Genomic DNA, 55,456 nt, shown 5'->3' on the forward strand with positions numbered 1-55,456 from the left:
GGCGCCGCCAGCACAGCCGATGCCGCAGCCGGTGGTCCAGCAGATGCAGCCGGCTCCGCAGCCGCGCGAAATGCTGCAGCGCGAAGCCCCGCAGCCGGTTGCCATGGCGCCGCAGCGTATGCCGCGCGTCGAGGACTTTCCGCCCGTCGTCAAGGCCGAGGTGGATGCCAAGAGCCGCCCGGTCGACCACGAGAACAACAGCGGACCGATGGGCCTGCTGAAGCGCCTGACCAACGGCCTGACCCGCCGCGAAGAAGAGCCTGCACGGCTGCAGCCAGCGCAGCCGCGCGAGCCCAAGCTGCGCCAGGCAGCGCCCGAAGTGCGTCGTCTCGCCAGTCAGGACGCGCAGCTCTACGCGCCGCGCCGTGGTCAGCTCGACGATCAGGGCCGCCTGACACCGCAAGTGAGGTCGACTCACGAAGACGATCAGCTGGAGATTCCGGCGTTCCTGCGCCGCCAGGCCAACTGATTGGTAAACCGACTGTAACATTTGTTAACAGGCAAGCGAGGAATCGCTTGCCTGTTAACGTTTTAAATGGTGTGATTTCAATCGCTTACCAAGTCGTGCCCACTCCAGTTCGCGGTTACACAGAGTAAGAAACCGTGATTTGGAGTCTCCCTGACGGGACATTATCTTCGCTGCCTACCATCGTCGGTTTGCCGGGATTTCGGGGGAAGTCGCCCTGTCTGCCGATTCACACAAGAGCCGCGCCCTCGGGCTGGAGAAGCGGACCTAGGCATTACGGGCTTATGGGGATTGTCTTGCACGACTATCAGACGACATTGAAGACGCGCGCGTCGCTTACTGGCATCGGCGTCCACAGCGGCAAGGAAGTTTCCATCAGCTTTTTGCCAGCGGATGCCGACACCGGCATCGTTTTCCAGCTTTTCAACGGTGCGGAGCAGGGCCACGAGTTCCGCGCCCTGGTGTCGGAAGTTGGCGCTACCGACCTGTGCACCATGCTTGGCGATCCCGCTGGCGAGCACATCGCCACGGTAGAGCACATCATGGCGGCGCTGTTAGGGCTCGGCATCGACAATGTCGCCATCGAGATCGATGGCTCCGAGGTTCCGATCTTCGATGGCAGCGCCATGGCGTTCGTCGAAGCCATCGACCAGGCGGGCATCGAGACGCTCTCGGTCAAGCGCCGCTATATCAGGGTCATCAAGCCGGTCCGCATCGAGAACGGCGCCTCCTGGGCCGAGTTCAGGCCCTATGACGGCACCCGTTTCGAGATCGAGATCGACTTCGAGAGCCCGGCGATCGGCCGTCAGCTGTTCGCCTCCGACCTCAATGCCGATATCTTCCGCCGCGACATCGCGCGCGCCCGCACCTTCGGCTTCATGAAGGATGTCGAGCGTCTGTGGGCCGCCGGCTACGCGCTCGGCTCCTCGCTGGAGAACTCGCTGGTGATTGGTGACGACAACCGCGTCATCAACATGGGCGGCCTGCGCTATCCCAACGAATTCGTGCGCCACAAGACGCTGGACGCCATGGGTGACCTGGCGCTGGCCGGCGCCCGTTTCATTGGCTGCTTCCGCTCCTATCGCGGTGGCCACAGGATGAATGCCGCGGCTCTGCGCCGCCTGCTGTCGGACCGCACCGCGTTCGAAATCGTCGAGACGACGCGCCGCGAGCGTGGCCGCAGCGCCGAGATGAATGCCGTCAATGCGCCGCTCTATGCGCCCTGGATGATCTGATTTTCTTCATTTTTCTCGGGTTCCATGGCGGGCGGCCGGTGTTGCATGAATGCACCACCTGTCGGTGAAATTGCACTGATGTTCAAGCTGTGTCCGGCCGCCTTAAAAATGCGCGATTGGCCGGAGATAGCGTTGCCGGATAAGGCGGTTATGGTTTATGGCTGCTGCCGTCGATTAGGGCATGTCGTTCAAAAGTGGGGACCAGTTTTGAAACAATGGCATGCTACGGGCATTGAAATAACGCCGAAAGGGCGGAATCCAATCATGTTCTTCAAGCGAGTTGGTCAATTGAAAGCGCCGCAGAGGGCTGTTTTCCTGGCGCTTTCGGTGGTTGTTCCATCGCTCTTTCTATCGGCCTGCATGTCGTCGGAGAAAGATATCGACCTGTCGACCTATGTCGACCAGACCGAGCCGGCCGATGTTCTCTACAATCAGGGCCTGGCCAATCTCAATGCTGGCCGGCTGCAAGAGGCAAGCCGCAAGTTCGACGCTGTCGACCGCCAGCACCCCTATTCGGAGTGGGCCCGCAAATCGATGGTGATGGGCGCTTTCGCCGACTACCGCCAGGGCCACTACGACGAGGCGATCGGCTCGGCCAAGCGCTATCTCACGCTCTATCCGTCAACCGATGACGCCGCCTACGCACAGTACATCATCGGCTTGAGCTACTACCGTCAGATCAAGGACGTGACGCAGGACCAGAAGGAAGCGCGCCAAACCGTTCAGACGATGCAGGACCTGGTGACGCGCTGGCCGACATCGGAATATGTCGACGATGCCAAGGAAAAGATCCGCTTCGCCAACGATCAGCTGGCCGGCAAGGAGATGCAGATCGGCCGCTATTACCTCGAGCGCCGCGAGTACATCGCCGCCGTCAAGCGCTTCCGCACCGTGGTCGAGAGCTATTCCAACACGCGCCATGTCGAGGAGGCGCTCGCCCGCCTGACCGAAAGCTACTACGCGATGGGCCTGACCTCGGAGGCGCAGACCGCTGCCGCCGTGCTCGGCACCAACTACCCTGACAGTCCGTGGTACAAGGATTCCTACAAGCTCTTGCAGAGCAATGGGCTTGCACCGCGCGAAAATGCCGGGTCGTGGATATCCAAGGCCGGAAAGATGATCACCGGCGCCTGATCCCAAGCAGACTTCGCGGGCTTCGCCAACGCGCCGTCCGCTTGGTTTTCCTGGTTTGTCGCAGGTTCTTGTCGCAAAACCGCACGACACTTTTGCGGAACCTGCTTGGAGCAGTTCACCGTTTCGGGGAAACTGCGAACCGCTCCAACTCTTTGTTTTGGATCAATTCCGGAAGGAAAACCGTTTCACACTTTTCCTGGAATTGCTCTGGAGCATTCGGACCGAAGCGTGCGCAGCGCTTTTTCGGATTGATCCGACGCTCAAACAAAAAGATAGTGCGGCGCTGCGACTCCAAATGGTCGCGTGCCGTTCTAGATTCGGGTTCTGATGCTTTCCAGACTGTCGATCCGCGATATCGTCCTGATCGAGAAGCTGGATATCGACTTCCAGCCGGGTCTTTCGGTGCTGACCGGCGAAACCGGCGCCGGCAAATCCATCCTGCTCGATGCCTTGTCGCTGGCGCTCGGCGCGCGTGGCGACGCGTCGCTGGTGCGCCATGGCGCGGCGCAAGGCCAAGTCATCGCCGTCTTCGACGTGCCGCGCAACCATCCGGTGCGCGCGCTGCTTGCCGAAAACGCCATAGAGGATGACGGCGACATTATCCTGCGCCGCCTGCAGACGGCGGATGGCCGCACCCGCGTCTTCGTCAACGATCAGCCTTCAAGCGTCACCTTGATGCGCGATGTCGGCCGCGCGTTGGTCGAAATCCACGGTCAGCACGACGAACGCGCGCTGGTCGATCCCGGCGCGCACCGCGAGGTGCTCGACGCTTTCGGCGGCCATCTCGGCGCCGTTCGCTCGACGGGCGAGGCATGGCGGCACTGGCGCGCCTGCGAGCAGGAGCTGTCGCGCCACCGCGCCAAGGTGGCGGCGGCCGCGCGCGAGGCCGACTATCTGCGTGCGGCGGTGGCGGAGCTGACAAAGCTTGATCCGCAGCCGGGTGAGGAGACCGATCTTGCCGAACTGCGCGCATCGATGATGCGGGCCGAGAAGATCGCATCGGAAATCCATGATGCGCAGGATGTGCTGTCCGGCCCGTCCTCGCCCTTGCCGCAACTGGCCAGTCTGCTCAGACGGCTGCAGCGCAAGGTGACGGAGACGCCCGGCCTGCTCGACGACGTGGTCAAGTCGCTGGATGAGGCGATGCTGTCGCTCGACGCTGCGCAATCGGGCGTCGAGGCCGCACTGCGCGCCACCGAATATGATCCGCAGCGGCTGGAGAAGGCGGAGGAGCGGCTGTTTTCGCTGCGCGCGGCCTCGCGCAAGCACAGCGTCGCCGTCGACGACCTGGCGCAGCTGCGCGATACGATGTCGGCCGATCTCGCCGATCTCGATGCCGGCGAGGAGCGCCTGCACGGGTTGGAAAAGCAGGCCACTGCCGCGCGTGAGACCTATGACATTGCCGCCGCGCAGCTGTCCTCGCTTCGTCATGCGGCTGCGGTCGGCCTGACCAAGGCGGTCATGGCCGAATTGCCGGCGCTGAAGCTCGAACGCGCCGCCTTTATTGTGGAAATGAAAAGCGAGGCCGAAAGCCGCATGGAAGAGGGCATCGACCAGATCGAGTTCTGGGTGCGCACCAATCCCGGCACGCGGCCCGGCCCGATGATGAAGGTGGCTTCCGGCGGCGAGCTCTCGCGCTTCCTTTTGGCGCTGAAAGTGGCGCTGGCCGACCGTGGCTCGGCGCCGACGCTGGTGTTCGATGAAATCGACACCGGCGTGGGCGGCGCTGTCGCCGATGCCATCGGCCAACGGCTGGCGCGGCTGTCGAAGCGTGTGCAGGTGCTCTCGGTCACGCACGCGCCACAGGTGGCGGCGCGCGCGGCGACGCATTTCCTGATCTCCAAATCCGGCACCACCGACCGTGTCGCCACCGGCATTGCCGAAATGGACCGGCCGGCGCGGCAGGAAGAGATCGCGCGCATGCTGGCCGGCGCCACCATCACGGACGAGGCCCGTGCCGCCGCCGAGCGGCTGCTGCGCGAGAATACCACGGCGGCATAAGAAAAACGGGTGTCAGGGATCGAGTCAGGATATGGCTCCATCCCGCTGTTCAGGAATGCTTTTCCCAAAATCCTGATCTATTGTGGCGGGCCACCGTCCGGGGAAGGAAAGCATGGCTGAAAAACCTGTCGATTCGCTCAGTGAGAGCGAGGCCGAAGCCGAACTGAAGCGTCTGGCGGAAGAGATCGCCGAGCACGACCGGCGCTACCATACCGAAGATGCGCCTGTTATCACCGATGCTGAGTATGATGCCCTGGCACGGCGCAACCTTGCCATCGAGGAGCGCTTTCCAGCGCTGGTGCGCGAGGATTCGCCATCGCGCAGGGTAGGTGCTGCGCCGGCGGAAGGCTTTGCCAAGGTGCGTCATGCGGTGCCGATGCTCAGCCTCGCCAAGGCCTATACCGACGAGGACGTCACCGATTTCCTCGAACGCGGCCGGCGATTCTTCGATCGCGACAAGGATCTCGATATCGCCTTCACGGCCGAGCCGAAGATCGACGGCCTGTCGGCTTCGCTGCGCTACGAGAACGGCGTGTTCGTGCAGGGCGCAACGCGCGGCGACGGCACTGTCGGCGAAGACATCACCGCCAACCTGCGGACAATCGCCGACATCCCGGCGAAGCTGAAGGGCTCGGACTGGCCCGAAATCATTGAGATACGCGGCGAGGTCTACATGACCTACGCGGAATTCGAGGCGCTGAAGCAGCGCTCGGCCGCGGTCGGCGGCCAGGACTACGTCAATCCGCGCAACACGGCGGCCGGGTCGCTGCGCCAGAAGGATCCGTCCGTTACCGCCAGCCGCAACCTCAAATTCTTCGCCTATGCCTGGGGCTACACGACAGCGGATCCGGCTCCGACCCAATATGATTCGGTGCAGAAATTCGCCGAGTGGGGGTTCAAGATCAGTCCGCTGATGGTCAGGGCGAAATCGGTTGATGATCTGGTCGCCCAGTATCGCCTCATCGAGGAGCAGCGCTCGTCGCTGGGCTACGACATTGATGGCGTCGTCTACAAGGTCGACCAGCTGGAGCTGCAGCGCAGATGGGGGTTCGTCACCGGCGAGCCGCGCTGGGCCGTCGCGCACAAATTTCCGGCCGAACAGGCGATGACGACCGTGCAGAAGATCGACATCCAGGTCGGCCGCACCGGCACGCTGGCGCCGGTTGCGCGGCTGGCGCCGGTCACGGTTGGCGGCGTCGTGGTCGAGAATGTCACGCTGCACAATGAGGACTACATCAAGGGCCTGGACAACACGGGCCAGCCGATCCGCGACGGCATCGACGTGCGCATCGGCGATACGGTCGTGATCCAGCGGGCGGGCGATGTCATTCCGCAGATCGTCAGTGTCGTCATCGACAAGCGGCCGCCCGATGCCGTGCCCTACGAGTTCCCGCAAACCTGTCCGATCTGCGGCTCGCCGGCGACGCGCGAGATCAATGAGAAGACCGGCAAGGAAGATTCCCGCCGCCGCTGCACCGGCGAACTGATTTGTCCGGCGCAGGCGGTGGAAGGATTGCGCCACTTCGTGTCACGCGGTGCCCTGGACATCGAAGGCCTTGGTGCCGAAAACATAGATACCTTCTTCAATGCGGGATTGATCAAGACCGCCGCCGATATCTTCACGCTCAAGGATCGCCGTCCGGCCGTCACCAGGGCGCTGGCCGAGCGGCGTGAGGAGCAGGCCAGGCAGCGCGAGGCTGCATCGGGCAAGACGCGCAAGAACGTGCGCAGCGTCGAGGATCGCAACTATGAGGGCCTCGACAAGCTGTTCGCCGCCATCGACTCGCGCCGCGAGCCGGAGCTGGACCGCTTCATCTTCGCGCTCGGCATCCGCCATATTGGCGAAACGACGGCCGCCGTGCTTGCCCGGACCTTCTCGACCATCGAGGAGCTGATCCGCGTCGGCAAGGAGACAGCGGCGGCAGCCGATCCGCACAGCGTTTTCCCATCGGTCAACGGTATCGGTGATACAGTGATCGATGCGTTGCGCGACTTCTTCGGCAATGAGCGCAATGACGACGTGCTTGATGCGCTGCTCACGCAAGTCAAGCCGAAGCCGTATATCGTCAACGTCGCGGCCGACAGTGAGGTCGCCGGCAAGACGGTCGTGTTCACGGGCTCGCTCGAGAAGATGACACGCTCCGAAGCCAAGGCAATGGCGGAGCGCCTCGGCGCCAAGGTCGCGGGCTCGGTTTCGGCGAAGACGGATCTGGTGGTGGCCGGACCGGGTGCCGGCTCCAAGCTCAAGCTTGCCAGCGAGCTCGGCATCGAGGTGATCGACGAGGATGCCTGGCTGGCGCGGATCGGCAAGGCGTGATGGAAGGCGCATTCAAAGGGTTCGGGCCAAAGGCCATTCCGTTCCTGAAGGCGCTGGACTTCCACCAGAGCCGCGAATGGTTCCTGGAAAACCGCGACCTGTTCGAACAGGAATTGCGCGATCCCCTCAGTGATCTCGTCGACACGCTGACCGAGCGCTTCGCAAAGGCAGGCCTCGGCCTGCGCGGCGACCGCAAGAAGTCGCTGTTCCGCATCAATCGCGACGTGCGCTTCGCCAAGGACAAACGGCCCTACAACAGGCATTTGTCGGCCATCCTGTCGCCAGACGGCACCAAGATGGAGCAGGGCGTGTTCTATGTGCATATCGGGCTTGAGCGCTGCTTTGCCGGCGTCGCTTGGTGGCAACCCGAGGCAGCGCTGCTGCTGGCGCTGCGCAAAGCCATCGCGACGCGACCGGACACGTTTCGCGCCATGGTGGCGGCGTTGAAGAGGAACCGTCTTGAACTCGAGACGGAAGGCCGCATGAAACGTACGCCACGCGGCTTCGAGCATATCAGCGATGCTGACCTGGTCGCCGCCATCCGCCACCGACATTTTGTCGTCCAGCATGTCATCGATCCGGCGGGAATCCATACGGCTGATCTGGTCGACGAACTCGTCGATTTCACCTTGCGCGCCAAGCCGCTGCTCGACTGGGGCAGGGCGATCGAGGGCAAGACCCTCGCCGGCTAGCCCTTCGACGAGGCGCCTTGTCGATCATTTCCGCTGATCATTCGGCTCAAGCGAATTCGTGTGACAGCGCAGGCTGTGCCACCTACATACCGCCATTCCCTTGTTGTTGTGCATGTCGTTGTCCCCAAACCGCTACGCACTTTTGGGCGACATGCATCAGGAGTGGTCGATGGCGACGGACGTAATTTCCGAGAGCGGCGCGAAAAGCGATTTCTGGCAGGGTGTGCGGCTGTCGATGCCTGTCGTGGTGGCGTCGGCGCCGTTTGCGGTGCTGTTCGGCGCGCTCGCCGTCGACAATGGCTTCTCGGTCCTGGAGGCCTTCCTGATGAGCGCGCTGGTCTATGGCGGCGCCAGCCAGATGGTCGGCATCCAGCTGTTCGGCCAGCATGTGGCGCCGTGGCTGATCGTGCTGTCGATCTTTGCCGTCAATTTCCGTCACGTGCTCTATTCCGCCGGCATCGGCCGGCGCATCGCGCACTGGCCCATCATCCAGCAGGCGCTCGGCTATTTCATCCTCACCGATCCGCAGTTCGCGGTGGCCGAGGCGCGCGCGCAATCCGGCCAGACGGTCGGCTTTGCCTGGTATCTGGGACTTGGCCTGCCGGTCTATGTGTTCTGGATAATCGAAAGCGCGCTCGGCGCGGTGTTCGGCAAGCTGATCCCCGACACGCATGCGCTGGGCATCGATTTCCTGTTGCCGATCTATTTCCTCGGTCTTGTCCTGGGCTTCCGCAAGCGGCCGCTGTGGCTGCCGGTGGTCATTGCCAGTGGCGCCGCCTCGATCGTCGCCTACAAGACGGTGGGCTCGCCCTGGCATGTCTCGATCGGCGCGATTGCCGGCGTGCTGCTGGCGGTCCTTCTGCCACCCCACCACAGCGGCGTGGGAGAGCGGCCATGAGCACGACATTCTGGATCATCATCGCTGGCGCAACCGCCACCTATCTGACACGCATCGGCGGACATCTGGTCATTTCCCGCTTCGACACCATCCATCCGCGTGTGGAAGCCGGTCTCAACGCCGTGCCGGCGGCGGTGCTGACGACACTGGTGGCGCCGGAACTGTTGAATGCCGGGCCGGCGGAATGGGCGGCACTGGTGGTTACGGCAGTGGTTTCGCTGCGCGGCGGGCTGATGGCGATGTTCCTGGCCGGGGCTGCGGTGTTGATCGTGGCGCGGCAGTTCGTCGGGTAGTCCTGCGAGCGCGATCGTTTTCGAACGTCAGCGCTGCCCCTCATTGCCCTGGCGGGCATGCCCTCCGCTGTCGCTCCGGGCGTTCGTGTTCGAAAAGCCAAGCAGTTGGCTTTTCGTCCGCTGCGCGGAGCACGCCTCACCCCCGTAAACGGGGAGAAAGAAGCTCGCCTCAAATCTTGGCGTCGTGCGGCAGCGGCGCAGTGGCCTTTTCCAGCCAGGTCAGCGTTTCGCCGTCAAGCATCGGCCCGATCTCGGCCAGCACGCGGGCATGGTAGGCGTCGAGCCAATGCAGCTCCTCGCGCGTCAATAGGTCTGACCGCACCAGCCTGACGTCGATCGGCGCCAGCGTCAGCGTCTCGAATGCATGCATGGCAATGTCGCCGCCGTCGATCTGAACGGCCGGGGTCACCAGGATGAGGTTTTCGATCCGGATGCCGTAGGAGCCTTCCTTGTAATAGCCCGGCTCGTTGGACAGCATCATGCCTTCGAGCAGCTTTTCGGTGCCGGTTCGAGCGATGCGCTGCGGGCCTTCATGCACGGCCAGATACGAGCCGACGCCATGGCCGGTGCCGTGGGCGAAGTCGCAGCCGTGCTTCCACAGCGCCATGCGCGCGACGGCATCGATTTCCGAGCCGCGCGTGCCGGCGGGAAAGCGCAAGGTAGAGATGCCGATCATGCCTTTCAGCACCAGCGTGAAGCGTTCGCGCATTTCCTCGGTCGGCTGGCCGATCGGCACGGTGCGGGTGATGTCGGTGGTGCCGTCCTGATATTGTGCGCCGGAATCGAGCAGGAACAGTTCGCCGGCCCGCAGCTTGCGGCTGGTGGCGCGCGACACGCGGTAATGCATGATGGCGCCGTTCGGGCCGGCACCGGAAATGGTGTCGAAGGAGACGTCGCGTAGCGGCATCTGGGTTTCCTCGCCCGTCTGCCGCCGCGACTCCTCCAGCCTGGTGACGACTGATATCTCGTCGAGCGAACCGGGTTTTTGCCGCTCCAGCCAGCACAGCAATTTCGCCACAGCCGCGCCATCGCGGCGATGCGCGGCGCGCGAGCCGTTGATCTCGGCCTGGTTCTTGGTGGCGCGCGGGATGCGGGCAGGGTCAACTGCCGTAATCACGGTGCCGCCATTGGCTTCGACCAGCATGCGCAGCCTGTCGGCCGCCAGCACCGGGTCGAGCGCGATTTTCGCGCCACTCTTGGCAAGCGCCACGATTGCCGCTTCGAATTTGCCGGGCTCATGCGGCTCGGCGAGCTGGGTGAGGTAGGCCACGACCTGGCGCGAGAATTTGCGCTTATCCATGAAAAGCTGGTGCGACCCATCGGCCGCGAGGATGGCGAAGCCGAGCGCCAGCGGCGTGTGCGGCACGTCACCGCCACGGATGTTGAAGGCCCAGGCAATGGAGGAGGGGTCGGTCAGCGCGGCATGGGTGGCACCGTCCTTGGCGATCGCAATTGCCAGCCGCGCCAGCTTGTCCTTGGCGAGCTCGCCGGCAAAACCGATCGGATGAAGTTCGACTGGCGCCACCGGCGCCTCGGGCTGATCCTTCCAGATGATGTCGATCGGGTTCTTGTCGAGCGGCACCAGCACGGCGCCTGATTTGTCGGCCGAGGCCTGCAACGCCTTGACCTCGCTGATCGTGTGCAGCCATGGATCGAAGCTGAGCCGTGCGCCCTTGCCAAGATTGTCTTTGAGCCAGACGGCCGGCGGATTGTCGACCAGGCTTTCGATCGAAAAGACGTCGAGATCGACCTCGCTGCGCACCTGCAGCGTGTAGCGCCCATCGACAAAGACGAAGGCGCGGTCGCGCAGTACGATGGCCACACCGGCCGAGCCGCTGAAGCCGGTCAGCCATTTCAGCCGCGCCGAACGGTCGGCGACATATTCGCCCTGGTGCTCGTCGGCGCGCGGCACGATGAAACCATCAAGCCCGTTGGCTTCAAGCCATTGGCGCAGCAGCGCCACGCGTGGCTTGCCGACGGCCGGGTCGCCCGCGGAATCGAAGGTCTGGAACATGGTGGGCCTCCTGCAGTCAGCGCAACCGTAGCGTACGGTCGCGAAAATCGGAATCGATTTCCGGCTGGGCGCAACCTGCTACAGCATCGCTTGACTGACAACCGGCGGAACTTGGTCCAAGCCGGGTCGTTGCCGGCCTGTCTGCCTCAGTGCTTGAGATGGATCGTCACCCAGCCCTCGCGGTGCAAGGTTCTGATATGGCGGAAGTTCTGACCGACATAGGCCGCGACGACGGCGTCGCGCTGTCGTTCGAGGATGCCTGACAGCACGATGGAGCCGCCAAGCGCGATATGACCGGCCATTTGTGGCGCCAGCCGCATCAGCGGCCGTGCCAATATGTTGGCGACGATGAGATCGAAAGGCGCGCGCTTGCCAAAGATCGGATGGTGGAAGCCCGGCGCGGTCACTGTCTCCACCAGCGTCTTGACGTGGTTGAGCCGCACGTTGGCGGCAGCCACCTTTACCGCCACCGGATCGATGTCGGTCGCCAGCACCGGAATATGCGCCAGCTTGGCGACGGCAATCGCCAGCACCGCACTGCCGGTGCCAAGGTCGAGCGCATTGCGCGGATGCTCGCGCCGCACCACTCTTTCCAGCATCTCCAGGCAGCCGGCGGTGGTCCCGTGGTGGCCGGTGCCGAAGGCGAGGCCGGCCTCGATTTCGATGGCGAGCTCGCCGCTGTGGCGCTTGCGGCGGTCATGCGCGCCGTGGACGAAGAAACGGCCGGCGCGCACCGGCTTCAGCTCTTCCAGCGAATGCGCCACCCAGTCGATGTCGGGCAGGGCCTCGCGCTCGATCGGCTTCGACAGGGAGAGCCCGGCAAGGATGTCCTTCAAGCGGCTTTCGACCATTTCGATGTCGCCATCGGCATAGAGCGACACTTCGTGGATGTCTTTGTCCTCGTCGACCTCCAGGACGGCGATCGGCAGGCCTTCTTCTTCGAAGGCCGCCTCGAGCGCCGCGAAAATGCTGATGGACTCGATCTTTCCGGTGATGAAATGCAGCCGCGTCTGGGTCATGGGTTCCTGTGTCAGCCTTTCGCCGCCAGACGCTTCAGTTTGGCGACGGCCGTTTCCGAACTTTCGCCATAGGCGATTGTGCCGGCGAAGTCGCCCTTGGCGTTGAGCAGCAGCACCGAGGCGGTGTGGTCCATCGTGTAGTCGCCGTCGCCGGTGTCGACCTTCTTCCAGTAGATCCCGAACGACTTGGCCATCGCATGGACCTTGTCCGGATCGCCTGTGATGCCGGTGATGCGGTCGGAGAAATTGCTGACATAGGCGTTCATGACGTCGGGCGTGTCGCGCTCCGGATCGACCGAGACGAAATAGGCGTGCAGATTCTTGCCGTCGTCGCCGAGCGTCTTCAGCCAACCGGCGAGTTCGAACAGCGTGGTCGGGCAGACCTCGGGGCAATGGGTGAAGCCGAAGAAGACGACGCTGGGCTGGCTCCTGAAGGCGGCCTCGGTGATCGGCGCGCCTTTCTGATCGACCAGGGTAAAGGCGGCGCCGAAGGGCTCGCCGCCATAGTGGCCGCGGTACCAGTCGAAGGTCAGCCAGCCGATGCCGGCCGCCATCAGGACGAGAATTCCGACCAGGATAGAACGCATCATCAGAAAAGTCCGTCTGCAGAAATCGTCGCGCCGGCTCAGTGCCGCGCCCGTGCGACAGTCTTAGCGGTTCGGCCCCGTGCAGGCAAAGTGCCGCGTTGCCGCAACCGCGGTGGTGTTGACGTATCTGCTTGCAAAGCCGGGCTGGTCGCCCCACCTGTGACCGGCAACTCGAACCGCAGGAGGCTCCTTTGCGAGGATTGATTGGGCGAAAACTTATCGGCGGCGCGCTGGCCGTGTGCGTTGTCCTTGGCGCTGGCGCTGCTGGCGCCGAGGAAGTCGGCAAGGTCGGCGTCGATTGGCTCGGCAACGACATCATCGTCGAGGCGATCAAGGATCCGAAGGTGGGGGGCGTGACCTGCCACGTCTCCTATTTCGACCGCGGCATCATCGATCGCCTGCACAAGGGAAACTGGTTCGAGGATCCGTCCGATTCCTCGATCTCCTGCCGCCAGACCGGCCCGATCACCATCGGCGACATCGACATGAGCGAGGCCGGCGAGGAAGTGTTCAAGCAAGGCATCAGCCTGATCTGGAAGAAGCAGGTGGTGAACCGCATCTACGACAAGGCGAACGAGACTCTGATCTATCTCTCGCATTCGCGCCAGGTGCAGAACGGCTCGGCCAAAATGTCGCTTAGCACCGTGCCGCTCTACGGTCAGAACGTGGTGTGGACCAAGGGCAAGCCGCAATAGGCGGGTCGAACTTCCTCGCGCAATTGGTCTGATGGGCAATTGCTCTCGACTTGCGGGAACAATTGCCCTGACGTAAAGCCGCCGGCATGGACCGTTCCGAAAATCTCGTCCCGAAAGACCCCGAGCCGCGCATCCATCCGACCGCGGAGCTCAAAGCGTGCAAGCTCGGCCGCTATGCCTCGATCGGTGAGCGGGTGGTGCTGCGCGAGGTCACGGTCGGCGACTTCTCCTATTTCGAACGCCACTCGGAAGCGATCTACACGACGATCGGCAAATTCTGCTCGATCGCCGCCAACAGCCGGATCAATGCGCTGGAGCATCCCATCGAGCGGCTCACACAGCACAAGCTCAGCTACCGGCCGAACGAGTATTTCCGCTGGCTGGGCGTCGACGCCGCCTTCCGCGAGCGGCGGCAGGCGAGAGCCGTGACCATCGGCCATGATGTCTGGATCGGCCACGGCGCGGTGATCATGCCCGGGATTACCATCGGCAATGGCGCCGTGGTCGGCGCCAACGCAGTGGTGACGCAGGACGTGCCGCCCTATGCAATCGTTGCCGGTGTTCCGGCGAAGGCGCTCCGGCCGCGCTTCGCTCCGGATATTGCGGCGCGGATCGAAGCTCTCGCCTGGTGGGATTGGCCGGTCGCAAAGCTCGCCAGAGCGGTTCCCGACATGCAGGCAATGCCGATCGAAGCCTTCCTCGACCACTGGCAAAGCGACGCAGCCTGAGCTCCCACAAACGCGACTGTAGCCGGGCGGCGCTTTCGGGAAGCCATGCTCCGGACTGAAACCCCTTCCGCCATGCGGGGGTGGCGCAGCGGAAGGGGCTGGAGGTAAACCGCTGTGAAGCGGAAGGAACAGGCTCTCTTGCCTGCAGGGTTACTGTGACATTCAACCCATAAGGTGTGTTTTCTGCCTTGTTCTCTTGATGCGTGTATTCAATTGTGGCTGACGTATTTGTTCGCGCTGGGAACCTGAACGGTCGCCGGTTGTTTCTCATCGCGTCGCAGCGTTGAGGGATTTCGAAAGATGGAAAAGCTTTTCACCAAGATCGCCAACAGGGTCGCCCATATAACCGGCCTGGCGCCGACATTCGCCGCCTGCTGCCTGATCGTCGTGATCTGGGCGGTGAGCGGTCCGTTGTTCGGCTTTTCGGACACCTGGCAACTCGTCATCAACACGGGCACGACCATCATCACCTTCCTGATGGTGTTCCTGATCCAGAACACCCAGAATCGCGACGGTGCGGCGATCCAGGCCAAGCTCGACGAACTGATCCGGGTCAGCGAGGGCCACAACCACTTCATCGGCATCGAGCACCTGACCGAATCCGAAGTCGAGGAAATCCGCGACAAATGCGAACGTGCGGCCAAGCGGCACGACGACCATATCGCCGCCATGGCGGCGAAGAAGGCCGCGGCCCCGAAGCGCGGGCCAAAGAAGAACGCGGCCTGACGATCAGCCCTTCATGAACGCGGCGAACGCATCCTTGTGGTCCGGATGCCAGCGCGACAAAGCAGGGCGGTTCTCGATGATGTCGCCGATCGCCCAAGCCATGCGCTTTTCATCCAGCGGCCGCGCCGTCTCATTGTCCGGGCACAGGATGTAGAAATCGCGCCTGGTCAGGGCTTCCAGCATGAAATCAACGACCTGTTCGCCGGTCCAGGCGCCGGCCGGTTTTTCCGTCGCGCCTTCGGTAAGGCCGGTGAAGGTGAAGCCGGGGATCAGCAGATGGGCCGAGACATGGGCATCGGGTTCGCTGCGCAGCGCATGCGCCAGACCTTCGGTGAAGGTCTTCACCCCGGCCTTGGAGACATTGTAGGCAAGGTTGCCTGGCGGCGTGGTGATGCCTTGCTTGGAGCCGGTGTTGATGATCAGGCCCGGCCTGGCCGAGGCCAGCATACGCGGCGTGAAGGCCTCGACGCCATGAACGACACCCCAGAAATTGATGTCCAGCAGCCGTTTCCAGGCATCGCGGTTTTCCCAGGGCTTTCCGGGGTTGTCGCCGACGCCGGCGTTGTTCATCAGCAACGACACACCGCCGAAGGCGCCGAACGCCCGTTCTGCGAGACGGTCCACCTCATCCGCCTTCGAAACGTCGGCGGCGACGGCAAGCACGGCATCGTCGCCGGCAATCGCAGAGACGGCGCGCGCGGCATCGTCAAGGCGCGCACCGCCAATGTCGGCCAGCACGATCTTCATGCCCATCATCGCAAACCGCTTGGCGGCCGCAAGACCGATGCCGCTGGCGGCGCCGGTGATGACGGCGGCGTTGCCTCGGTCAAGCGCGGGCAGGGAGGTCTGGATTTCGGTGTCGGTGATCATGCGCGATGGCTTCCTTCTCTTGATGGCGCCGAACTTAGCGCTGGAACAGGCTTGCGCAAGCCTCTGCTCGCCTTGTCGGGTTGACCAGTCCGGTCGAGGCTGCGCATGTTGCCACGGCAAAAAGACTTTTTGCCGTGGCAAAACAGACTTTTGCCGGGACAAATGGAGATTTCCTGATTGACGGACTGGGTCGCAATCCTAAAAGAACAGACCGCCACCGGCGACCAGATGGGCCGTGAGGTGCCGCAGATGCTGGCCAATCCCGACATCAGCGAAGCGCAGGTGAAAACACTCTTTTCCGCCTTGGAGAAACAAGCCGAGTTCGTTGAGAAACTGCGCATGGCGTTGGAAAAATTCGGCCATGATTTCTCGATCATCAAGGCCGCTGAACGGCTGGAGGAACGCTATGCCGACCTTGCCGCATCGGTGGCGGAAAAGCTGAAAGCGATGCGCAAGTAGGGTAGTGTCTCAGCCTCGGCGCGCCGCTCTGGTGTCATGTTGGCGGCGCGCTTCTTGCCTTTAGGTCGGTCGGCATGAGTTACATTTCCGACCCGGCTGGGGCGATTGTGCCAGGAACAATATCAGTGTTCTGAGCCACCTTTATACGCCATCCCGAGGGCCCTTCTTGGGCAATCAGAAGCAATATGCCTTTCCTAAGCCCTGCCGGGGACCCGTCCGGGGCAGATACTCCCGTTAGGGTCCAAGTGTAATGAACGGAAGCAAGGCCCGGAGCCAATTTCACAACCGACGAGACATCGCCTTCCAATCGGCTATCCCGAAACATGGTGTCATGAGTAGCTCGGTGCGCCGCTTCGATTTCGGATCGGTCCTTCCACCAAACACCTACGACGTTGACGAAATTAGCATCAGCGACGAACAGAGATGCAAACTCATCCATATCATGCCGGTTCCAAGCGTTCGCAAAAGCGGTAGCGAGATGCTCAGGCTTGCTGGTCGTCACGCCCATGACCCTACGTCTCCTACATACTTTCCGCTAAGCGTATAGGAGTCCGAATGCGTCAACGGCAAGGTCAAATTTCAAACTGAGACACTACCGCAAATAGCGGCTACTTTTCGATCACCCGAGCGAAACGCGTATCCGGCACGAGCCATACGGTTGCGACCAGCACATAGATCGCGACGCCAATCCATTGGCTGACGAAGGTGAGCGGTATGGCTGCGAGGTAGAAGGCGAGCGAGATCTTTCCCTTGCGGTCATTGCCGAGGGCCTTGGCAAAGGCGGTGTCATTGCCGTGCAGGCGATGCAGCGCGGCGGCCAGTATGGTGTAGGCGATGGCGCATAGCGCGAGGTCGGCGCCATAGACGGCGACCGGCACCGGCGCAAAATGGTTCTCGCCCATGAAGGCCGTCGTCACCGGCATCAGCGACAGCCAGAACAGCAGATTGAGGTTCGCCCACAGCACGCGTCCGTCGACCCGTTGCACGGTGTGGAACATGTTGTGCAGGTTGTTCCAGTAGATGCCGACATTGATGAAGGACAGCACGTAACAGAAGAAGATCGGCCACAACGGCACCAAGGCGGAGAAATCCTCGCCATGCGGCACTTTCAGCTCAAGCACCATGATGGTGATGATGATGGCCACGACGCCGTCGGTAAATGCCTCGACCCTGCCTTTGCCCATGGATCCCCCCCCGATTTTCGGGCAAAATCTACGCGATGGCGGGACGTGCGGCTACCCGCCATGTGGCTGGGCGAACGAGAGGTGGCCGCGCGCCGGATCGTTCAGCCCGTTGGGTGTCTCGGGCGTCATGTTCGCGCGTCCGCGCGGTACGCCAAGCCCGGTGTCCGGCGGCTCGCCGGCGGCCGGCCTGTCCTCGATCATGTGCATGCTGCGCCAGCGGCCGAAGCGGTAGTAGGCGGCGGCCAGTATCAGGGAACTGATCGAACCGGCCGGAAAACTCCACCACAGCGCTTCTTCGCCGATCACGCCGCGCATGAAATAGGCAAAGCCGGTGCGTACGACCAGCACCGAGATCACCAGGATGATCAGCGGCGGCATCACGGCACCCGTGGCGCGCACCGTGGCAAACAGCACGATGGTGATGCCAAACAGAATGAACGACCACGACGCGATAGTGTTGATGTGGATGGCGATGTCGATCGCAGCACTGTCGCTGCTCAGGAACAGGCTCAGCACCGGGCGGTCGAAAACGGACAGCACGGCAACCAGTGCGCCGGTCAGGACCAGGTTGAAGCCGACGCCGGAGGCGGCGATGCGGCCGATCCTGTCCCAGCGCCCGGCGCCGACATTCTGCGCCGCCATCGAGGAGACCGCGGCACCGATGGCGAGCGCCGGCATCTGGATGTAGGTCCACAGCTGCGCGGCGATACCGTAGGCGGCGGCGACCTGCGAGCCGTAGGAGTTGACGATGCCCATCACTGTCAATGCAGCCACGGAGATGACGATCATCTGCAGGCCCATCGGCACGCCTTTGAAGACGACGATGCGCAGCAAGGTGGGGTCGGGACGCAGCAGGGCGAGGTTGGCGCCGGCAAGCCTCAGCGGATGCTTGCGCACATAAAGCACGATGAGGATGGCGATCACGCTCACCGTCTGGCCGATCAGCGTGGACGTGGCGGAGCCCGCGATACCGAGCTCGGGAAACGGGCCAATGCCACGGATTAGCAATGGGTTGAGCACGATGTCGAGGACGACGGCCAGTGCCATGAAAAAGAACGGCGTGCGCGAATCGCCGGCACCGCGCAGCACGGTCATGACGAAGGATAAGAGGTTCATCATCGGCACAGCGACGAAGATGATGCGCAGATAGGAGCGCGCCAGCGGCAAGGCGTCGGCCGGTGTGCCGAGCGCGCCCAGGATTGCATCGACCCAGATCCAGCCGCAGACCGCGAACACCATCGAGACCAGGAAGAAGAAGGTGGCGCTGGTGCCGACGATGCGGCGCGCTTCGGGCAGGTCGCGGGCGCCGACCGACTGCGCCACCAGGATGGTGGCCGCCATGCCGATGCCGAACACCGTGCCGAGGATCAGGAACAGGACCAGGTTGGCGTTAGAGGTGGCGGTCAGTGCCGATTCGCCGAGGAAACGGCCGACCCAGACGGCGTTGATCGACCCGTTGAGCGACTGCAGCACGTTGGAGCCGAGCACCGGCAGGGCGAACAGCAAAAGCGTGCGCGGGATCGGGCCACTGGTCAGGTCGCCGGCGCGCCGGCGCGTGGGCATTTTTTCATCCATGGCTGGCAGCTCGGCGAAGGTTTGTTTCAAGTCCGGTCCGCGATGATTGCCGATTCAACGGAACAGTTCATGCCTTGATCTAATCATGTTCTCAAAGCTTCCGGAATGGGATATTGATCCTCGGTGCGTGGGGCCGCATTCCTACAGATCTTGGATAGACCGGGGGGTTCATGTCCGATATTCCGCTGTTTTCTCAGCGCCTGAGCCGGCGCGCGTTCCTCGGTGCATCCGCCTTGGGCGCGGCTTCCGTGGCTCTTTCGGCGTGCTCCACGACGGACGTGGCGCCGCCGCCGGTGGCGGCACCGCCAAGCGATCCGGCTTTCGGTGATACCGCAAGCATGTATGCGGCGCGCGTCGATGAGGGCTATCAATTGCCGGCAATCCCGGTCGCTGAGCTCGATCCGAAGTTCGTGCGCCAGATCGTGTCCGATCCGACCGGAGAAAAACCCGGTACGATCGTCGTCGATGTCTCCGAGCACTTCCTCTATCTGGTGCGCGACGGCGGCAAGGCGATCCGTTATGGCGTCAGCCTCGGCAAAGCCGGTTTCGGATGGACCGGCAGCGCCGTGGTTCAGGCGAGGAAGAAGTGGCCGGTCTGGACGCCGCCGCCGGAAATGATCCAGCGCCGGCCGGAACTGGCAAAATACAAGGACGGCATGCCGCCCGGCCCGCAGAGCCCGCTCGGCGCTCGCGCGCTGTATCTGTTCCGCGACGGCAAAGACACGATGTACCGGCTGCACGGCACGCCGGAATGGGATTCCATTGGCAAGAACGCTTCGTCCGGCTGTGTGCGCTTCATGAACCAGGACATCATCGACCTCTACAGCCGGGTCAACGGCGTCGCGCCGGTCTTCGTGCGCCCCAACCTGTCGGCCGCCGGCAAGATCAGCGCGGTGTCGAACAGGACAGCCGAACCGATCGATGCGGGTGTGCCAAGGGACGCGGAGATGTTGAAGTAAGTGCCTTCACGATCTGCCCAGGCGGACGCGTCAAACGCGCCCGCCTGGGCAGGGGGCGTTACTTCTTGGCGAGGCTGGGAAGCGTGACCTGATAGACCAGGAACATGGTGTCGACATCGGCGCCGTCTTCTGCCTTGTAGGGCGCGCCGACCTGGAAGCCGTCCTGGGCAAGGAAGTCGTTGTCGTTGGCGACAAACAGGAAGTAGTCGTCGGGCAGCTTCGGATCGAGAACGCTGACCACCGACATCGCCTCCCACTTCTCCGACAGGTTGTTCTTGTCGTTCGGCGCGCCATCGTGCAGGCCGAAGCGGCCGAGTTCGCCCTTGTCGTTGATATCGATGAACGGCGTCAGCTTGGCCGGCGTCACCGACGGGTCGAGCACGCCCTTGGGCGCCAGCGGCTTGTCGGCGGCATCGAAGGCGCCGCCGGCGATGTCGGTCGCGGCCGAGACGTCGACGACGAAGATCTGGCGCACCAGAGAGGTGTCGCCCTTCAGCCCCTGGCCGTTGCCGCTGTCGCGCGCCAGCATCAGGAAGGCCTTGTCGGAGAGCGCTACGATCTCGCTCTGCGCGGCGATCTTGGTCTTGCCCTTGGCATCCTTGAACACCGGCAGCGGCACGACATACTCATGCGCCAGCTTGAGATGGCCGAGGTCGGAGGCGTCATAGACCAGAGCCCTGGTGTTCTGGCGGGTCGAGCCGGAATCGCCGCCATCCTGCCTTGTTGCCGACTGCAGCACGGCAATCAGGAACTTGCCATCCGGCGTCATCGTCATGCCTTCGAGGCCCTGGTTGTTCTGGCGGCCGGTATCGGGATCCTTCGGATCGGGTTCGGCGGCACCCGGGCCCGGATTGTCCGAGGCGAAGTTCGGCGCGCCGTGGCGCATCGGCACGAGCGCAGCCGGTGGCTGGGTGGCCGACAACAGATGTCCGTCGGCGGAGAACCGGTAGATGTTCGGGCCATATTCGTCGGAGATGAACATCGAGCCGTCTGGCAGCCGCACGATGGCTTCGTTGTCGAGCGCTAGCTTGCCGTTGGCTTCGGGCAGGGTCGGCATGTCGCCGCTTGCCGCGCGCACGCCGTTGAGCGGATCGAGGCCGGTGGCGTCAGCGCCCTTGTCGTCGGTGAGAAGCGTGGTGTCGGCGAGCGTCGCCTTGACGCCCGTCTGCTCTTGGCCGGCAGCGGGTGCCGCACCCGGTGCGACCGGGGCGAACTCGATGCCGATCGTGTTGAGGCGCGGACGATAGTCGGTGGTGCCGACGACATTGTAGCCGCGGTCCGGCAGCAGCCAGAGCGAACCTTTGTAGCCGGCGGTGTCATGGGTCCAGCCGGATGTGTCGATCGACATGCCGGAGCCCGAGCCGAACGTCTCGCCGAACTTGTCGCGCTGAGCGGCCGGGATGCGGCCGACCCCGACCAGCCCCTTGTTGACGAGGCCGCCGACGGTCGCGGTGCTGTCTGCGAGCGCCGGCGTCAAGGCGGTGAACAAGGCCAGCGCGACGCCGAGCGTCGCGGTTCGGTACAGGTGTTTCATGGACAATCCTCTTTGTGACAAAGCGTGCCGGAGCGGCCGCAGGACGAAAAGCTGAAAGAGGTGCGACATCGATGATGCCGCGCGCGCCTCTCCGAAACGCGGTCTACGGCGCGAACATGATGCTTGCGTGACAGTGCGCGATGCATGCCCGCCGACTTCTCCACGCGACGACAAAAACGTGCGCTTGCCGGAGAGAATTGAACACTCCGTCAGTCTCAGGCGCGGATATGGTCCGGCCTTCGGACTAGCCGTGGAGGGGAAGCCTTGAAGTCGCACTACCGCGCAGTCGTCATCGGGGGTGGCGTGGTCGGGGCCTCGGTCCTCTACCATCTGACGCGATTTGGCTGGAGCGATGTGGCGCTGATCGAGCGTGCCGAACTGACGGCCGGTTCGACCTGGCACGCGGCGGCAGGCTTCCATGCGGTCAACGCCGACCCCAATGTGGTGGCGCTGCAGGACTACACCATCAATCTCTACCGGGAGATTGAAGCCGAATCCGGCCAGGACATCGGTCTGCACATGACCGGCGGCGGCAACATCGCCAGCGATCCCGCGCGCTGGGAGTGGCTGAAATCGGCCTGGGCGGTGTTCCAGTCGGTCGGCATCGAGACCGCGCGCCTGGTCAAGCCCGACGAGATCAAGGCGATCTGCCCGATCGTCGAAGTCACCGGCGTGCTCGGCGGCCTGCATGATTCCAACGAAGGCCATCTCGACCCGTACGGCACGACGCACGCCTATGCGGGTGCTGCGAAGAAGCGCGGCGCCGACATCATCCTGCGCAACCGGGCCGTCGAGCTGAAGGCGCGCGCCTACGGGCGCTGGGACGTCGCCACGGAGCAGGGCACCATCATCGCCGAGCATGTCGTCAATACCGGTCGTCTACGGCTCGTTCTCCTCCAATGTCGACATGAGATCCGGGGCGCCAGCCTTCGGCACGCCGGAGCACGACAAGGCGACGCTGGGCGCTGGCCAGCTGGCACGCTTCACCGGGCTGCCGTGGCGGTCCGGCGGCGGCAGCGCGGCCAACTCTCCGATGCGCAGGCCACGCGAGACGCAGTTCGCGCTGTGGGGTTCGGTACTGGCCGGGGCGACGATGTGCATCCATGCCGCCGGCTGGCTGGAAGGCGGCCTCAGTGTCTCCTTCGAGAAACTGATCACCGATATCGAGGCGTTACAGACGGTGGCTGAACTCTGCGCCGCGACCCCCGGCGACACCGATACGATTGATTTCGAAGCGATTGCCGGGGTGCAGCCCGGCGGCCATTTCTTTTCGGCCGGCCACAGCATGGCGCGCTATCGCGCGGCTTTCTATGAACCGCTGGTGGCCGACTGGTCGAATTTCGGCAACTGGACGCAAAGCGGGTCGAAGACGGCGACCGAGCGCGCCACCGGCGTCTGGAGGCGCACACTTGCCGATTTCGTGCCGCCGGCTTCGGCCGTCGCCACATCAGGCGTGCTGGATGAGTTCATAACGCGGCGCACGCAAGAGGGTGGAGCCGCGCCGGTGTCGTGAGCGTTGGCGGAATTGCAGCAATGGCGGGGAACCGGCGTCGCTCCCGGGCATTCATGGGAATGGCCAACGGAGGACGACATGGGATTCGACCAGTATCACGAACCGCCTGAAGAGCTGACGCAGAAGGTACGGACCTTTGCCCGCATGATCACCTCCCTGATCGAGGAGGCGGAAGCGATCGGCTGGTACGAACAGCGCATCTCGGTGGAGAAGGATCCTCAGGCGCGCGCCATCATGAAGAACGCGCAAGGCGAGGAGTTCAAGCATTTCGGCATGGACCTCGAATTCCTGCTGCGCCAAAAGAAGGACTGGCGGGCGGAACTGAAGGAAATCCTGTTCACCACGGGCGACATTGTCAAAGCCGGCGAACGGGGCGAGAAGAAGGTGGACTAAGGTGTGCGGTATTCGGGTAATGCCGACCTGCAAACGAAGGTTTTCTGCACTTCCTGTGCTCACGTACGAAAAGTACGCTCCGCTCCGGTTCTCGAAGACCATCTTGTTTGGTCGCTTCGCGCCCGTCTTCGACTCCGGCGCGGCCTGACTCTCAACACACCTTGGGGCCTGGCCGGGCAAATTTCACGGTCGATCCGGCACCTTCAATCGCTGTCGCGCGCGACCAGTTCCAGCGGCCAGACTTCGCGGATGATCCGCGGACCTTCCGGGCCGGCGAAGGCCGGGATCGAGGCGAGCAGCATTTCGGCGAGCCGCTGTCCCATCGGCTCCAGCGCCGGGCGGAAGGCGGTCAGCGCCGGCGAGAAATAGCGGCAGAGCGGTGTGTCGACGATGACGGTCACCGCCATGTCATGACCCGGCCTGATCCCCATCTCGGCCAGCGCCTTGCAGCCGCCAAGCGCCATCGCATCATTGTTGAAGATGATGGCGGTCGGAGGGTCCTTGGATCGCATGACCTGCGGCGTCACCTCGTAGCCGCCGGCCTCGTTGATGAAGCCGGACGCGATCAGCTCGGGGTCGACCTCGATGCCGTGTCGCCGCAAGGCCTTGCGGTAGCCGGCCAGGAACAGATAGCCGAAGTTGAGATCGAGCGACGGGCGGACGGCGGCGATGCGGCGGTGGCCGCGCGCCACAAGGCGGTCGACCGCGTCGGCTCCGGCCTTCTCGAAATCGAGGTCGAGGGAAGGGTAGGATTCTGCCCCGGAGCGGCTGCGGCCGAGCGTGGCAAACGGAAAGCCGGCCTGGGTGAGATAGTCGATGCGCTCGTCCTCGCGCCGCGTCCAGGCCAGCAGCACCGCATCGGCGCGGCGCGTCTCGACGACACGGCGCAGGCGCTCCTGCTGGTAGTCGCCTGGCGCGCCCATCACCACGATCAGGTCGAGCCCGCTTTCGGCGAGCCTGGCCTGCAGCCCGATCAGGAACGGAATGAAGAATGGTTCGCCATATTGCTGGTCGCCCGGATGCGGCTGCAGCATGAAGGCGATCGAATGGGTGGCGCCCTGCCGCAGACTGCGGCCGGACTGGTTCGGCGAATAGTTGAGCGTCCTGGCCGCTTCGAGCACGCGCTTGCGCGTGTCGGCATTGACGTCGGCGCGACCGTTCAGCGCCCGCGACACGGTGCCGATGGAAATGTTCAGGTGACGGGCAAGGTCGTGAATGCTGGACGCCAAGTGACTGTTCTCCCCTTGCTTGGCTAGCACCGGCAGCCGCTCAGGCCAAGGCGACAAGACGATTTTCGCGATCGACCAATTGACATTCTACGCCTTCGGGTGTGTTCTCGTAAACGTTTACGGAAAAACGTTTACGGTCCTGCCGTGGATGCCGTGACGATCGGTCTGGAGGGACCGAGCGGAGGAGGAGCGCTGGATGATCAATGCCGTCCTGGTCGGCTGCGGAGCGATGAGCAAGGCCTGGCTCGATGCCGTCAGGCAAATCGACGGGCTCGCCATTGTCGGCCTTGTCGACCTCGACGCCGACAGGGCGCGGGCGAGGGCGCAAGAATACGACCTCACCAATGTCGTCATCGGCAGCAGTCTCGACGCCGTGCTCGATCAGACCAAACCGCAAGCGGTGTTCGATGTGGTGGTTCCCGCCGCCCGGCGCGACGTCGCTTTTTCGGCTTTTGCCCACAATTGCCATCTGCTGACGGAAAAACCGCTCGCCGACAGTCCGGAGAATGCGCGCGCCATCGTCGAGGCTGCCCGCCAGGCCGGACGCATCCATGCCGTCGTCCAGAACCGTCGCTATGTCGCCAATGTCAGGCGCATCAGAAGGTTTCTGGACTCTGGCGCCATTGGTGCCGCGACCAGCATCCATGCCGACTTCTTCATCGCGCCGCATTTCGGCGGTTTTCGCGATGAGATGGCCCATGTCCTGCTGCTCGATATGGCGATCCACACATTCGACGCCGCCCGCTACATGGTCGCCGGCGAGCCGTCCGGCGTCTATTGCCAGGAATGGGAGCCGGCCAATTCCTGGTACCGGCAGGGATCGTCGGCCAGCGCCGTCTTCGATCTCGGTGGCGGCAAGGTCTTCACCTATGCCGGTTCCTGGTGCGCCGACGGCTTCCGCACCAGTTGGGAAGGCAGTTGGCGCATCGTCGCTGAGCGCGGTAGCCTCATTTGGGACGGCAACGATGCGTTGAAGGCTGAGGTGCTGGCGCCGGGCCGCGATGGCCTGATCGACAAGACCCAGCCGATCGAAGTGCCGCCGCTCGATCCGGCCGACCGCATCGGTGGCCATCTCGGCATCATCAGGGATTTCATGCACGCCATCGAGACCGGCAGAGAGCCGGAAACGCGCGGTGCCGACAACATCAAAAGCCTGGCCATGGTTTTTGGCGCCATAGAGAGCGCCGAAACCGGCCGCCGGGTGCCGATTGCAGAGGAAGCACAATGACGCCAAACCCGCTTCTCGACATCCGGATCGGCACCATGGTGCGGGCCAACCTCGACGATCCGGCCGCCTACATCAAACAGATCCTGCCGCTCGGCTTCGAGAGCATCCAGCCCTTCTTCTGGCAGACACTGGGCGGCAAGGACCTGCCGCAGCTCGCCGGCCAGATCCGCGAGGCGCTCGGCGATGCCGACGTCATCGTGTCCTCGCTCGGCGTGTTCGGCAATCCGCTGGAAGACGGCGAGGTCGATCGCGGGGTGCTCGCAACCTGGGAAACGGTCATCGACCACGCGCATCTGTTCGGCGCCTCGACGGTCAGCGGCTTCACCGGGCGCCTGCGCGGCAAGAAGCTGACCGACAGCCTGCCGCGCTTCAAGGAAGTCTGGGGGCCGTTGGCCAGGCGTGCCGCCGACAAGGGCGTGCGCATCGCCTTCGAGAATTGCGCGATGGACGGCAACTGGGCAGCTGGCGACTGGAACATCGCCCACAATCCCGACGCCTGGGAACTGATGTTCAACGAAGTGCCCGACGACAATCTCGGCCTCGAATGGGAGCCCTGCCACCAGCTCGTCTATTTGATCGATCCGATGCCGCAGATTCGCAAATGGGCGCCGCGCATCTTCCATGTCCACGGCAAGGACGCGACGGTGCGCTGGGATGTTATCCGCGAGCATGGCGTGTTCGGCAGGCTGCCCTTCGTGCATATGCGCACGCCGGGTTTCGGCGACAGCGACTGGACGCGGGTCATCAGCGAATTACGGCTGGCCGGGTACAAGGGCGCCATCGACATCGAGGGCTGGCACGACCCGGTCTATCGCGGAGATTTGGAGATCACAGGGCAGGTGCGGGCGCTGGAGTATCTGAAGCAATGCCGGGGAGGCGCCAGCTACCTGCCTAATCCGGTGTGAGAGCACAGGCCGGCGGGAGGAGCCGGCCGCAAGTGGTACTGCCGAAGCAATCGTCAGAAAGCCCCTCGGCTGACGAGGGAAACAATGGGAGGAACGTGCATGAGCATCGCGATCAGAAAGACACTTCCGCGCTCGACCGTCGTGGCCGCCGCCACGGCGCTTGCCGCCGCAATCTCCACCTTGCCCGCGCAGGCGCTCGACGCCCAATGGTGCAAGGATGTTCATATCCGCTTTTTCGTCGGCGGCGCCGAGGGCGACGCTTTCGGCACCATCGTCTACAATGGCGCCAAGCAGGCGGCGACCGATCTCGGGCCGAAGGTCGACTACATCTTCTCGGGCTGGGACATCGAAAAGATGGTGCAGCAATTGCGTGAGGCGGTCGCGGTCAAGCCTGGCGGCATCGCCATGATGGGCCATCCGGGAGATGCGGCGATCATGCCGCTCGCCGAACAGGCGCACAAGGACGGCATCAAGATGATGTACCAGAACGTGCCGGTGCCGACGGTAACGGCGGCGTTCGGCGGTGGTTATGTCGGTGCCCAGCAGGAGCAGCAGGGTCGCGCGCTCGGCGCCGAGGCGTACAAGCTCGGCAAGCTGAAGTCCGGCGACAAGGCGATCATGATTGGCCCGTTCGAGAATGAGAGCCGGGGCGCACGCGAGCGTGGGACAGTCGCCGCACTGAAAGAGGCCGGCGTCGATGTCGTTCAAATCAACTCCGCAACCGAATGGGCAGCTGATCCGAATCTCGCGATTCCGGTGATCACCGCGGCACTGCTCAACAATCCCGACGTCAAGGCGGTCGGCTACCCCGGTGGCCAGATGCTCGGCAATGTGCCGACCTACATGCAGGCTGCGGGGCGGAAGCCCGGCGACATCTTCAATTTCGGCTTCGACACCAGCCCGCAGATCGTCGAGGCCTTCAAGGGCGGCTGGGTGCAGCTGACGGCCGACCAGCAGCCGTTCCTGCAGGGTTATCTGCCGATCCTCAGCCTGTGCCAGCAGGTGGTGCTGGGGTTGGCGCCGATGAATGTCGACACCGGCGCCGGTTTCGTCACGCCGGAGAACTACCAGATCGTCGCCGAGCTTGCCAAGCAGGCGCTGCGCTGACCTCCCAAGCCGTCGGCCGGGATCAGGCCCCGGCCGGCGGGACCGGGCCCCGGCCGGCGGGACCGCTGGCGACAAACAAGCGAGGATCCGATGGCCGAACGCCTTATCGAACTGCGCGACATCAGCAAATCCTATGGCCAGGTTTATGCACTGGGCGGCGTCAATCTCAGCGTCGACCGCGGCGAGGTCGTCGGCCTGATCGGCGACAATGGCGCCGGCAAGTCGACCCTGATCAAGATCCTGTCGGGCGTGGTCAAGCCGACCAGCGGCGAGATCCTCGTGCGCGGCAAGGCGGTGACCGGGTGGAGCGCGGCGCGCTCGCGTGAGGCCGGCATCGAGACGGTGTTCCAGGACCGGGCGCTGGCCGTGCAGCAGACGATCGTGCGCAACATCTTCATGGGCCGCGAGCTCACCGGCTTTCTCGGCTGGATCAAGGTCAACAAGGAGATCGAGGAGGCGAGCCGGCTGATGCGCGAGATCGGCTTCACCTCGAAGGTATTCACGCCACAGTCGATCGTGGGCCAGCTGTCCGGCGGCGAACGCCAGGGTGTGGCGATCGCCCGCGCCATCTACAAGCAGGCGGAGCTGATCGTCCTCGACGAGCCGACGACGGCGTTGTCGCTGACCGAAACCGCCAAGGTCTTCCATTTCGTGCGCCAGGTGCGGGCAAGCGGCCGCTCGATCCTGTTCATAGGCCACAACATCCACCATGTCTTCGACATCGCCGACCGCTTCGTGGTGCTGGATCGCGGCAAGGTCGCACTGACGACCGACCGCAGCAAGGTCAACTCGGCCGAGGACCTCATCAACTTCATGGAAGACGTCGCACACCCGGGCGGGTTGGCCGGGCTGCACGATGCCGGCGACGCGGAGCAGAGAGCACGATGAGCAAGACCATGGCGCCCGATCTGCACGAGCCGTCCGCCGGCATTCCTCGCCCCAGCCCCCAGACGGAGTGGAAGCACCCATCCGATCACTGGATGCGCGGCTTCATCCTCGACAACCGCGCGTCGCTCGGCACGCTCGGCGTGTTCATCGTCATGATGGCAGTGTTCATGATCGCCAACCCGACCGTCTTCACCACCTGGTATCTCTACCGCTCGGTGCTGACGACGTTGCCGGTGGCGCTGTTCGTGGTGGTGCCGCTGGTCTTCGTTGTCACCTGCGGCGAGATCGACCTGTCGTTTCCGGCAACGATGGGTTTTGCCTCATGGGTCTTCGCGCTGTTCGTGCAGGCCGGCTACGATCCATTCCTCGGCATCGTCGCGGCGCTGATCACCGGCATGCTGCTCGGCTTCCTGGTCGGCTCGCTGGTGGTCTATGGCGGGCTGTCGTCGCTGATCGCGACGCTGGGCATGAATTTCCTGCTGCGCGGCCTGATCCAGATCATCAACGAGGGCAAGTCGATGGCGCTGACCGGCCTCAGCGACAGCTGGGCCTACAAGATCTTCTCCAGTCAGGTGTGGGGCATCCCGGTGCAGATTTTCTGGGCCATCGCCTTCGTCGTGCTGTCGGCAATGCTCTACAACCGCCACCGCTTCGGCACGCAGGTCAGGGTGGTCGGCGACAACCCCGACAGTGCCCAGCAGATGGGCATCGACGTCAAGCGCGTGCGGGTGAAAGTGTTCGTCTTCGTCGGCATCGGTGCGGCGATCGCCGGCACCTTCTCGGTGATGATCAACTTCACCTGGTGGCCGACCGCCGGCGACGGCTATCTCCTGCCGGTGCTGGCCTCGGTGTTCGTCGGCGGCACGCCGACCTGGGGCGGCATCGGCACCGTGGTCGGCGGCGCCATCGGCGCCGTCACCGTGTCGTTCATCCAGACCGGCGTCGTGGCGGCCGGCCTGAGCGGCTTCTACGTCCAGTTCTTCAACGGGCTGATCATCATCCTGTCGCTGCTCGGCCATAAGTGGAACCAGGCGCGGTATAGGTAAGGGGCTGTTCTGTCGGCGGACCGCATGCCTTGACGATTGGCGCAGACGCTCATCGTTTCGTCATCCTCGGGTCTCCGCGACGTCGCTTCGCTCCTGCTCCGCCCGTGGATGACGAAGGTAGGGGGGCTTCCGCCAGAGAATGGTCGCTTGTAGGACAATGGGGCAAGCGGACGCTCACACCGCCGCGACGAACCCGTCCAGCACGCGCTTCTGGCCGGCCTTGTCGAAGTCGATCGTCAGCTTGTTGCCTTCGATGGCCGAGATGTTGCCGTTGCCGAATTTCTGGTGGAAGACGCGGTCGCCGACGTTGAAGGCGGACGGCTTGTCGGCGACGGATTTGGCGACCAGTTCGCCGTCGATGGTGCGGCCCTTGACCGAGGTGCGGCCGGCGCCGTAGCCGCTGTCCGTCTCGCCATAGCCGATGCGCTCGACCTGATGGCCGGAGCGCGAGCCCCAGTTGCGGTCGGTGGCCTCGGTGCGGTTGGCCTGCGCGCGCTGCCAGCCCGGTGTGGCATAGGTGTTGGAGAAGGCGCCGGATTTTTCGGTGTCGGCGCCGACAGTGTCGAAGCGCGAGGCGCCATAGGGGTTCTGCCGTCCCGCGCCCTGGCCGCCGCGACCGGAGGCAAAAGAACCGCCGCCATAGGAATTGCCGTAGCCGCCATAGGAGTTGCCGCTTTCGGCGACCTCGACATGGGCTTCCGGCAGTTCGTCGAGGAAGCGCGACGGGATGGTCGACTGCCACAGACCGTGGATGCGGCGGTTGGAGACGAACCACAGATGCAGGTTCTTCTTGGCGCGGGTCAGGCCGACATAAGCGAGCCGCCGCTCTTCCTCCAGCCCGGAGCGGCCGCCTTCATCGAGCGCGCGCTGATGCGGGAACAGGCCTTCTTCCCAGCCGGGCAGGAAGACGGTCTCGAACTCGAGGCCCTTGGCCGAATGCAGCGTCATGATGCTGACGGCGTCCAGCCCGGCGTTCTGCTCGGCGTCCATGACGAGTGCTACATGCTCGAGGAAGGAGCGCAGCGATTCATACTCTTCCATGGAGCGGATCAGCTCCTTCAGGTTCTCCAGCCGGCCGGGCGCTTCGACCGAGCGGTCGTTCTTCCACATGTCGGTGTAGCCGCTCTCTTCCAAGATGGTCTCGGCGAGTTCGGTGTGCGGCGTGGTTTCCAGCGCCTTCTGCCAGCGCTCGAAATTGGCTGACACCTCGCGCAGAGCCGCGCGCGGCTTCGGCTTCAGTTCGTCGCTTTCAGCCAGCTTGGCGGCGGCTTCCAGCATCGGGATGCGCAGCGCACGCGCCGTGTCGTGGATCTGGCGGATGGTGGCTTCGCCAAGGCCGCGCTTCGGCACGTTGACGATGCGCTCGAAGGCGAGGTCGTCGGCGCCTTGCGCGACGACGCGGAAGAAGGCCAGCGCATCGCGGATCTCCATGCGCTCGTAGAAGCGCGGGCCGCCGATGACGCGATAGTTGAGGCCGAGCGTGACGAAGCGGTCCTCGAACTCGCGCATCTGGAAGGACGCGCGGACCAGGATCGCCATGTCGTTGAGATTGTGCTTTTGCCGCTGGTAGGTCTCGATGGTCTCGCCGACGGCGCGGGCTTCCTCCTCGGAATCCCAGGCGGCGTGGACATGCACCTTGCCGTCCTCCGGCTCGTCGCGGTCGGTGAACAGCGTCTTGCCGAAACGGCCCTCATTGTGGGCGATGAGGTGGGAGGCGGCGCCCAGTATGTGCGCGGTCGAGCGGTAGTTGCGCTCCAGCCGGATGATGGTGGCGCCCGGAAAATCCTTGTCGAAGCGCAGGATGTTGTCGATCTCGGCGCCGCGCCAGCCATAGATGGACTGATCGTCGTCGCCGACGCAGCAAATGTTGACTTTGTTGTCGCTCACGGCCGTCCGCTCGCTTCGCTCGCTGGCCTCCGCGGGGGCGGCCTGGCCGGCCGACGCCCGGTCGGGCTTGCGGCCTTCGGCCGATCGCAGATCCGTCGATGTCGACGCGCGTCCCGCATCAGGCCGCTGCGCCAGGAGGCGCAGCCACATGTACTGGGCGGTGTTGGTGTCCTGGTACTCGTCGACGAGGATGTATTTGAAGCGCTTGTGGTATTCCTTCAGCACGTCCGGATTGGCGCGGAAGATGCGGATCGGGTGGCACAGAAGGTCGCCGAAGTCGCAGGCGTTCAGCGTCTTCAGCCGCTCCTGATAGGCCTTGTAAAGTTCGCGGCCCTTGCCGTTGGCGAAGGCGCGTGCGTCGCCCTCGGCGATGTCGGCCGGACCTTGCCCCTTGTTCTTCCAGCCATCGATCATCTGGGCGAACTGCTTGGCCGGCCAGCGCTTGTCGTCGAGCCCTTCGGCCTGGATCAGCTGCTTGATCAGCCGCACGACGTCGTCAGTGTCGAGGATGGTGAAATCGGAGCGCAAACCGGCGAGTTCGGCATGCCTGCGCAGCAGCTTCACGCCGATCGAGTGGAAGGTGCCGAGCCAGGGCATGCCTTCGACATTGCCTTCGCCGATCAGGACGCCGATGCGAATTTTCATCTCGCGCGCGGCCTTGTTGGTGAAGGTCACCGCAAGAATCTGCGACGGGAAGGCCTTGCCGGTGGCGAGGATGTGGGCGATGCGGGTGGTCAAGACGCGGGTCTTGCCGGTGCCGGCGCCGGCCAGCACCAGAACCGGACCTTCGGTGGTTTCCACCGCCAGCCGCTGTTCGGGGTTCAGCCCCTTCAGATAGTCGGGTGCATTGTTGTGGCCGCTGCGGGCGGCCATGGCGCGTGCGGCAATGCCCGACGGGGCCGTGGGCCGCGCATTGGGTTCGTCGAAAAAGGGCATGTCTTCGGAAAAGCCGGACATTGCCCCGAATGTAGTGATTCGGGAGCGAAAGACCAGAAGTGTCTACGTTTTGTTCCAGTAAAGTGCCTGATATCGCCGTTCAGGCCTTGCGGTAGCCGAGGGCGACGAAAAATCGATGGTCGAACGAGCGCGCCTCCTCCGTCATCAAGGCGCCGAGAATGCTGGAAAACCCTGATACAGGCAAGATGGATTGCCACCGTGGCGTGTGGCCAACTTGACAGGCGCGGCAGGCAGGAGAAAGTTGCGTTCAGGGCAGGAAGGTAACGCCGGGTTGCCCATGGCCGCGCCGCGAGAGCGCGCAACAGTCGAAGGAGTATCATCTTGGCTGTCACCATCACCTCCCTCATTCTCTTGCTCATCGGTCTTGCGCTCGGCGGCGGTGGTATCCGTCTCGCGATGCTGGGCGGCAGCTGGTATTACATCATCACCGGCCTCGCCTTCCTGATCGCCGCCTGGCTACTCTACCGGCGCAGATCCACCGCGCTGTGGCTCTACGCGGCGATCGTGGTCGGCACGCTGGCCTGGGCGGTCTGGGAAACCGGCTTCGACTGGTGGGAACTTGGGCCCCGCGGCGGCATCATCGTGCTGGTGGCGTTGTGGCTGCTGACGCCATGGGCGAGGCGGGGTCTTGCCGGCCCTGACGCGCGAGCGCCGCTCATCCTTGCCGTGCTGGCATCGCTTGCCGTCGCCGGTTATTCGATGACAGGAGATCCGAAGGACATTGCCGGCGAACTCTCCACCGACAAGGTGATCGCCAACGCCAACCTCGGCAATGATGTGCCGGCCGGCGAGTGGCACTATTACGGACGCACGCAATTCGGCCAGCGCTATTCGCCGCTCGACCAGATCACGCCGGACAATGTCGCCAAGCTACAGCCGGCCTGGACCTACCGCACCGGCGACGTGAAGGGACCGGACGACGTCGTGGAGACCACCTATCAGGTGACGCCGCTGAAGATCGGTGACATGCTCTACATCTGCACGCCGCACAATTTCGCCATCGCCATCGATGCGGCGAGCGGCAAGGAGAAATGGCGCTACGATCCCAAGATCAAGCTCGACAAGGACCGCCAGCACCAGACCTGCCGCGGCGTGTCCTATTATGCCGATACCGCAATCGCCGCCAGGCAGCCCTGTGCTGCGCGCGTCTACCTGCCGACCTCGGACGCGCGGCTGATCGCGCTCGATGCCGCCAACGGGCAGGTCTGTCCGACTTTCGCCGAGGGCGGCACGCTGAACCTTCTGACCAACATGCCCTATCCGAAGTCGGGCTATTATTACTCGACCTCGGCACCGCTGATCTCGGGCGGCAAGATCATCGTCGGCGGTGCGGTCAACGACAATTATTCGACGCAGGAGCCGTCGGGCGTCATCCGCGCTTACGATGTCGGCACCGGCAAGCTGCTATGGAACTGGGATTCCGGGAATCCGGAACAGACGACGCCGCTGGCAGCCGGCCAGACCTATACCGCCAACTCGCCCAACATGTGGTCGACGCCGAGCGCCGACGAGAAGCTCGGCCTGCTTTACGTGCCGCTCGGCAACCAGACGCCGGATCAGCTCGGCGCCGGGCGCAGCGACAATGTCGAGAAGTTCTCGTCGTCGATCACCGCGCTCGATCTCAACACCGGGCAGGTGCGCTGGGTGCGGCAGACCGTACATCACGACCTCTGGGACATGGACGTGCCGGCGCAGCCGAGCCTGATCGACATCACCAAACCCGACGGCATGATCGTCCCGGCGCTGGTCGGGCCGACCAAGCAGGGCGACCTCTATGTGCTCGACCGCCGCACCGGAGAGCCGGTCATCGCGGTCAACGAGGTGGCGGCGCCCGGCGGCGCGATCGAGGGCGATCACACATCGCCGACGCAGCCGGTCTCCGATCTCACCTTCATGCCGAAACCGCTCACCGGCGCCGACATGTGGGGCCTCACCATGTTCGACCAGTTGGCTTGCCGGATCGAATTCCAGGGCCTGCGTTATGAGGGCCGCTATACACCCCCTTCCGTCCAGGGCTCGCTGATCTATCCCGGCAATTTCGGCACCTTCAACTGGGGTGGTGTCGCTGTCGACCCGGTCCGGCAGGTGCTGTTCGGCATGCCGACCTATCTGGCCTTCAAGTCACAGCTCATTCCGCGCGACCAGGTGCCGCCGCCGGACGAGGGTCGCGGCAGCGAGCAGGGACTGAACCGCAACGAGGGCGCGCCCTATGCAGTGGTGATGGGACCGTTTCTCTCGCCGCTCGGCATTCCTTGCCAGGCGCCGCCCTGGGGCTATGTCGCCGGCGTCGATCTCAGGACCGGCAAGATCGCCTACAAGCACCGCAACGGCACCGTCTACGACATGACGCCGCTGCCGCTGCCGCTGAAGGTCGGGGTGCCGGGCATTGGCGGGCCGATGATCACCGCTGGCGGCGTTGCCTTCCTGGGTGCGGCGGTCGACGACTATCTGCGTGCCTATGAGCTGACATCCGGCAAGCAGCTGTGGCAGGCGCGGCTGCCGGCCGGTGGTCAGTCGACGCCGATGACCTATACGGTGGCCGATGGCCGCCAGTTCGTGGTCATTGTCGCCGGTGGTCACGGCTCGGTCGGGACCAAGCCGGGAGATTATGTGATGGCCTACGCGCTGCCGAAGTAGGGCTAGCCGAGCCCCAGATGGCTCTTCAGGCTGGGCACCGAGCCGAGCACCTGGTTGGTCAGCTGGGGTCCGGCGGCGGCTTCGGCCTGCTGGACCAGCGTCTCGCCGGCCTTCTGGATCTGTGCCATATCGAGGCCGGATGCCTTGAGCGCGGCGAGGCCGTTGATCAGCGCACCGGCCTTCTCGCCGAGAACACCGCCAAGCGCGCCCTGAAGCGACGACAGGAAACCGCCACCGCCGGCCGGGGCGGCGGCCATGACGTCATATTGGTGGGCGAGATCATCCGCGCCGGGAATCTTGGCGAAGAAAGCCGAGGCGCTGGTGCCTTCCGCCTCGTGTTCGAGCACCGAGAAAATGGTCCCCACGACTTTTTCCGTCGTCGCCTGGTCGAGGCCCGCTTTTTGCGAGACGGTGTTGACGATGTCCTGGACGTTCATGGTCTCACCTCAACCCTGGGTTTTCGTGTTTGCCGGATGGCGCTGATTGCTGCGCACCTTGACCATCGATTGCCTGGCGGAAGCAGCCGACCGGAGTGCCAGCAGGGCAGCAGTGGCGAGCGCGAAAGCCGTTGCGAAGATCGGGGTGGAGAAGGTCATGGGTGTTGTTCCTTCTTGGTCAGAATGAGCGCGACTGCAGGGCAGGGACGAGACCGTCACCGGCAGCTTTCCCTTATATTGTGGCAGCAGCATCAAGATTGTCGAAAATGACCAAAATGTGATTAAGGCGGGTGCTTCCGCGTCACGGCTTTCGCGCCGAAACCAGGAGATAGGCCTTGGGGATCGCGCCCCTCGTGGCCTGCCTGGCGAGCACCGTCACCCAAGCGTGACTGGACCATGCAAGTCTCGACCCTATCTTGCGCCGCAACGAGACTTTCCGAAGCCGAGGAGCACATCCATGACGAAACCGGACGCCAACACCAAGCCTGCCATTACCCAGGCGATGATCGATGCCTATGACGAATACACGCATCTGACGCTCGATCGCCGCCGGTTCATGGAGCAGTTGTCCCGGCTTGCCGGATCAGGTGCGGCGGCGGCCGCGATCGCGCCGCTGCTGGCGGCAAATTCCGCGCAAGCGGCAATCGTCGCCGAAAACGATCCGCGGGTGAAGGGCGAGGACATCAGCTACCCCGGCAGCGGTGGCGAGATGAAGGGCTACCTGGTCAAGCCGGCGGACCAGACGGGCAAGCTCGGCACGGTTATCGTCGTGCATGAGAACAGGGGTCTCAACCCGCATATACGCGATGTGGCGCGGCGCGTGGCGCTGGAAGGGTTCGTGGTGCTGGCGCCGGATTTTCTGTCGCCGCTCGGCGGCACGCCTGACGATGAAGACAAGGCGCGCGACATGTTCGCCAAGCTCGATCCGACGCAGACCGCCGCCGATGCCGTGGCAACGGTCGCTTTCCTCAAGAGCAACAAGGATGGCAATGGCAAGGTCGGCGCCGTCGGCTTCTGCTGGGGTGGCGGCACGGTCAACACGCTGGCCGTCGACGCGCCCGATCTCAGTGCTGCCGTTGCCTATTACGGCATGCAGCCGAAGGCCGCCGATGTTTCGAAGATCAAGGCGGCCTTGCTGCTGCACTATGGCGGATTGGACGAGCGCATCAATGCCGGCATCGACGCCTTCAAGAAGGAACTCGACGCGGCGCATGTCGAATACACGGTCTATGTCTATGAAGGCGCCAACCACGCCTTCAACAACGATACGTCGGCAGCGCGCTACGACAAGAAGGCGGCCGACCTGGCCTGGGGGCGCACGATCGCCTTCTTCAAGGAGAAGTTGAAGTAGCCGTCAGGCGGTCGAGGGTGCCCAGACGGTTTCGAAGGCCGGCGACAGGGTGAAGCCGGCCGGTCGCACCGAACTGGGGGGCGGGCGGCGCACACCCTCCTGCAGATAGCGCAAGGCCGAGTTCAGCCCGTTCATCGTGTAAGGCTTGGCAATGACCCCGACCGCACCAGCGAAATGATCGGGAATGCGCTTCGGATTGGCGGTCATGAACACGACCATGGAGTTGTTCTTCTCGCCGATATACTCGGCCACCTCGACGCCAGTCGGGCCGTCGGTCAAATGGATGTCGACAAAGGCGATATCGGCATCCGTCGTATCAACCATGCTCTTTGCTTCGGCCGACGAGGTTGCCCAGCCGACGACGCTGTGGCCGGCCTCCTCTACAAGGCTTTCCAGTTCCATTGCCAGCAGCGCCTCGTCCTCGACGATGAGGACCTTGAGCGGTTCAATCATGACACATTCCCTTTTTGCTGCGGTTCGTTGGGCATCGAGATGACGACCCTGGTGCCGGGGCCGGCGTCGCGCCATTCGATGTCGGCGCGCAACTGGCGGGCCAGCGACTTGATCAGCCGCATGCCGAAAGACGCCTCGCCACTGGCGTCGGCCATGCCGACGCCATCGTCTGACACTTCGATGTTGAAATGGCCGTCTGGCTGACTCATCTTGATGCCGATGCGGCCCGCCATCGTCCCGTCGGGCTTTTCCTTGAACGCGTGCTTGAGCGCGTTGGTGACTAGCTCGTTGACCATCAAGGCAACCGGCGCGGCCTTCTCAGCCGAAATGACGATGGGTTCGAGATTGAGCGTGGACTTGATTTCCGAGCGCCCCGAGGCCGTCAGCAGGTCGGTTACCAGGTCCCTTGCGAAGTCAGAAACGTCGAACCTGCTGACATCCTTCGACTGGTAGAGCCGGCGATGCACGGTGCTTAGGGCCTCGATGCGCTCCAGCATGGTGGTCAGCGACTGCTTGGTCGCTTCATCCTTTATGGTTCGGCTCTGCATGACGATCAATGACGAGATCATCTGCAGATTGTTTTTCACGCGATGGTCGACCTCATGCAGCAAGGTGGTCTGCGCCTCGAGGGCTGCTTCGAGTTCGCTGGTGCGTTCCTTCACCGCCTTCTCGAAGCGTTCCTTGTCGGCCGTGACGCGATGCTCCGAGCGCTTGCGGTCCGAGACATCGAGCTGCGAGGCGAAAAAGAACTGCAATTCGCCTTTGTCGTTGGAAACGGGGCTGATGTAGAGCGCGTTCCAGAAGGTGGAACCGTCCTTGCGGTAGTTCAGAATATCCACGCTGATATCGGCTCGCTCGTCGATCGCGGCGCGCAGCTTTGCGATTGCGGAGTCGTCTGTCTTCGGCCCCTGCAGGAAGCGGCAATTCTTGCCCATGACCTCGTTCCGTTCATAGCCGGTGAGCCGCAGGAACGCGTCATTGGCAAACACGATCGGATTGTCCTGTTGTCGGGGATCGGTGATGATCATCGACATGCGGGTGGCGCGAATGGCTGCCGCGAACGGATCGCCCTTGCCGTGCTCGGCATGCAGATCGTCCGTCATGTGCCATGCGTCGGCCGGTTCCCTGGTTCCTTTCCAATCCATCGTCACACTCCAAGCCGGTTTCGTGGGGGACAACGGCTCAGATGCGGAATTGGTTCAATCATGAGCGATCTTGTCGCGAGTCTTCGCTGTTGAAGATTGGCGTCAAGCCCTTGCGAAGATTTGAAACAAAAGACTTTTCTAGTGCCTAGTTCGTGATGCCGGTTTGTGGAAGGCGACGCCTGCAACCACCATCGCGATGCCGAGGCAATCGGCAAAACTCGGAATCTGGTGCAGCACGACGACGCCGATTAGCGTCGCAGTGACCGGCAGCAGCGACAGCATCAGCGCGAAGCTCGCGCGCGGCAAACGTGACATAGCGAGCTGGTCACAGATGTAGGGGATAACCGACGAGCAGATGCCGACGCCGATGGCGGCGAGCAGCAGCGGTGGTGTGAAAAAGGCGGGCAGGGCGTCGGTGAGGCCGATCGGCAGCACGACGATGAAGGCGATCGCCATGGCGGCGCCAAGGCTCGCGATACCACTGCCTGCGCCTGAAGCGGCGATGCGGTGGCCGAGTAAGATGTAGCCGACAAACAGCACGCCGTTGAGGAAGGCCCAGAACAGCCCGATGGGATCATCAGACCATTTGACATCGATGAGCAGCAAGGTGCCGGTGACGGCAACGGCAAGGGCGGCGATATTGCGCGGGCTCCTGAGTCCGATCACCGCGACGCCGATGGTGCCGACGAATTCGATCGCCGCCACCAGCGAGATCGGCAGGCGGTCGAGCGCCAGGTAGAACGAACAGTTCATCACCGCCAGGCAGGCACCGAAGGCCAGCAACAGCAGCCGCGTCGAGCGATCGGCGCGGGCGAAGGTTCGCCGTGGGCGGGTCAGCGGCGCGAAGATCAGTGCTGCGGTGGCGATGCGCAGCCATGCCATGCCGAGCACGCCGACATGCGGGAAAAGTAGCACGGCGAATGCCGGCCCGAGATAGTGGAAGACGGCGCTGACGCCGAACCAGACATGCGGCGGCAGTTTTTCCGCCAGCCTGCCGAGGGTGGGGTTGCCAAGGGCAGGGTCTGCCGCGAGAGCTTGCGTTTGATCATCCATAGGGTCAGTATCGCAGGCAGATTTACCTGTTTATATGGATGATGTTTGGCTCCTCCGGCTATGCTTCGACCGGAAGAAAGGAGTTTTCCATGAGACGCCTTCGAACTGAAAGCGCCGACCTCGATGCCACGGATATGAAGATCCTGCGCCTTTTGGAACGGGACGCGCGGATCAGCACGGCGGAGCTTGCGCGCTCGGTCGGCCTGTCGGCGCCGAGCGTGGCCGAGCGCATCAAGCGGTTGCAGGAAAGCGGCGTCATCGAGGCCTATTCGGTCAGGATCAACCCCCCGGCACTTGGCCTGCCGCTATCGGCATGGCTGCGCATCCGTCCGGTACCGGGGCAACTGGCGGTCGTGGCCGAAATCATCCGCGAGCTGCCGGAGATCGCGCAATGCGACCGGGTGACCGGCGAGGACTGTTTTATTGCGCTGGCGCATGTCGGCTCGGTGGCCGAACTCGAGCGGGTGATCGACCGGATCATTCCCTACGCGATGACCAACACGGCGATCATCCAGTCGTCGCCGGTGGTGGCGCGTTCACCGCTAGGGGCGCTAAAGCGCCAGGCTTGATGTAAGGGATTCGTGGGTTCTAAGCGTGGCCGCGCTTCATGCGCGCCTGCTTCAGGATGGCGCGCCAGCGGATCATATCGAACGGGATCGGCTCGTTGCTGTTGGCGATGTGGAAGATCTCGTTGTTGACGTTCTTGAGGGAACGCCAGAAATCGTAGTCGGTGATGCGCGGATCGGCGGCCAGCCTGTCCACCTCGACCTTGATGTCGGTTTTCATGCACGTTCCTCGAACCGGCTTCGCCCCGCCGCCCGTGTCGCTACCTCGATGCGGATCGTTTTCGACCGACCCGCTGAGTCGCGCAACGGCTCAAATGGCTTGTTCCCGTTAAAACCTCGGTAAGGTTAACGCCGGCGCTGAGCCGCTTCAAGCACTGGTGCCCGCGGATTCCAGGGTTTTGCGATTTTGGATTGCCGGTGTGGCTTTGAGGTCCGATCGTCGCTCTATTTGCGTTTGATGCCGATCGAACGGCCGGCGCGCTCCGGCATCGGCAGTGCTGAATGGGCGGCACGCATGGCTTCGACCTTGGCAAGCACATCGGCGGGGAAGGGCGCGACCTTCGGTCCGGACATATCGACATGCAGGGACAGGATCTCGGAGGTGGCGGCGAGCCAGCCGTCGACATGGCGGATTTCCTGGTAGGTCCGCAGTCGCTTGTCGTCATGGTCGATGAGTTGGAGGGAGATGCGGACCTTGTGATCCAGATGCAGTTCCTGGACGTAGCAGACATGGACCTCGGCCGTATAAATCGTGAGCCGCCGCTCCTTCACGTAATCCAGCCCCATGCCCATCGCCTCGAACGCTTGGTCCGAGCAGCGGTCGAACAGGACGTTGTAGTAGGCCATGTTGAGATGGCCGTTGTAGTCGATCCAGTCCTTCTCGATGTCCATGGGTTCGGAGACGAAGGGGGCGGGGATGGGCATCGAAACTTCCTTGTTCTGGCGCTGGACAGAGCGTGGCTGGTGAGACTAGATCGGTTCATCGCTTCATGGAAACGCTGAACCGCTCTCTCTTTGTTTGACGCAATTCCCGACGGAAAACCACTTCACACTTGTTCTGGAATTGCTCTGGGCAGCATCCATAAATGCATAACAAGGGTGGGCGCTGGTCCATTCGCGGAGGAATTCATGGCTCTGAGCGACCTCAACCCGGTCGAACGCAACGAAGAGGGCATCGCTGCGGTGCTCGGCATCCTCAAGCAACAGCTTGGCGAGCGTTTTCAAACCGGGCAGGCCATCCGCTCCCAGCACGCGCACACCACCACCTACATTCCGACGCAGGCGCCTGACGGCGTCGCCTTTCCCGAGACGACCGCCGAGGTGCAGGAGATCGTGCGCGCCTGTGCCGCGCACCGCGTGCCGGTCATCGCCTTCGGCGTCGGTTCCTCGCTGGAAGGCCACACCAACGCGCCGGGTGGCGGCATATCGGTCGATACATCGCGCATGAACCGCATCCTGGCGGTCAATCCGCAGGATCTTGACTGCACGGTCGAACCCGGCGTCACCCGCGAGGATTTGAACCGGCATCTGCGCGACACCGGTCTGTTCTTTCCGATCGATCCGGGCGCCAATGCCTCGCTCGGCGGCATGGCGGCGACACGGGCGTCCGGCACCAACGCGGTGCGCTACGGCACGATGCGCGAGAACGTGCTGTCGCTGACGGCGGTGATGGCCGACGGCGAGACGGTGACGACCGGCAAGCGCGCGAAAAAGAGCTCGGCCGGTTATGATTTAACGCGGCTGCTGGTCGGCTCGGAAGGCACGCTCGGCATCATCACGTCGCTGACGCTGAAGCTGCAAGGCATCCCGCAAGCGATCTCCGGCGGCGTCTGCCCGTTTCCAAGCGTCGAGGCGGCCTGCAACGCGGTCATCGCGACGATCCAGATGGGCATTCCGGTGGCGCGCATTGAACTGGTCAATGCACTGCAGATGCGGGCGATGAAGAATTATTCGAAGCTCGATTATCCCGAGAGCCCGTGCCTGTTCGTCGAGTTCCACGGCAGCGATGCCGGCGTGGCAGAGCAGGCCGAGACCTTCGGCATGATCGCCGAGGAAAACGGTGGCGGACCGTTCCTGTGGACCAGCGTTGCCGAGGAGCGCACGAAACTGTGGAAGGCCAGGCACGACGCGTACTGGTCGTCGCTGACGCTGCGGCCGGGCGCCAAGGGGCTGTCGACCGATGTCTGCGTGCCGATCTCGCGATTTGCCGAATGTGTCCTGGAAACCGAAGCCGACATCGCCGAGATGGGCTTGATCGCGCCGATCGTCGGCCACGCCGGCGACGGCAATTTCCACGTGCTGGTGTTGATGGATGTGAACGATCCCAAAGAGATCGCACTGTCGGAAAAATTCGTCGCGCGTCTCAACATGCGGGCGATCGCCATGGACGGCACCTGCACCGGCGAGCACGGCATCGGCCAGGGCAAGATCGGCTTCCTGCGCCACGAACTCGGCCATGGCGTCGACATCATGCGCACGATCAAGCAGGCGCTCGATCCCCTGGACATCATGAATCCGGGCAAGCTATTGCCGAGGATAGACTGAAGGGATCCAATCCAGCGACCAATCGAACGGTTGCCTACTTCTCCTGTGCACCCTCGACAAGGGCCTGCAGCATGGGGCGGGTTGGCGCGAAGAACGTCGTGCCGGTGTGCGGCGTCGAGAAATCAAGCAGGCGGTCGTAAGCGCCCGGCGGCTCACCGATATACATTCGCTGCAGCATCTTCTCGATCACCCAGAGATACCTGGAATAGCCGACAAAGTAGGTGCCGAACTCCTGCTGCCCCGGCCGGCCAAAGGGCATGTTGTCGCGCAATATGTCGTATTCGTTGCCATCGGCATCCTCGATGGTGGCCAGCGACTTGTGCGATTTGCGCGGCGCGTCGTCATCGTCGATTTCGATGTTGTCGATCTTGGTGCGGCCGATGATCTCTTCCTGAAGGGGTGTCGGCGTTCGCGCCCACGCCTGGAGGTCGTGCAGATATTTCTGGACGACGACATAGCTGCCGCCGGCGAAGTCGGCATCTTCATCGCCGATGAGTGCCGAGGCCGGCAGATCGAGGCCGGTCGGGTTGGCGGTGCCGTCGACAAAACCGAGTAGGTCGCGCGCATCGAAATAGCGAAAGCCCGTCACTTCGTCGACGACGGTGACGGCGGAACCGAGCCTGTCGAGCAAGATGCGCTCGAACTCGAAGCACATGTCAGGCCGCTCGGCCCGGATGTGGAAGAGAAGGTCGCCCGGCGTCGACGGCGCCGAATGGACCGCGCCTTTGATCGGCGCGAACGGTTTTAGCTCCAGCGGCCGCCGGTCTGGAGAGAGACGATCCCAGAGATCGCGGCCGATGCCGGCGATGCAAGACAGGCGGCCGCCCAGGTCGCGGAACCCGACATTTTTGACCAGGTCGTCGAGTTCGCCGAGCACAGACGTAACCTTGGCGAGCGCGCTCTGCTCGTTGGCGACGGTGACGACAAGAAAGACCGCCGAAAGCGACAGCGGAGCGTCGACACTTTGCGCATCGATCGGCACGCGATCCCAGTTCTTCCCAGACATCCCAATTCTCCGCTTTGCGAGGATTTGTTTCAGATCATCCGGGATCGCGCAACACTGGATGAATTGCCTCTTTATCGACACGCGGATGCGGGTAGAGTGCGGCAGAATTTCAATCAACCCGTTCGGAGCTGATGCTCGCACGCCTGTTCGTGATCTTTGGTGGCCTTTTTGTGCTGGTGCTGTGTGCGGCGCTGGTGGTGCCGTACTTTATCGACTGGACCGGCTACCGCGCCGACTTCGAGCGCGAGGCGAGTGCCATTCTAGGCCGCAAGGTGACCGTGCAGGGCGACGCCACGGCAAGGCTGTTGCCGTTCCCCTCGGTGACCTTCTCGAATGTCGCCGTTGCCGGCGGCCCCAATGGCCAGCCGGCCATGACCGTCGAGACGTTTTCGATGGATGCGGAACTGGCGCCCTTCCTGCGTGGCGAAGTGCTGATCTTCGACATGCGACTGGTGCGGCCGAAAGCGACCATCGATATTGCCAATGACGGCACGGTCGACTGGGCGATGCGGCCGTCCTCGCCCTTCGACCCCAACCAGGTCTCGATCGAGAAGCTGACGGTGACGGAAGGGCAGATCGAACTGCGCCATGCCGCCGGCGGCCGCAGCCATCTGTTTTCCGAGATCAATTCGACCATCTCGGCCAAGTCGCTGGCCGGCCCATGGCGCCTGGACGGCACGTTGCGGCTGGACGGTTTGCGCACCACGGTCGCGGCGTCCACCGGCAAGGCCGAAGGCACCGGGCAGATGCGGCTGCGGCTGAAGGCCGATCCGGACGCCTATCCGCTGGTCATCGAGACCGACGGCAATGCCGGCATCGTCAATGGGGCCGCCGTCTACTCCGGCCAGTTCAAGATCTCCGGTGCCGACAAGAACAGTGCCGAGCTGCGTGGCACCGATGGCGAGACGGTGAAAGTCAGCGCCGGCAAGCCCGATCCGGGCTTTCGGCTGAACGGCAAGTTTTCCCTCGACCACCAGAAGTTGGGCGTCAACGAATTCCGCTTCGAGACGGGGCCGCTCGACAATCCCTACACCGCCGACGGCAAGGCCTCGGTCGATCTCGGGCTGAAGCCGAGCTTCGCCATCGAGGCCAATGGCGCGCAGGTGCAGTTCGACGAGGCGGTGGGCGCCGAGGTCGGCGCCGGCCTGACACTGGATCAACGCATCGCGGCATTTGAGCAGGCGCTGCTCGACCTGCCGAAGCCGACCATACCCGGCACCCTCGAGGTCAAGCTGCCGGCGGTGGTGGCCGGCGACACCACGGTGCGCGACGTTCATCTTTCCGCCGAGCCGGTCGATGGTGGCTGGTCGGTGAAATCGCTTGCCGCGACCTTGCCCGGCCGCACCACGCTGGAAGCCGATGGCATGCTCGTGCTCGACGTGGAGGGCCATTTCGGCTTCAACGGCTCGTTGCTGCTGGCCGTGGCGCAACCCTCGGGCTTTGCCGCCTGGCTGTCGAAGGATGTCGACGAGGCGATCCGCCGTCTGCCCGCCGCCGGCTTCAAGGCCAAGGTCGACCTCTCGGCGAAGCGCCAGGCCTTCAGCGATCTCGAACTGATCCTGGGCAAGGCGAAGTTTTCCGGCCGCATCGATTCCAGCCAGCCCGACGATGCCAAGCCGTCGGTGCTGATGCGGCTCGAAGGCGGCGAACTCGATGTCGACGGGCTGGCGGCCTTTGCCTCGATCTTCGTCAGCGACAAGGGCGCCAACCGCTTTGCCGACCGTGACCTCGATTTCCAGATCAAGGCCGGGCCGGTCAATGCCGGCGGACTGACCGCCGACACGGTCGACACCGCGCTCAGGCTGCGCGACGGGCTGCTCGAAATCGACCGGCTGTCGGTGGGCGGGCTGGCCGGTGCCTCGATCAGCGCCACCGGCAGGATCAAGGATTTCCCGGCGAGCCCGACCGGCAAGCTTGATGCCTCGGTGGTTGCCGTCGACCTGAAGCCGCTGATCGACGTCGCCGCCCAGCATTATCCCGACAGTGCCGTGCTCAAGGGACTGGCGAGCCGTGCCGCCGCCTATCCCGAGCTGTTCCAGGATGCGCGCGTCGACCTGGTGGCGAGTGCGGCCGACAATGGCGACGGCACCACGGGCCTGGCGGTGAGCGGGCAAGGCAAGGCCGGCGGTTCGGCCTTTTCGGCGTCGCTGTCAGGGAAGGGGGCGGTGGACAAGCTTCTCGAAGCGCCGGTGGCGCTGACCTTCAACGCCAAAAACCCTGATGCCACCGCGCTGCTGGCCCTCTACGGCCTGCCGGCGCTGCCGCTCGGCATGCTGGGCGAGGCAAGCACGGACGTCCAGGCCAAGGGCACGCTTGGCGGGGGCCTGGCGACGACGGTCAGCCTCGCCGGCGAAGACTTCAAGGCAAGCTTCGACGGAACCGTCGCCGACACGTCGCAAGGCCTTGCCGCCAAGGGCAAGCTCAACCTCGACGCGGCCGACATCGAGCCGTGGCTGATGACATCAGGCATCGGCCTGCCGGGCATGGGGGCTGGCATGTCGGCGTCGCTCTCGGCGCAAGGCGACTATGGCAACGGGCTGCTGGTGCTGGACGAGCTCAACGGCGCCATCAACGAAGCGGCGGTGTCCGGCGACGTCAATATCGATGTGAAGGAGGGGGTCGACGGCAAGGGTGGCGTGCCACATCTTGCCGGCGCGCTGGCGCTCGACGAACTCGACCTCGATCCGATGGCGGTGGCGCTGTTCGGCGATTCCGCCTTTCTTGCCGACAAGGACGTGGCTGACAAGAGTGGGGTGTGGCCGGCCACACCGTTCAGCCAGAAATCCAGCCTGCCGTTCACCGCCGACCTCGACCTGACGACGGCAGCGCTCGCCGCCGGTCGGTTCGCCACCGCGTATGATGCCGCCTTTTCGCTGAAGCTCGACCAGGAAGGCATCCGCGTTTCGGACCTGAAGGCGAAATTGCTCGGCGGGGCGCTGACCGGCCTGTTCGAGCTGAAGAACAATGACGGCACCGGACTTTTCACCGGCCAGATGAAACTGGCGGGTGCCGATCTGGCGACCGTGCTGCCGGATGCCGGCATCAGCGGTAACGGCGATTTCTCGACGGCGCTGTCAAGCAGCGGCAAGTCGGTCGAGGGGATGGTGGCCGCCTTGTCCGGCTCCGGCACGGCGACGCTGAAGAGCTTGCGGGTCGCCGGCGTCAATCCCGATGCGTTCAATGCGTTCCTCGCCAAGGCGGATGCGATCGGACGTGATATCGATGCGGCCAAGACCGCCGGCTTCGCGCCTGATATCGCGGCCGGTGGAAGTCTTGCCGCCAAGGACACCGACATCGCCTTCACGGTTGCCGGCGGCATGCTGAGGGCGCCGCCGATCAACCTGGACAATCCGGCGGCGACCTTGTCTGCCGACATTACGGCGGACCTCAACACAGCCATGGTTTCCGCCAAGGGGGCGATCACCTATCGCCCAGGCGACGAGGCACTGATCGGCTCCGAGCCGATCATGAATTTCACCGCCGAGGGGCCGTTCGGCGCCGTGAAGCGGCAGTTCGACAGCGAGCCGCTGGCACAGTTCCTGACTCAGCGCGCGCTGGAAAAGGAGCAGCAGCGCGTCGAGGCGATGCAGGCCGCTCTGCTCGAGAAGCAGCGGCTGCGGCGCGAGGTGCGCTATTACGCGGCGCTGCAGGCCGAACGGGACAACGCCGCCGAGGAATTGCGCAAGCAGGAGGAAGCAGCACGGCTGAAAGCCGAGGCTGACGCCAAGGCCAAGGCCGAAGCGGAGGCCCAGGCGAAAGCCGAAGCCGACGCCCAAGCCAAAGCTCAGGCAGACGCGGAGGCGAAAGCCAAGGCGGACGCGGATGCCAAAGCCAAGGCGGATGCGGACGCCAAGGCCGCTGCCGAACAGCAGGCCGCCGACGAAGCGGCCAAGGCACAGGCCAACGAGCAGCAGCGGCAGAAGGCGGAAGAGGCGATGCGCATCGAAAAGGCAAAGCTCGAGGCTGAACGCAAGGCTGTGCAGCAGGCTCCGAAGGTGGAGCATGCGCCGCTGCCGGAGGCCAACGACAATCCGCCGCCGGCCAAGCCGAAGTCCAATCCGTTCACGCTCAACAATCTGCTGAAGTCGCTGCAGTAGGACCCCAACGCCTTCCTGATGGACGATCCGCGAAGCAGCCGATTCAGAGGACAAGCAGTTGTGCGCTCTCTGCCGCGTAGCGGGCGTGGCGGAAATCTCGGACGGTCAAGAGTCTGCCGCCCCGCCAGCCCAGCAGGATGAAATAGGATGGCCGCGCCGCCGGATCATCGCTATCGCGGACGAGGACTGCCGGCCTGTCTTCGACGAAGCCCGGCACGAAACACCAATTCCGCACCTGGGAATAGTTGTGGAAGTAGGTGCCGACCTCCTTGCGACCATTCAGCCGCGTCCTGGCCACCAGCTCCAGCCGCACCTCGTCGGCCAGCATGTCGCGCACGGCGTCGAAGTCGCGGGCGTTGAAGCGATCGATATACGCATCGAGCAGCAGGCGCTCAGGCGCGCTGAGCCTGGGAGCCGGGCGGTCGTCGGGCTCATCGGCAAGCTGGCGCAACCGGCCGCGGCCGCGATGCAGGCCCGCCTTGACGGCGGGGATGCTGGTGTCGAGCACGGCGCTGATTTCCTGCAACGAATATCCCAGAACGTCCATCATGATGACGCTGCTTCGCTGTGTGACGGGAAGGCGCATGAAGGTATGCAGGCCGGCCGCCGCTGCCTGACGCTCGACTATGGGATTTACCGGGTCGACGATCATGTCCGGGTCCTCATCCGCAAAGGCCTTTTCACGGGCTCGCCGGCGCAGGAAATCGAGGGCGGCATTGTGGGCAATGCGAAACAGCCAGCCTTCCGGGTTGGCGATCGGGCCGGCGTTGGGCAGCGCTTCGAACGCCTTGGTCAGCGCTTCCTGCAGCACGTCCTCGCCGTCGATCACCGAGCCGGTCATGCGGGCGCAGTAACGGTGCAGCTTGGGGCGCATTTCGCCGAACAGGCGGGCAAAAGGCTCGCGGATCTCGCTAGGAATGTTCATACGCCTCTGTTCGCCGTTACTGGTCCAGCATCCGGTAGTGGCCCACCACGGTCATTTCCTCGCGCTGCGGACGCTCGATCAAGCGATCCCTGATGCCGTTCTGAAAGGCCTCGAATGCCGCCAGCCCGGTGATTATGTCGGAATGGGCCTCGGTTTCCGTCTCGACCAGATGAACAAAGGTCCCGTCGTCAGACCGCCATGTCATATAGCGAACGCCTTCCGGCGATTTTTCCCGCAGCTCCTGGAACACGGCCTTGACCAACCGTTCATTCTCGTCGGTCCGTTCCGGTTTCGTCTTGTAACGTATCAGGTGGCGTTTCATCGCGGTTGTTCCTCTTGGTTGCCCTGCGCCTTTGCGGTTGCTCACCTTCGAGACGCTGTCGTGAGACGAAAGGATTCGGGCACTGGGAAATAATTCGTGTCGCTCGCAAAGACGCCCGAGTGTCACTTGCTGTCGAGCAGCCGCCGCAGCATCGGTTCGATGCGTGACAGCTCGTCGAGATGTGCCGCCGACAGCTCGGCCAGGCAATCGTCGGCGCGCCCGGTCAGTTGCAGCAGCACGCGGCGGTGGTCGTCCTTGTCCTGATCCCTTGCGACCAGTCCTGCCTCGCCGAGGCGGTTGACCAGTTCGACGGCGCTGTGGTGGCGGATGCGCAGTCGTTCCGCGAGGTCGCCAACCGTCACCGGGCCGCCGCCCGGGAATCCCTTGATTGCAAGCAGCGCCTGATGCTGGCGCGGGGTCAGGCCGGCGTCTTCCGCCTGGATCTGGCTGAATTCGAGGAAGCGGCGGATGAGGTAGCGAAACTCCGACAGCCGCTGGTAGTCGGCTTGGCTGATGGCGGGGCGTGATTTTTGTGGCTGCGACATACCGGACATTTGTTCGTTTTCCGCGAAAGCTCAAACGGTTTTCGAGCGAAACCGGCTTGAATATTTGTATCGTGTTACGATACATAGCCACCGACAAATCCGGCTGGCCTTATCGACCTTGCCGTATATCCGACATACGGCCCGCCGCCAGGAAGCAGATTTTGCCATGAAGACCCATCACTCGAACCCGGAGCATCTGCGAGATTTCACCACGGACGTCAGGGTGCTGCTCGTTGCCGCCATTGCGGTGGTGGTGGCTACAGCCAGCGTGTTTGCCGGCATCGCACTTTTGAAGCTGATCCGACTTGCCACCAACATCGCCTATTTCGGCCAGTTCTCGCTTGCCGATCTGAAACTCGAGGATACGCCGCTTGGGCTTGCCGCTGTCATCGTGCCGGTGATCGGCGCGCTGATCATCGGCCTGATGGCGCGCTTCGGCAGCGAGAAGATTCGCGGCCACGGCATTCCGGAAGCCATCGAGGCGATCCTGCTGGGACGCTCAAAACTCGACGCCAAGGTGGCGATCCTGAAGCCGCTGTCGTCAGCGATCTCGATCGGCTCCGGCGGGCCGTTCGGCGCCGAGGGTCCGATCATCATGACAGGCGGCGCGATCGGCTCGCTGATCGCACAGATGCTGCCGGTCAGCGACAATGAACGAAAGACGCTGCTGGTGGCAGGTGCGGCAGCGGGCATGACGACGGTCTTCGGAACACCGATCGCCGCCATCATGCTGGCCGTCGAACTGCTGCTTTTCGAATGGACCCCGCGCAGCTTCATTCCCGTCGCGGTCGCGGCTGTTATCGCCGAGGTGGAACGCACCATGCTGCATCTGCCCGGACCGATCTTTCCGTTCCAGGGCGGTATGGAGGTGTCCTTTGTCGGTCTTGCCGGCTGGGCGGCGATCGGTGTCGCGGCGGGCCTGTTGTCGGGGCTGCTGACGCAGATGGTCTATGCCTGCGAGGACGGTTTTCAGAAGCTGCCCATTCACTGGATGTGGTGGCCGATGCTGGGCGGTCTGGTGGTCGGCATTGGCGGGCTGATCGAGCCGCACGCACTGGGCGTCGGCTATGACAACATCGCCGACATGCTGGACGGCCGCACGCTTGCCACCGCCGCACTCATCCTGCTTGTGGTCAAGGCCATTATCTGGTCGGTGGCGCTCGGGTCGGGGACATCCGGAGGCGTACTGGCGCCGCTGTTGATCATGGGTGGCGCAATGGGGGCGGTGCTCGCCGGAATTCTGCCGGCGGCGGACCCGGGCTTCTGGGCACTGCTGGCCATGGCCGCCACCATGGGCGGCACCATGCGTGCACCGCTGACGGCTACTTTCTTCGCGGTCGAGTTGACCGGCAACACCCATGTTCTGGTGCCGCTGATCGCGGCTTGCGCGGCGGCGCACGCCGTCACCGTGCTCCTGATGAAGCGGTCGATCCTGACCGAGAAGATCGCCAGGCGAGGGCACCACCTCGTGCGCGAATACCGTGTCGACCCTTTCGCACTGACGAGGGTGCGTGAGGTGATGACTTCTAAGGTCGAAAGCGTGCCGGCGACGATGACTCTGCATGGCGCAGCAGCCTTCCTGACCGCGCCAGAGACACGGCATCCGAGCTTTCCGGTGGTGGATGAGAACGGGCATGTGCTCGGCCTCATCGATCCGCCGGCGATCCTGCGCTGGCGCCGTGCCGGTACCCACCGCACCACGACGCTTGGTGCGCTGCTGGCCGGCAGCAAGGTGACGCTCGCCTATCCGGATGAATATCTGGAAGGCCTCTCCGACAAGCTACTGACGGCCAACGTCTCCCATCTGCCGGTCGTCACCCGCGAAGGGTCGCAACTGGTCGGCTATGTCGGCTGGAAGGATCTTATGCGCGTGCGGTCGAGGAAACAGGCCGAAGAGCGCGAGCGTTCGACCTTGCTTGGCTTCCGCACCAGACGCAGGAAAACGGAAGACGTGGTCGAGGGCCTTTAGAGACGCGTTCCGCGCTTCGCCCACTCCAGGACATGGAGCCTCAGCGCCGAGGACAGGTTGGTGTCGCGCGGACGCGTCTCGTCGACTTCGGCGACAAGAGCGGCGAGCGTCAATTGCCGGGCGGCCGCGATCGCGACGAGGTCGGCATAGAAGGGCTTTTCGAGCGAATAGCTGGTGCGGTGACCGCGAATGGTCACCGAACGCTTTTCAACCGCGCTCACTGGTGGTCTTCGGCGCCGGATGGCTCGCGGCGGTGCCCAGCGACGAAGGTCTCGGCCTTGTCGGCGACCAGGCGGTCGCGTTGCTTCTCTGCCTTGGAGCGGCCGTACAACGCCCGGTTCTGTTCGGCGACGCGCACATTCTCGTCCCGCGCCTTCTGCTTGCGAGCCTGGCGGAGATTGACGATGTCGGCCATGGCGTGATCCGAAGGCCTATTTCTTGCGGAAGGCGTCGAGCGAGACCACTTCGGCGCCCTTGGTGGCGGCGTCCGCCGCCGCGGGCTTCTTCTCCGCCTCGGCGGCGGCCTTCTTCTCGGCCTTCGGCTTTTTCTCGGAGACGATGGTCAACGGCTCGGGCGTGGCTTGAGCGGCTGGTTCCTCGGCTGCACCGTCCGTCTTGACGTCGAATTCGAGCTCGAAGTTGACCGACGGATCATAGAAGCCGCGTACGGCCGAGAACGGGATTTCGAGCTTTTCCGGCACGTCGGAAAAGGACAGGCCGACCTCGAAGCCGGTGTCGGTCACCTTCAGGTCCCAATACTGGAACTGGATGACGATGGTCATCTGCTCGGGATAGCGCTCGCGCAGCCGCGACGACACGCGCACGCCCGGCGCGCCGGTCAGGAAGGTGATGAAGAAGTGGTGGTTGCCGGGGAGGCCGGTGCGCGCGACCTCGGCCAGGACCTTGCGCATGACGCCGCGCAACGCCTCCTGGGCCAGAATGTCGTAGCGGATGTGGTCGTCGGCCATGTGGCGGTCGGGTTCCGTTGAATCGTCCGCATAGCTGTAATCAAGCTTGAGGGCGGCGTAAACCTGATATAGACGCGCCGCCGCGTCGAAGCGAGGACTATTGCCAACGATTTGATCGGCAAGGCGGCTTGCCGGCAAGCGCAAATGTTATGCGTTAGCCAGCGCAGTGTGTTTTTTGGCGCTGCTCGGGGCAGGGCGCTTGCCGAAAGCGCGCAGGAAGGTGCGCACGCCATTCGTCGCCGATTGCACCACCTCGTCCTCGCGCGGCGTGCCGCCGAGCATGAAGGTGGTCTGCAGTTCGGCATTGACCAGGCCGAGGAACTGGCGTGCCGCCACGTCGGGGTCCGCGATCGACAGGTAACCGCCGTAGGCGAGGCGGGCAAAGCGCGCGGCGATTGCCGGCCATGTCCTGCCCGGTCCCTGTTCGCGCCATTCGGCAAACAGTTCGGGATAGCGCTCGCCTTCGGTCTGGATCAGCTTGCGCAGGCATTTTCCGTCGCGGTTGCAGATGCAGTTCTGGTTCAAGCGCACGGCAAAGCCGATCAGATCCGCCTCAAGATCGTTGGGCCGATCGGGGAAGGTGGCAATGGTGGCGAAGATGCCGGCATTGCAGCGTTCGGTCAGATCACGAACCACCGCGACGAACAGTTTCTCCTTGTCGCCGTGATGGTTGTAGATGGTCTGGCGCGAGACGCCGGCTTCGGCAGCGATCAGATCGATGTTGGCGCCGGCGAAACCTTCGCGGCAAAACACGGTGGCGGCGGAGTCGACGATCGACAGGCGCTTGGCCTCATGGCCGCGTGGCGGGAAAATGTCAGGAGAAACGTGCAGCTTCATGAAAAACTATATAGAGGTGATTGACGATTTAGACAAGAGTGTCTAAATTTGTGGACACAAGATTAACAGATTTCACGACGGGACGAATAGAATTCGCTCGTGGAGTGTCGGAACCTCATGGGATGGAACGTCCTAGGGTTAGACGTCGCCCGGCGGCGGCAACCAGATTGAAAGAAACCTTTATCATGAGTCCCAAATTCCTCCGCATTGCGGTCGTGCTCGGCCTGTTGTCCGCCATCGGCCCGTTTGCCATCGACATGTATCTGCCGGCGCTGCCGTCGATCGGCGCCGATCTGCATGCCGGCACCGCTGCCGTGCAGATGAGCCTGTTGATCTTCTTCCTGTCGATGGGTTTTGGCCAGATCGTCGTCGGGCCGATCTCCGACATGGTCGGCCGCAAGCTGCCGCTTTATGGCGGCCTCGCGCTGTTCATGGTCGGCGGCATCGGTTCGGCAATGGCGCCGACCATCGAATGGCTCATCGCTTTCCGCTTCCTGCAAGGCCTTGGCGCCAGCGCCGGCATGGCCGTTCCGCGCGCCATCGTGCGCGACCTGCACACCGGCAATGAGGCCGCCAAGCTGATGTCCTTGCTGATGCTGGTGTTCTCGGTGTCGCCGATCCTGGCGCCGCTGACCGGCAGCGTGATCATCGAGAATTTCGGCTGGCGCGCCGTGTTCTGGACGGTGACGGGCGCTGCTCTGCTCGCCACAATCCTTTTGGCGACCTCGCTCAAGGAGACTCGGCCGGTGGAAGACCGCGCCGGATCCTCCTTCGGTACCGCGCTGTCGGCCTATCGCTTGCTGATGGGCGACCGGAACTTCCTCGGCCTGACGGCGATCGCCGGCTTCGGTATTGCGAGCTTCTTCGTCTATCTGTCGAGCTCGTCGTTCATCCTGATCGACTATTACGGCCTGTCGCCTTCGGTCTACAGCGTGTTCTTCTCGATCAATGCGGTCGCCTTCATCGGCATGTCGCAAATGACGGGACTGCTGGCCGAGCGCTTCGGGCTGCGGCGCGTGGTGCGCGTCGCGGTGACCGGCTATGCCACGACGATGGTAGTGCTGTTTGCGGTGATGGCGACCGGCATCGACCGGCTCGACGTGATGGCGGCACTGCTGTTCGTCGGCTACGGCTTCCTCGGCCTGGTCATTCCGACCACTTCGGTGCTGGCCATGGAAGAGCATGGCGAGATCGCCGGCACGGCTTCGGCGCTGATGGGCACGCTGCATTTCGCGATCGGCGCACTCGCCATGGGTGTTGCCGGCGTGTTCTTCGACGGCACGCCGCTGCCGATGGTGGCCGGCATAACGCTGTGCGCGGTGATCTCATTCACGCTGGCCAAAGTCACGCTCGGCCGCTGGCGCGAAGCCGTCGAGGCGCCGGCGGAATAAGCGACCACAAACAAATGAAAAAGGCCGGGTTCACCCGGCCTTTTTCATGCCAATCCCGTCTCGGCCGACACAAAGCGCAGCCGCTCCTCGACCGGCGCCAAAGGCAGCGGGACAAGTTCATAACCCAGTTCCGTGTAGACGCCGATCAGCGCATGATAGGTGCGCTCGGCCTCCTCAAGCGTCTGCTTGCGCTCCTCATCCTGCGCGAAGATTTCCGGCCAGGGCGGAGCGACGAAGACGCGCGGATTGTAGCGGAAGCGCTCGGCGGCGGAGCTGACATGCCGGGGCACCGGCAGGCCGCTCAGCCTGAGATAGCCAAGCGTGTCCGGCACGCCGCGGTCGAAAAAGACAGGGCGCCCGGTCTGTTCGCGCGCAGCCTGATACGAGCGCATCTCCCACGACAGCATCAGTTCGGCAAGCAGCGCCCGATCGCGCCAGGGCAAAGCAGTCCCGCCTATGTCGGACTGGTCGCGGATAATGCCACGCCCGGCTTCGAGCGAGGTGGCAAAGCCTGCCCGGCGCAGGGCTTCGATCAAAGTGGTCTTGCCGGAGCCGGGACCGCCGGTCAGCACGAAGAATCGATCGGAATCGTTTTGCATGTTTCGTCCCTAGAGAAGGGCACGCGGCGGGGCGCCTTCGCGGCCATCGGCCATCCGAAGGTCTGGCCAGCG

The 55,456-nt window shown here is 63.7% G+C and carries 52 protein-coding genes and 2 pseudogenes (1 of these 54 running past the window's edge); 28 read left to right on the forward strand and 26 right to left on the reverse strand.

Annotated features, from left to right (window positions below; genetic code table 11):
* From ftsZ to ASD12_RS06125, 8 genes are all read left to right on the forward strand, one after another.
* On the forward strand, positions 1-469 hold the final stretch of the coding sequence (ftsZ, locus tag ASD12_RS06090; protein WP_056582921.1) for a cell division protein FtsZ. It extends 1,214 nt beyond the left edge of the window; 469 of the gene's 1,683 nt are visible here — the last part of the coding sequence; its start codon lies beyond the left edge, outside the window; the stop codon is at positions 467-469.
* Between the two features lie 281 nt (positions 470-750).
* The gene (gene lpxC, locus ASD12_RS06095; RefSeq protein WP_056582923.1) at positions 751-1,701 is read left to right on the forward strand and encodes a UDP-3-O-acyl-N-acetylglucosamine deacetylase; all 951 of its coding nucleotides are present in this window, start codon (positions 751-753) and stop codon (positions 1,699-1,701) included.
* Positions 1,702-1,965: 264 nt separating this feature from the next.
* Entirely contained in the window at positions 1,966-2,835 is an 870-nt protein-coding gene (locus ASD12_RS06100; RefSeq protein ID WP_056582925.1) for an outer membrane protein assembly factor BamD, read from the forward strand.
* A 327-nt stretch (positions 2,836-3,162) separates the two neighbouring features.
* Complete coding sequence (gene recN / locus ASD12_RS06105) at positions 3,163-4,836, forward strand: DNA repair protein RecN (RefSeq protein WP_056582927.1); 1,674 nt, start codon at positions 3,163-3,165, stop codon at positions 4,834-4,836.
* 112 nt (positions 4,837-4,948) lie between these two features.
* Positions 4,949-7,153: an NAD-dependent DNA ligase LigA gene (ligA, locus tag ASD12_RS06110; RefSeq protein ID WP_056582928.1), complete on the forward strand. Its 2,205-nt coding sequence runs from the start codon at positions 4,949-4,951 to the stop codon at positions 7,151-7,153.
* Complete coding sequence (locus tag ASD12_RS06115) at positions 7,153-7,845, forward strand: TIGR02453 family protein (protein ID WP_056582931.1); 693 nt, start codon at positions 7,153-7,155, stop codon at positions 7,843-7,845. Before ligA ends, ASD12_RS06115 begins: the two co-directional genes overlap by 1 nt.
* 169 nt (positions 7,846-8,014) lie before the next feature.
* A complete protein-coding gene (locus ASD12_RS06120; RefSeq protein ID WP_056583095.1) occupies positions 8,015-8,743 on the forward strand; it encodes an AzlC family ABC transporter permease in 729 nt (242 codons plus the stop codon).
* Positions 8,740-9,036: an AzlD family protein gene (locus tag ASD12_RS06125; protein ID WP_056582932.1), complete on the forward strand. Its 297-nt coding sequence runs from the start codon at positions 8,740-8,742 to the stop codon at positions 9,034-9,036. The genes ASD12_RS06120 and ASD12_RS06125 overlap by 4 nt, the downstream gene beginning before the upstream one ends.
* A gap of 169 nt (positions 9,037-9,205) precedes the next feature.
* Here the strand turns inward: ASD12_RS06125 and ASD12_RS06130 are convergent, their stop codons facing one another.
* The 3 genes from ASD12_RS06130 to ASD12_RS06140 all read right to left on the reverse strand — a co-directional run bounded on the left by ASD12_RS06130 (position 9,206) and on the right by ASD12_RS06140 (position 12,659).
* A complete protein-coding gene (locus tag ASD12_RS06130) occupies positions 9,206-11,050 on the reverse strand; it encodes an aminopeptidase P family protein (RefSeq protein WP_056582934.1) in 1,845 nt (614 codons plus the stop codon).
* 146 nt (positions 11,051-11,196) lie between these two features.
* Positions 11,197-12,069, reverse strand: a complete 873-nt coding sequence (locus ASD12_RS06135) for a 50S ribosomal protein L11 methyltransferase (RefSeq protein WP_056582936.1) — start codon at positions 12,067-12,069, stop codon at positions 11,197-11,199.
* A gap of 11 nt (positions 12,070-12,080) precedes the next feature.
* Entirely contained in the window at positions 12,081-12,659 is a 579-nt protein-coding gene (locus ASD12_RS06140; RefSeq protein WP_056582938.1) for an SCO family protein, read from the reverse strand.
* Positions 12,660-12,847: 188 nt separating this feature from the next.
* Between ASD12_RS06140 and ASD12_RS06145 the strand changes: the two genes are divergently transcribed.
* From ASD12_RS06145 to ASD12_RS06155, 3 genes are all read left to right on the forward strand, one after another.
* Complete coding sequence (locus tag ASD12_RS06145) at positions 12,848-13,351, forward strand: CreA family protein (RefSeq protein ID WP_056582940.1); 504 nt, start codon at positions 12,848-12,850, stop codon at positions 13,349-13,351.
* A gap of 86 nt (positions 13,352-13,437) precedes the next feature.
* A complete protein-coding gene (locus ASD12_RS06150) occupies positions 13,438-14,079 on the forward strand; it encodes a DapH/DapD/GlmU-related protein (RefSeq protein WP_056582942.1) in 642 nt (213 codons plus the stop codon).
* Positions 14,080-14,379: 300 nt separating this feature from the next.
* Positions 14,380-14,805 carry a low affinity iron permease family protein gene (locus ASD12_RS06155; RefSeq protein WP_056582944.1) on the forward strand — a complete coding sequence of 142 codons (426 nt, stop codon included), beginning with the start codon at positions 14,380-14,382 and terminating at the stop codon, positions 14,803-14,805.
* Positions 14,806-14,808: 3 nt separating this feature from the next.
* Here ASD12_RS06155 and ASD12_RS06160 read toward each other — a convergent pair whose 3' ends face one another.
* Complete coding sequence (locus tag ASD12_RS06160; RefSeq protein WP_056582946.1) at positions 14,809-15,675, reverse strand: SDR family NAD(P)-dependent oxidoreductase; 867 nt, start codon at positions 15,673-15,675, stop codon at positions 14,809-14,811.
* Between the two features lie 177 nt (positions 15,676-15,852).
* Here ASD12_RS06160 and ASD12_RS06165 point away from each other — a divergent pair, with 177 nt between their 5' ends.
* Positions 15,853-16,134 (forward strand): hypothetical protein, encoded by a 282-nt coding sequence (locus ASD12_RS06165; RefSeq protein WP_023668298.1) that lies wholly within the window; start codon positions 15,853-15,855, stop codon positions 16,132-16,134.
* A gap of 79 nt (positions 16,135-16,213) precedes the next feature.
* Here the strand turns inward: ASD12_RS06165 and ASD12_RS06170 are convergent, their stop codons facing one another.
* The 3 genes from ASD12_RS06170 to ASD12_RS06180 form a co-directional block, all read right to left on the reverse strand.
* Entirely contained in the window at positions 16,214-16,642 is a 429-nt protein-coding gene (locus tag ASD12_RS06170) for an SgcJ/EcaC family oxidoreductase (RefSeq protein ID WP_056582948.1), read from the reverse strand.
* A 100-nt stretch (positions 16,643-16,742) separates the two neighbouring features.
* The gene (locus tag ASD12_RS06175; protein WP_056582950.1) at positions 16,743-17,318 is read right to left on the reverse strand and encodes a TMEM175 family protein; all 576 of its coding nucleotides are present in this window, start codon (positions 17,316-17,318) and stop codon (positions 16,743-16,745) included.
* A 51-nt stretch (positions 17,319-17,369) separates the two neighbouring features.
* Positions 17,370-18,881 carry an MATE family efflux transporter gene (locus ASD12_RS06180; RefSeq protein WP_244482754.1) on the reverse strand — a complete coding sequence of 504 codons (1,512 nt, stop codon included), beginning with the start codon at positions 18,879-18,881 and terminating at the stop codon, positions 17,370-17,372.
* A 182-nt stretch (positions 18,882-19,063) separates the two neighbouring features.
* On the opposite strand from ASD12_RS06180, the gene ASD12_RS06185 reads away from it, so the two are divergent.
* Positions 19,064-19,852, forward strand: coding sequence for a L,D-transpeptidase (locus tag ASD12_RS06185; RefSeq protein ID WP_056582952.1), 789 nt, complete (start codon positions 19,064-19,066; stop codon positions 19,850-19,852).
* 58 nt (positions 19,853-19,910) lie between these two features.
* On the opposite strand, the gene ASD12_RS06190 is transcribed toward ASD12_RS06185, so the two are convergent.
* Positions 19,911-21,386, reverse strand: coding sequence for an esterase-like activity of phytase family protein (locus ASD12_RS06190; RefSeq protein WP_056583099.1), 1,476 nt, complete (start codon positions 21,384-21,386; stop codon positions 19,911-19,913).
* A gap of 264 nt (positions 21,387-21,650) precedes the next feature.
* Between ASD12_RS06190 and ASD12_RS32790 the strand changes: the two are divergent.
* From ASD12_RS32790 to ASD12_RS06200, 3 genes and pseudogenes are all read left to right on the forward strand, one after another.
* A pseudogene (locus ASD12_RS32790) lies at positions 21,651-22,256 on the forward strand (FAD-binding oxidoreductase); the annotation flags it as partial.
* A gap of 1 nt (position 22,257) precedes the next feature.
* A pseudogene (locus tag ASD12_RS06195) lies at positions 22,258-22,899 on the forward strand (trimethylamine methyltransferase family protein); the annotation flags it as partial.
* A gap of 78 nt (positions 22,900-22,977) precedes the next feature.
* The gene (locus ASD12_RS06200) at positions 22,978-23,292 is read left to right on the forward strand and encodes a hypothetical protein (RefSeq protein ID WP_056582954.1); all 315 of its coding nucleotides are present in this window, start codon (positions 22,978-22,980) and stop codon (positions 23,290-23,292) included.
* A 203-nt stretch (positions 23,293-23,495) separates the two neighbouring features.
* On the opposite strand, the gene ASD12_RS06205 is transcribed toward ASD12_RS06200, so the two are convergent.
* Complete coding sequence (locus tag ASD12_RS06205) at positions 23,496-24,521, reverse strand: LacI family DNA-binding transcriptional regulator (RefSeq protein ID WP_056582956.1); 1,026 nt, start codon at positions 24,519-24,521, stop codon at positions 23,496-23,498.
* Positions 24,522-24,717: 196 nt separating this feature from the next.
* Between ASD12_RS06205 and ASD12_RS06210 the strand changes: the two genes are divergently transcribed.
* The 5 genes from ASD12_RS06210 to ASD12_RS06230 all read left to right on the forward strand — a co-directional run bounded on the left by ASD12_RS06210 (position 24,718) and on the right by ASD12_RS06230 (position 29,695).
* Positions 24,718-25,749 carry a Gfo/Idh/MocA family oxidoreductase gene (locus tag ASD12_RS06210; protein WP_056582958.1) on the forward strand — a complete coding sequence of 344 codons (1,032 nt, stop codon included), beginning with the start codon at positions 24,718-24,720 and terminating at the stop codon, positions 25,747-25,749.
* The gene (locus tag ASD12_RS06215) at positions 25,746-26,654 is read left to right on the forward strand and encodes a sugar phosphate isomerase/epimerase (protein WP_056582960.1); all 909 of its coding nucleotides are present in this window, start codon (positions 25,746-25,748) and stop codon (positions 26,652-26,654) included. The genes ASD12_RS06210 and ASD12_RS06215 overlap by 4 nt, the downstream gene beginning before the upstream one ends.
* Before the next feature lie 99 nt (positions 26,655-26,753).
* The gene (locus tag ASD12_RS06220; protein ID WP_056582961.1) at positions 26,754-27,761 is read left to right on the forward strand and encodes a substrate-binding domain-containing protein; all 1,008 of its coding nucleotides are present in this window, start codon (positions 26,754-26,756) and stop codon (positions 27,759-27,761) included.
* 90 nt (positions 27,762-27,851) lie between these two features.
* Entirely contained in the window at positions 27,852-28,649 is a 798-nt protein-coding gene (locus tag ASD12_RS06225) for an ATP-binding cassette domain-containing protein (protein ID WP_056582964.1), read from the forward strand.
* On the forward strand, positions 28,646-29,695 hold the full coding sequence (locus ASD12_RS06230; RefSeq protein ID WP_056582966.1) for an ABC transporter permease: 1,050 nt from the start codon (positions 28,646-28,648) through the stop codon (positions 29,693-29,695). The genes ASD12_RS06225 and ASD12_RS06230 overlap by 4 nt, the downstream gene beginning before the upstream one ends.
* Positions 29,696-29,869: 174 nt before the next feature.
* Here the strand turns inward: ASD12_RS06230 and ASD12_RS06235 are convergent, their stop codons facing one another.
* Positions 29,870-32,539, reverse strand: a complete 2,670-nt coding sequence (locus ASD12_RS06235; RefSeq protein WP_056582968.1) for a UvrD-helicase domain-containing protein — start codon at positions 32,537-32,539, stop codon at positions 29,870-29,872.
* 321 nt (positions 32,540-32,860) lie between these two features.
* Between ASD12_RS06235 and ASD12_RS06240 the strand changes: the two genes are divergently transcribed.
* Entirely contained in the window at positions 32,861-35,176 is a 2,316-nt protein-coding gene (locus tag ASD12_RS06240; RefSeq protein ID WP_056582970.1) for a glucose/quinate/shikimate family membrane-bound PQQ-dependent dehydrogenase, read from the forward strand.
* A 2-nt stretch (positions 35,177-35,178) separates the two neighbouring features.
* Here ASD12_RS06240 and ASD12_RS06245 read toward each other — a convergent pair whose 3' ends face one another.
* Together ASD12_RS06245 and ASD12_RS34780 are read right to left on the reverse strand one after the other, a co-directional pair.
* Positions 35,179-35,613, reverse strand: a complete 435-nt coding sequence (locus ASD12_RS06245; RefSeq protein ID WP_056582972.1) for a hypothetical protein — start codon at positions 35,611-35,613, stop codon at positions 35,179-35,181.
* A gap of 9 nt (positions 35,614-35,622) precedes the next feature.
* The gene (locus tag ASD12_RS34780) at positions 35,623-35,772 is read right to left on the reverse strand and encodes a hypothetical protein (protein WP_082525274.1); all 150 of its coding nucleotides are present in this window, start codon (positions 35,770-35,772) and stop codon (positions 35,623-35,625) included.
* Positions 35,773-36,070: 298 nt separating this feature from the next.
* Between ASD12_RS34780 and ASD12_RS06250 the strand changes: the two genes are divergently transcribed.
* The gene (locus ASD12_RS06250) at positions 36,071-36,964 is read left to right on the forward strand and encodes a dienelactone hydrolase family protein (protein ID WP_056582974.1); all 894 of its coding nucleotides are present in this window, start codon (positions 36,071-36,073) and stop codon (positions 36,962-36,964) included.
* 3 nt (positions 36,965-36,967) lie between these two features.
* Here the strand turns inward: ASD12_RS06250 and ASD12_RS06255 are convergent, their stop codons facing one another.
* The 3 genes from ASD12_RS06255 to ASD12_RS06265 form a co-directional block, all read right to left on the reverse strand.
* Positions 36,968-37,417 (reverse strand): response regulator, encoded by a 450-nt coding sequence (locus ASD12_RS06255; RefSeq protein WP_056582976.1) that lies wholly within the window; start codon positions 37,415-37,417, stop codon positions 36,968-36,970.
* On the reverse strand, positions 37,414-38,562 hold the full coding sequence (locus ASD12_RS06260) for a histidine kinase dimerization/phosphoacceptor domain -containing protein (protein WP_056582979.1): 1,149 nt from the start codon (positions 38,560-38,562) through the stop codon (positions 37,414-37,416). The genes ASD12_RS06255 and ASD12_RS06260 overlap by 4 nt, the downstream gene beginning before the upstream one ends.
* A 138-nt stretch (positions 38,563-38,700) precedes the next feature.
* Entirely contained in the window at positions 38,701-39,615 is a 915-nt protein-coding gene (locus tag ASD12_RS06265) for a DMT family transporter (RefSeq protein ID WP_056582981.1), read from the reverse strand.
* A gap of 89 nt (positions 39,616-39,704) precedes the next feature.
* Here ASD12_RS06265 and ASD12_RS06270 point away from each other — a divergent pair, with 89 nt between their 5' ends.
* Positions 39,705-40,184, forward strand: a complete 480-nt coding sequence (locus ASD12_RS06270) for an Lrp/AsnC family transcriptional regulator (RefSeq protein ID WP_056583101.1) — start codon at positions 39,705-39,707, stop codon at positions 40,182-40,184.
* A gap of 19 nt (positions 40,185-40,203) precedes the next feature.
* Here the strand turns inward: ASD12_RS06270 and ASD12_RS06275 are convergent, their stop codons facing one another.
* Positions 40,204-40,401: a hypothetical protein gene (locus ASD12_RS06275; RefSeq protein WP_056582983.1), complete on the reverse strand. Its 198-nt coding sequence runs from the start codon at positions 40,399-40,401 to the stop codon at positions 40,204-40,206.
* Positions 40,402-40,625: 224 nt separating this feature from the next.
* Positions 40,626-41,105 carry a thioesterase family protein gene (locus tag ASD12_RS06280; protein WP_056582986.1) on the reverse strand — a complete coding sequence of 160 codons (480 nt, stop codon included), beginning with the start codon at positions 41,103-41,105 and terminating at the stop codon, positions 40,626-40,628.
* A 204-nt stretch (positions 41,106-41,309) separates the two neighbouring features.
* On the opposite strand from ASD12_RS06280, the gene ASD12_RS06285 reads away from it, so the two are divergent.
* Positions 41,310-42,725, forward strand: a complete 1,416-nt coding sequence (locus tag ASD12_RS06285; protein WP_056582988.1) for an FAD-linked oxidase C-terminal domain-containing protein — start codon at positions 41,310-41,312, stop codon at positions 42,723-42,725.
* A 34-nt stretch (positions 42,726-42,759) separates the two neighbouring features.
* On the opposite strand, the gene ASD12_RS06290 is transcribed toward ASD12_RS06285, so the two are convergent.
* Complete coding sequence (locus tag ASD12_RS06290; RefSeq protein WP_056582991.1) at positions 42,760-43,731, reverse strand: Dyp-type peroxidase; 972 nt, start codon at positions 43,729-43,731, stop codon at positions 42,760-42,762.
* A 131-nt stretch (positions 43,732-43,862) separates the two neighbouring features.
* Here ASD12_RS06290 and ASD12_RS06295 point away from each other — a divergent pair, with 131 nt between their 5' ends.
* Complete coding sequence (locus ASD12_RS06295) at positions 43,863-47,828, forward strand: AsmA family protein (protein WP_056582993.1); 3,966 nt, start codon at positions 43,863-43,865, stop codon at positions 47,826-47,828.
* 43 nt (positions 47,829-47,871) lie between these two features.
* On the opposite strand, the gene ASD12_RS06300 is transcribed toward ASD12_RS06295, so the two are convergent.
* The 3 genes from ASD12_RS06300 to ASD12_RS06310 form a co-directional block, all read right to left on the reverse strand.
* A complete protein-coding gene (locus ASD12_RS06300; RefSeq protein WP_056582996.1) occupies positions 47,872-48,753 on the reverse strand; it encodes an RNA polymerase sigma factor in 882 nt (293 codons plus the stop codon).
* A 16-nt stretch (positions 48,754-48,769) separates the two neighbouring features.
* The gene (locus tag ASD12_RS06305) at positions 48,770-49,075 is read right to left on the reverse strand and encodes a hypothetical protein (RefSeq protein WP_056582998.1); all 306 of its coding nucleotides are present in this window, start codon (positions 49,073-49,075) and stop codon (positions 48,770-48,772) included.
* 122 nt (positions 49,076-49,197) lie between these two features.
* Positions 49,198-49,629: a helix-turn-helix domain-containing protein gene (locus ASD12_RS06310; RefSeq protein ID WP_056582999.1), complete on the reverse strand. Its 432-nt coding sequence runs from the start codon at positions 49,627-49,629 to the stop codon at positions 49,198-49,200.
* Between the two features lie 157 nt (positions 49,630-49,786).
* Here ASD12_RS06310 and ASD12_RS06315 point away from each other — a divergent pair, with 157 nt between their 5' ends.
* On the forward strand, positions 49,787-51,589 hold the full coding sequence (locus ASD12_RS06315) for a chloride channel protein (protein ID WP_082525275.1): 1,803 nt from the start codon (positions 49,787-49,789) through the stop codon (positions 51,587-51,589).
* Here the strand turns inward: ASD12_RS06315 and ASD12_RS06320 are convergent.
* The 4 genes from ASD12_RS06320 to ASD12_RS06335 form a co-directional block, all read right to left on the reverse strand.
* Positions 51,586-51,810 (reverse strand): ribbon-helix-helix domain-containing protein, encoded by a 225-nt coding sequence (locus ASD12_RS06320; RefSeq protein WP_056583003.1) that lies wholly within the window; start codon positions 51,808-51,810, stop codon positions 51,586-51,588. The genes ASD12_RS06315 and ASD12_RS06320 overlap by 4 nt on opposite strands.
* On the reverse strand, positions 51,807-52,004 hold the full coding sequence (locus ASD12_RS06325) for a DUF4169 family protein (protein ID WP_056583006.1): 198 nt from the start codon (positions 52,002-52,004) through the stop codon (positions 51,807-51,809). Before ASD12_RS06325 ends, ASD12_RS06320 begins: the two co-directional genes overlap by 4 nt.
* Before the next feature lie 16 nt (positions 52,005-52,020).
* Positions 52,021-52,557: an SspB family protein gene (locus tag ASD12_RS06330; RefSeq protein ID WP_056583103.1), complete on the reverse strand. Its 537-nt coding sequence runs from the start codon at positions 52,555-52,557 to the stop codon at positions 52,021-52,023.
* A 147-nt stretch (positions 52,558-52,704) separates the two neighbouring features.
* Positions 52,705-53,394 carry a TetR/AcrR family transcriptional regulator gene (locus ASD12_RS06335; protein ID WP_056583008.1) on the reverse strand — a complete coding sequence of 230 codons (690 nt, stop codon included), beginning with the start codon at positions 53,392-53,394 and terminating at the stop codon, positions 52,705-52,707.
* 185 nt (positions 53,395-53,579) lie between these two features.
* On the opposite strand from ASD12_RS06335, the gene ASD12_RS06340 reads away from it, so the two are divergent.
* Complete coding sequence (locus ASD12_RS06340) at positions 53,580-54,785, forward strand: multidrug effflux MFS transporter (protein ID WP_056583010.1); 1,206 nt, start codon at positions 53,580-53,582, stop codon at positions 54,783-54,785.
* Positions 54,786-54,829: 44 nt separating this feature from the next.
* On the opposite strand, the gene ASD12_RS06345 is transcribed toward ASD12_RS06340, so the two are convergent.
* Positions 54,830-55,384 carry an AAA family ATPase gene (locus tag ASD12_RS06345; protein WP_056583012.1) on the reverse strand — a complete coding sequence of 185 codons (555 nt, stop codon included), beginning with the start codon at positions 55,382-55,384 and terminating at the stop codon, positions 54,830-54,832.
* Positions 55,385-55,456 lie beyond the last annotated feature (72 nt).

Source organism: Mesorhizobium sp. Root102, from assembly GCF_001425625.1.
GTDB lineage: Bacteria > Pseudomonadota > Alphaproteobacteria > Rhizobiales > Rhizobiaceae > Mesorhizobium.

Excerpts from the sequence above, each read along its gene's own strand:
- lpxC (WP_056582923.1), top strand. The coding sequence starts at position 751 with ATGGGGATTGTCTTGCACGACTATCAGACGACATTGAAGACGCGCGCG.
- ASD12_RS06100 (WP_056582925.1), top strand. The coding sequence starts at position 1,966 with ATGTTCTTCAAGCGAGTTGGTCAATTGAAAGCGCCGCAGAGGGCTGTT.
- recN (WP_056582927.1), top strand. The coding sequence starts at position 3,163 with ATGCTTTCCAGACTGTCGATCCGCGATATCGTCCTGATCGAGAAGCTG.
- ligA (WP_056582928.1), top strand. The coding sequence starts at position 4,949 with ATGGCTGAAAAACCTGTCGATTCGCTCAGTGAGAGCGAGGCCGAAGCC.
- ASD12_RS06115 (WP_056582931.1), top strand. The coding sequence starts at position 7,153 with ATGGAAGGCGCATTCAAAGGGTTCGGGCCAAAGGCCATTCCGTTCCTG.
- ASD12_RS06120 (WP_056583095.1), top strand. The coding sequence starts at position 8,015 with ATGGCGACGGACGTAATTTCCGAGAGCGGCGCGAAAAGCGATTTCTGG.
- ASD12_RS06125 (WP_056582932.1), top strand. The coding sequence starts at position 8,740 with ATGAGCACGACATTCTGGATCATCATCGCTGGCGCAACCGCCACCTAT.
- ASD12_RS06130 (WP_056582934.1), bottom strand. The coding sequence starts at position 11,050 with ATGTTCCAGACCTTCGATTCCGCGGGCGACCCGGCCGTCGGCAAGCCA.
- ASD12_RS06135 (WP_056582936.1), bottom strand. The coding sequence starts at position 12,069 with ATGACCCAGACGCGGCTGCATTTCATCACCGGAAAGATCGAGTCCATC.
- ASD12_RS06140 (WP_056582938.1), bottom strand. The coding sequence starts at position 12,659 with ATGATGCGTTCTATCCTGGTCGGAATTCTCGTCCTGATGGCGGCCGGC.
- ASD12_RS06150 (WP_056582942.1), top strand. The coding sequence starts at position 13,438 with ATGGACCGTTCCGAAAATCTCGTCCCGAAAGACCCCGAGCCGCGCATC.
- ASD12_RS06155 (WP_056582944.1), top strand. The coding sequence starts at position 14,380 with ATGGAAAAGCTTTTCACCAAGATCGCCAACAGGGTCGCCCATATAACC.
- ASD12_RS06160 (WP_056582946.1), bottom strand. The coding sequence starts at position 15,675 with ATGATCACCGACACCGAAATCCAGACCTCCCTGCCCGCGCTTGACCGA.
- ASD12_RS06170 (WP_056582948.1), bottom strand. The coding sequence starts at position 16,642 with ATGGGCGTGACGACCAGCAAGCCTGAGCATCTCGCTACCGCTTTTGCG.
- ASD12_RS06175 (WP_056582950.1), bottom strand. The coding sequence starts at position 17,318 with ATGGGCAAAGGCAGGGTCGAGGCATTTACCGACGGCGTCGTGGCCATC.
- ASD12_RS06180 (WP_244482754.1), bottom strand. The coding sequence starts at position 18,881 with ATGCCCACGCGCCGGCGCGCCGGCGACCTGACCAGTGGCCCGATCCCG.
- ASD12_RS06185 (WP_056582952.1), top strand. The coding sequence starts at position 19,064 with ATGTCCGATATTCCGCTGTTTTCTCAGCGCCTGAGCCGGCGCGCGTTC.
- ASD12_RS06190 (WP_056583099.1), bottom strand. The coding sequence starts at position 21,386 with ATGAAACACCTGTACCGAACCGCGACGCTCGGCGTCGCGCTGGCCTTG.
- ASD12_RS06200 (WP_056582954.1), top strand. The coding sequence starts at position 22,978 with ATGGGATTCGACCAGTATCACGAACCGCCTGAAGAGCTGACGCAGAAG.
- ASD12_RS06210 (WP_056582958.1), top strand. The coding sequence starts at position 24,718 with ATGATCAATGCCGTCCTGGTCGGCTGCGGAGCGATGAGCAAGGCCTGG.
- ASD12_RS06215 (WP_056582960.1), top strand. The coding sequence starts at position 25,746 with ATGACGCCAAACCCGCTTCTCGACATCCGGATCGGCACCATGGTGCGG.
- ASD12_RS06220 (WP_056582961.1), top strand. The coding sequence starts at position 26,754 with ATGAGCATCGCGATCAGAAAGACACTTCCGCGCTCGACCGTCGTGGCC.
- ASD12_RS06225 (WP_056582964.1), top strand. The coding sequence starts at position 27,852 with ATGGCCGAACGCCTTATCGAACTGCGCGACATCAGCAAATCCTATGGC.
- ASD12_RS06230 (WP_056582966.1), top strand. The coding sequence starts at position 28,646 with ATGAGCAAGACCATGGCGCCCGATCTGCACGAGCCGTCCGCCGGCATT.
- ASD12_RS06235 (WP_056582968.1), bottom strand. The coding sequence starts at position 32,539 with ATGTCCGGCTTTTCCGAAGACATGCCCTTTTTCGACGAACCCAATGCG.
- ASD12_RS06245 (WP_056582972.1), bottom strand. The coding sequence starts at position 35,613 with ATGAACGTCCAGGACATCGTCAACACCGTCTCGCAAAAAGCGGGCCTC.
- ASD12_RS34780 (WP_082525274.1), bottom strand. The coding sequence starts at position 35,772 with ATGACCTTCTCCACCCCGATCTTCGCAACGGCTTTCGCGCTCGCCACT.
- ASD12_RS06250 (WP_056582974.1), top strand. The coding sequence starts at position 36,071 with ATGACGAAACCGGACGCCAACACCAAGCCTGCCATTACCCAGGCGATG.
- ASD12_RS06255 (WP_056582976.1), bottom strand. The coding sequence starts at position 37,417 with ATGATTGAACCGCTCAAGGTCCTCATCGTCGAGGACGAGGCGCTGCTG.
- ASD12_RS06260 (WP_056582979.1), bottom strand. The coding sequence starts at position 38,562 with ATGGATTGGAAAGGAACCAGGGAACCGGCCGACGCATGGCACATGACG.
- ASD12_RS06265 (WP_056582981.1), bottom strand. The coding sequence starts at position 39,615 with ATGGATGATCAAACGCAAGCTCTCGCGGCAGACCCTGCCCTTGGCAAC.
- ASD12_RS06270 (WP_056583101.1), top strand. The coding sequence starts at position 39,705 with ATGAGACGCCTTCGAACTGAAAGCGCCGACCTCGATGCCACGGATATG.
- ASD12_RS06275 (WP_056582983.1), bottom strand. The coding sequence starts at position 40,401 with ATGAAAACCGACATCAAGGTCGAGGTGGACAGGCTGGCCGCCGATCCG.
- ASD12_RS06280 (WP_056582986.1), bottom strand. The coding sequence starts at position 41,105 with ATGCCCATCCCCGCCCCCTTCGTCTCCGAACCCATGGACATCGAGAAG.
- ASD12_RS06285 (WP_056582988.1), top strand. The coding sequence starts at position 41,310 with ATGGCTCTGAGCGACCTCAACCCGGTCGAACGCAACGAAGAGGGCATC.
- ASD12_RS06290 (WP_056582991.1), bottom strand. The coding sequence starts at position 43,731 with ATGTCTGGGAAGAACTGGGATCGCGTGCCGATCGATGCGCAAAGTGTC.
- ASD12_RS06295 (WP_056582993.1), top strand. The coding sequence starts at position 43,863 with ATGCTCGCACGCCTGTTCGTGATCTTTGGTGGCCTTTTTGTGCTGGTG.
- ASD12_RS06300 (WP_056582996.1), bottom strand. The coding sequence starts at position 48,753 with ATGAACATTCCTAGCGAGATCCGCGAGCCTTTTGCCCGCCTGTTCGGC.
- ASD12_RS06305 (WP_056582998.1), bottom strand. The coding sequence starts at position 49,075 with ATGAAACGCCACCTGATACGTTACAAGACGAAACCGGAACGGACCGAC.
- ASD12_RS06310 (WP_056582999.1), bottom strand. The coding sequence starts at position 49,629 with ATGTCCGGTATGTCGCAGCCACAAAAATCACGCCCCGCCATCAGCCAA.
- ASD12_RS06315 (WP_082525275.1), top strand. The coding sequence starts at position 49,787 with ATGAAGACCCATCACTCGAACCCGGAGCATCTGCGAGATTTCACCACG.
- ASD12_RS06325 (WP_056583006.1), bottom strand. The coding sequence starts at position 52,004 with ATGGCCGACATCGTCAATCTCCGCCAGGCTCGCAAGCAGAAGGCGCGG.
- ASD12_RS06330 (WP_056583103.1), bottom strand. The coding sequence starts at position 52,557 with ATGGCCGACGACCACATCCGCTACGACATTCTGGCCCAGGAGGCGTTG.
- ASD12_RS06335 (WP_056583008.1), bottom strand. The coding sequence starts at position 53,394 with ATGAAGCTGCACGTTTCTCCTGACATTTTCCCGCCACGCGGCCATGAG.
- ASD12_RS06340 (WP_056583010.1), top strand. The coding sequence starts at position 53,580 with ATGAGTCCCAAATTCCTCCGCATTGCGGTCGTGCTCGGCCTGTTGTCC.
- ASD12_RS06345 (WP_056583012.1), bottom strand. The coding sequence starts at position 55,384 with ATGCAAAACGATTCCGATCGATTCTTCGTGCTGACCGGCGGTCCCGGC.